The 57198-nt window shown below is 63.4% G+C and carries 49 protein-coding genes and 3 tRNA genes (1 of these 52 only partly in view); 24 read left to right on the top strand and 28 right to left on the bottom strand.

The window, feature by feature from the left end; all coding sequences use genetic code 11:
- Positions 1-75: 75 nt before the first annotated feature.
- The 5 genes from ACUXV1_RS19110 (at position 76) to ACUXV1_RS19130 (ending at position 3761) form a co-directional block, all read left to right on the top strand.
- Positions 76-152, top strand: a tRNA-Asp gene (locus ACUXV1_RS19110).
- Positions 153-194: 42 nt separating this feature from the next.
- Positions 195-271 (top strand) — tRNA-Val (locus ACUXV1_RS19115).
- 6 nt (positions 272-277) lie between these two features.
- Positions 278-354 (top strand) — tRNA-Asp (locus tag ACUXV1_RS19120).
- A 188-nt stretch (positions 355-542) separates the two neighbouring features.
- Positions 543-2105 carry a FecR domain-containing protein gene (locus ACUXV1_RS19125; RefSeq protein ID WP_081555682.1) on the top strand — a complete coding sequence of 521 codons (1563 nt, stop codon included), beginning with the start codon at positions 543-545 and terminating at the stop codon, positions 2103-2105.
- 9 nt (positions 2106-2114) lie between these two features.
- The gene (locus ACUXV1_RS19130) at positions 2115-3761 is read left to right on the top strand and encodes a CHASE2 domain-containing protein (protein ID WP_043637218.1); all 1647 of its coding nucleotides are present in this window, start codon (positions 2115-2117) and stop codon (positions 3759-3761) included.
- A 68-nt stretch (positions 3762-3829) separates the two neighbouring features.
- Here the strand turns inward: ACUXV1_RS19130 and ACUXV1_RS19135 are convergent, their stop codons facing one another.
- From ACUXV1_RS19135 to pmbA, 6 genes are all read right to left on the bottom strand, one after another.
- A complete protein-coding gene (locus ACUXV1_RS19135) occupies positions 3830-6475 on the bottom strand; it encodes a TonB-dependent receptor plug domain-containing protein (RefSeq protein WP_446016265.1) in 2646 nt (881 codons plus the stop codon).
- Between the two features lie 332 nt (positions 6476-6807).
- Positions 6808-7299 carry a disulfide bond formation protein B gene (locus ACUXV1_RS19140; RefSeq protein ID WP_043637222.1) on the bottom strand — a complete coding sequence of 164 codons (492 nt, stop codon included), beginning with the start codon at positions 7297-7299 and terminating at the stop codon, positions 6808-6810.
- A gap of 82 nt (positions 7300-7381) precedes the next feature.
- Positions 7382-8521: a patatin-like phospholipase family protein gene (locus tag ACUXV1_RS19145; RefSeq protein WP_446016263.1), complete on the bottom strand. Its 1140-nt coding sequence runs from the start codon at positions 8519-8521 to the stop codon at positions 7382-7384.
- A 274-nt stretch (positions 8522-8795) separates the two neighbouring features.
- Entirely contained in the window at positions 8796-9713 is a 918-nt protein-coding gene (locus ACUXV1_RS19150; RefSeq protein ID WP_176218517.1) for a DNA-3-methyladenine glycosylase family protein, read from the bottom strand.
- 3 nt (positions 9714-9716) lie between these two features.
- The gene (alkB, locus tag ACUXV1_RS19155) at positions 9717-10361 is read right to left on the bottom strand and encodes a DNA oxidative demethylase AlkB (protein WP_081576149.1); all 645 of its coding nucleotides are present in this window, start codon (positions 10359-10361) and stop codon (positions 9717-9719) included.
- 151 nt (positions 10362-10512) lie between these two features.
- The gene (gene pmbA, locus ACUXV1_RS19160; RefSeq protein WP_043637238.1) at positions 10513-11856 is read right to left on the bottom strand and encodes a metalloprotease PmbA; all 1344 of its coding nucleotides are present in this window, start codon (positions 11854-11856) and stop codon (positions 10513-10515) included.
- 87 nt (positions 11857-11943) lie between these two features.
- Here pmbA and yjgA point away from each other — a divergent pair, with 87 nt between their 5' ends.
- From yjgA to ACUXV1_RS19185, 5 genes are read left to right on the top strand one after another with little or no spacing between them, the layout of a single operon-like run.
- Positions 11944-12495: a ribosome biogenesis factor YjgA gene (gene yjgA / locus ACUXV1_RS19165; protein ID WP_019101673.1), complete on the top strand. Its 552-nt coding sequence runs from the start codon at positions 11944-11946 to the stop codon at positions 12493-12495.
- On the top strand, positions 12495-13073 hold the full coding sequence (gene mog / locus ACUXV1_RS19170; protein ID WP_446016261.1) for a molybdopterin adenylyltransferase: 579 nt from the start codon (positions 12495-12497) through the stop codon (positions 13071-13073). Before yjgA ends, mog begins: the two co-directional genes overlap by 1 nt.
- 3 nt (positions 13074-13076) lie before the next feature.
- On the top strand, positions 13077-14024 hold the full coding sequence (locus ACUXV1_RS19175; RefSeq protein WP_081555677.1) for a YheT family hydrolase: 948 nt from the start codon (positions 13077-13079) through the stop codon (positions 14022-14024).
- 57 nt (positions 14025-14081) lie between these two features.
- The gene (locus ACUXV1_RS19180) at positions 14082-15398 is read left to right on the top strand and encodes an MFS transporter (protein ID WP_446016260.1); all 1317 of its coding nucleotides are present in this window, start codon (positions 14082-14084) and stop codon (positions 15396-15398) included.
- 8 nt (positions 15399-15406) lie between these two features.
- Positions 15407-15976 (top strand): hypothetical protein, encoded by a 570-nt coding sequence (locus ACUXV1_RS19185; protein WP_446016259.1) that lies wholly within the window; start codon positions 15407-15409, stop codon positions 15974-15976.
- A gap of 6 nt (positions 15977-15982) precedes the next feature.
- On the opposite strand, the gene ACUXV1_RS19190 is transcribed toward ACUXV1_RS19185, so the two are convergent.
- Positions 15983-17134 (bottom strand): HD-GYP domain-containing protein, encoded by a 1152-nt coding sequence (locus ACUXV1_RS19190; RefSeq protein WP_081555674.1) that lies wholly within the window; start codon positions 17132-17134, stop codon positions 15983-15985.
- 167 nt (positions 17135-17301) lie between these two features.
- Between ACUXV1_RS19190 and ACUXV1_RS19195 the strand changes: the two genes are divergently transcribed.
- A complete protein-coding gene (locus ACUXV1_RS19195) occupies positions 17302-18147 on the top strand; it encodes a dienelactone hydrolase family protein (protein WP_446016258.1) in 846 nt (281 codons plus the stop codon).
- A gap of 6 nt (positions 18148-18153) precedes the next feature.
- On the opposite strand, the gene ACUXV1_RS19200 is transcribed toward ACUXV1_RS19195, so the two are convergent.
- Positions 18154-19260, bottom strand: a complete 1107-nt coding sequence (locus ACUXV1_RS19200; RefSeq protein ID WP_446016833.1) for an HD domain-containing phosphohydrolase — start codon at positions 19258-19260, stop codon at positions 18154-18156.
- Between the two features lie 142 nt (positions 19261-19402).
- Between ACUXV1_RS19200 and ACUXV1_RS19205 the strand changes: the two genes are divergently transcribed.
- The 4 genes from ACUXV1_RS19205 to ACUXV1_RS19220 all read left to right on the top strand — a co-directional run bounded on the left by ACUXV1_RS19205 (position 19403) and on the right by ACUXV1_RS19220 (position 21901).
- The gene (locus ACUXV1_RS19205) at positions 19403-20002 is read left to right on the top strand and encodes an HD domain-containing protein (protein ID WP_043637262.1); all 600 of its coding nucleotides are present in this window, start codon (positions 19403-19405) and stop codon (positions 20000-20002) included.
- Positions 20003-20242: 240 nt separating this feature from the next.
- Complete coding sequence (locus ACUXV1_RS19210) at positions 20243-20446, top strand: cold-shock protein (protein WP_019101682.1); 204 nt, start codon at positions 20243-20245, stop codon at positions 20444-20446.
- A 79-nt stretch (positions 20447-20525) separates the two neighbouring features.
- Positions 20526-21086, top strand: a complete 561-nt coding sequence (locus ACUXV1_RS19215) for a DUF1415 domain-containing protein (RefSeq protein WP_019101683.1) — start codon at positions 20526-20528, stop codon at positions 21084-21086.
- An 80-nt stretch (positions 21087-21166) separates the two neighbouring features.
- The gene (locus tag ACUXV1_RS19220; RefSeq protein WP_081576153.1) at positions 21167-21901 is read left to right on the top strand and encodes a hypothetical protein; all 735 of its coding nucleotides are present in this window, start codon (positions 21167-21169) and stop codon (positions 21899-21901) included.
- Between the two features lie 52 nt (positions 21902-21953).
- On the opposite strand, the gene ACUXV1_RS19225 is transcribed toward ACUXV1_RS19220, so the two are convergent.
- The 3 genes from ACUXV1_RS19225 to ACUXV1_RS19235 all read right to left on the bottom strand — a co-directional run bounded on the left by ACUXV1_RS19225 (position 21954) and on the right by ACUXV1_RS19235 (position 24628).
- The gene (locus tag ACUXV1_RS19225) at positions 21954-22529 is read right to left on the bottom strand and encodes a lysophospholipid acyltransferase family protein (protein WP_019101685.1); all 576 of its coding nucleotides are present in this window, start codon (positions 22527-22529) and stop codon (positions 21954-21956) included.
- 195 nt (positions 22530-22724) lie between these two features.
- Complete coding sequence (locus ACUXV1_RS19230) at positions 22725-23351, bottom strand: helix-turn-helix transcriptional regulator (RefSeq protein ID WP_446016256.1); 627 nt, start codon at positions 23349-23351, stop codon at positions 22725-22727.
- Between the two features lie 11 nt (positions 23352-23362).
- Positions 23363-24628, bottom strand: a complete 1266-nt coding sequence (locus tag ACUXV1_RS19235) for an MFS transporter (protein WP_446019665.1) — start codon at positions 24626-24628, stop codon at positions 23363-23365.
- A gap of 172 nt (positions 24629-24800) precedes the next feature.
- On the opposite strand from ACUXV1_RS19235, the gene ACUXV1_RS19240 reads away from it, so the two are divergent.
- The 3 genes from ACUXV1_RS19240 to ACUXV1_RS19250 all read left to right on the top strand — a co-directional run bounded on the left by ACUXV1_RS19240 (position 24801) and on the right by ACUXV1_RS19250 (position 27180).
- Complete coding sequence (locus tag ACUXV1_RS19240; RefSeq protein WP_019101688.1) at positions 24801-25028, top strand: glycine zipper 2TM domain-containing protein; 228 nt, start codon at positions 24801-24803, stop codon at positions 25026-25028.
- A 96-nt stretch (positions 25029-25124) separates the two neighbouring features.
- Complete coding sequence (locus tag ACUXV1_RS19245) at positions 25125-26492, top strand: deoxyguanosinetriphosphate triphosphohydrolase (protein ID WP_256870389.1); 1368 nt, start codon at positions 25125-25127, stop codon at positions 26490-26492.
- A 46-nt stretch (positions 26493-26538) separates the two neighbouring features.
- Entirely contained in the window at positions 26539-27180 is a 642-nt protein-coding gene (locus ACUXV1_RS19250; protein WP_043637277.1) for a histidine phosphatase family protein, read from the top strand.
- Between the two features lie 45 nt (positions 27181-27225).
- Here the strand turns inward: ACUXV1_RS19250 and ACUXV1_RS19255 are convergent, their stop codons facing one another.
- From ACUXV1_RS19255 to ACUXV1_RS19265, 3 genes are read right to left on the bottom strand one after another with little or no spacing between them, the layout of a single operon-like run.
- Positions 27226-27846, bottom strand: a complete 621-nt coding sequence (locus tag ACUXV1_RS19255; RefSeq protein WP_446016253.1) for an SCO family protein — start codon at positions 27844-27846, stop codon at positions 27226-27228.
- 1 nt (position 27847) lies between these two features.
- The gene (locus ACUXV1_RS19260; protein ID WP_446016252.1) at positions 27848-28258 is read right to left on the bottom strand and encodes a hypothetical protein; all 411 of its coding nucleotides are present in this window, start codon (positions 28256-28258) and stop codon (positions 27848-27850) included.
- Positions 28259-28265: 7 nt separating this feature from the next.
- The gene (locus tag ACUXV1_RS19265; protein WP_446016251.1) at positions 28266-30281 is read right to left on the bottom strand and encodes an RICIN domain-containing protein; all 2016 of its coding nucleotides are present in this window, start codon (positions 30279-30281) and stop codon (positions 28266-28268) included.
- Positions 30282-30818: 537 nt separating this feature from the next.
- Here ACUXV1_RS19265 and msrB point away from each other — a divergent pair.
- Positions 30819-31211, top strand: coding sequence for a peptide-methionine (R)-S-oxide reductase MsrB (msrB, locus tag ACUXV1_RS19270; RefSeq protein WP_019101694.1), 393 nt, complete (start codon positions 30819-30821; stop codon positions 31209-31211).
- Between the two features lie 98 nt (positions 31212-31309).
- Here the strand turns inward: msrB and ACUXV1_RS19275 are convergent, their stop codons facing one another.
- Positions 31310-31909 carry an NUDIX domain-containing protein gene (locus ACUXV1_RS19275; protein ID WP_081555666.1) on the bottom strand — a complete coding sequence of 200 codons (600 nt, stop codon included), beginning with the start codon at positions 31907-31909 and terminating at the stop codon, positions 31310-31312.
- Between the two features lie 49 nt (positions 31910-31958).
- On the opposite strand from ACUXV1_RS19275, the gene ACUXV1_RS19280 reads away from it, so the two are divergent.
- Positions 31959-32744: a DeoR/GlpR family DNA-binding transcription regulator gene (locus tag ACUXV1_RS19280; RefSeq protein ID WP_446016250.1), complete on the top strand. Its 786-nt coding sequence runs from the start codon at positions 31959-31961 to the stop codon at positions 32742-32744.
- A 588-nt stretch (positions 32745-33332) separates the two neighbouring features.
- Here ACUXV1_RS19280 and ACUXV1_RS19285 read toward each other — a convergent pair.
- The 9 genes from ACUXV1_RS19285 to hflX all read right to left on the bottom strand — a co-directional run bounded on the left by ACUXV1_RS19285 (position 33333) and on the right by hflX (position 41999).
- A complete protein-coding gene (locus ACUXV1_RS19285) occupies positions 33333-34175 on the bottom strand; it encodes a PhzF family phenazine biosynthesis protein (protein WP_446016249.1) in 843 nt (280 codons plus the stop codon).
- A 63-nt stretch (positions 34176-34238) separates the two neighbouring features.
- On the bottom strand, positions 34239-35165 hold the full coding sequence (locus ACUXV1_RS19290) for an NAD-dependent epimerase/dehydratase family protein (RefSeq protein ID WP_446016248.1): 927 nt from the start codon (positions 35163-35165) through the stop codon (positions 34239-34241).
- Between the two features lie 61 nt (positions 35166-35226).
- A complete protein-coding gene (locus tag ACUXV1_RS19295; RefSeq protein WP_446016247.1) occupies positions 35227-35640 on the bottom strand; it encodes a MerR family transcriptional regulator in 414 nt (137 codons plus the stop codon).
- On the bottom strand, positions 35627-36466 hold the full coding sequence (locus tag ACUXV1_RS19300) for a type 1 glutamine amidotransferase domain-containing protein (RefSeq protein ID WP_446016246.1): 840 nt from the start codon (positions 36464-36466) through the stop codon (positions 35627-35629). The genes ACUXV1_RS19295 and ACUXV1_RS19300 overlap by 14 nt, the downstream gene beginning before the upstream one ends.
- A gap of 350 nt (positions 36467-36816) precedes the next feature.
- Complete coding sequence (locus ACUXV1_RS19305; RefSeq protein WP_043637309.1) at positions 36817-38484, bottom strand: ABC-F family ATP-binding cassette domain-containing protein; 1668 nt, start codon at positions 38482-38484, stop codon at positions 36817-36819.
- 180 nt (positions 38485-38664) lie between these two features.
- Complete coding sequence (locus ACUXV1_RS19310; protein ID WP_446016245.1) at positions 38665-39684, bottom strand: hypothetical protein; 1020 nt, start codon at positions 39682-39684, stop codon at positions 38665-38667.
- Entirely contained in the window at positions 39677-40087 is a 411-nt protein-coding gene (locus tag ACUXV1_RS19315; RefSeq protein WP_446016244.1) for a hypothetical protein, read from the bottom strand. Before ACUXV1_RS19315 ends, ACUXV1_RS19310 begins: the two co-directional genes overlap by 8 nt.
- Before the next feature lie 38 nt (positions 40088-40125).
- Positions 40126-40557, bottom strand: a complete 432-nt coding sequence (locus ACUXV1_RS19320; protein WP_446016243.1) for a hypothetical protein — start codon at positions 40555-40557, stop codon at positions 40126-40128.
- A gap of 53 nt (positions 40558-40610) precedes the next feature.
- Positions 40611-41999 (bottom strand): GTPase HflX, encoded by a 1389-nt coding sequence (gene hflX, locus ACUXV1_RS19325; RefSeq protein WP_446016242.1) that lies wholly within the window; start codon positions 41997-41999, stop codon positions 40611-40613.
- Between the two features lie 161 nt (positions 42000-42160).
- Between hflX and ACUXV1_RS19330 the strand changes: the two genes are divergently transcribed.
- Positions 42161-43420: a DEAD/DEAH box helicase gene (locus ACUXV1_RS19330; protein WP_446016241.1), complete on the top strand. Its 1260-nt coding sequence runs from the start codon at positions 42161-42163 to the stop codon at positions 43418-43420.
- Positions 43421-43506: 86 nt separating this feature from the next.
- Here the strand turns inward: ACUXV1_RS19330 and ACUXV1_RS19335 are convergent, their stop codons facing one another.
- Positions 43507-44286: an HAD-IIA family hydrolase gene (locus tag ACUXV1_RS19335; RefSeq protein ID WP_019101698.1), complete on the bottom strand. Its 780-nt coding sequence runs from the start codon at positions 44284-44286 to the stop codon at positions 43507-43509.
- A 400-nt stretch (positions 44287-44686) separates the two neighbouring features.
- On the opposite strand from ACUXV1_RS19335, the gene ACUXV1_RS19340 reads away from it, so the two are divergent.
- The 3 genes from ACUXV1_RS19340 to ACUXV1_RS19350 all read left to right on the top strand — a co-directional run bounded on the left by ACUXV1_RS19340 (position 44687) and on the right by ACUXV1_RS19350 (position 47723).
- Positions 44687-45427, top strand: coding sequence for an acetoacetate decarboxylase (locus ACUXV1_RS19340; RefSeq protein WP_081555660.1), 741 nt, complete (start codon positions 44687-44689; stop codon positions 45425-45427).
- Between the two features lie 329 nt (positions 45428-45756).
- Positions 45757-46539 carry a 3-hydroxybutyrate dehydrogenase gene (locus tag ACUXV1_RS19345; RefSeq protein ID WP_446016240.1) on the top strand — a complete coding sequence of 261 codons (783 nt, stop codon included), beginning with the start codon at positions 45757-45759 and terminating at the stop codon, positions 46537-46539.
- Positions 46536-47723: a patatin-like phospholipase family protein gene (locus ACUXV1_RS19350; protein ID WP_446016239.1), complete on the top strand. Its 1188-nt coding sequence runs from the start codon at positions 46536-46538 to the stop codon at positions 47721-47723. The genes ACUXV1_RS19345 and ACUXV1_RS19350 overlap by 4 nt, the downstream gene beginning before the upstream one ends.
- Before the next feature lie 173 nt (positions 47724-47896).
- On the opposite strand, the gene yfcF is transcribed toward ACUXV1_RS19350, so the two are convergent.
- The 3 genes from yfcF to ACUXV1_RS19365 all read right to left on the bottom strand — a co-directional run.
- Positions 47897-48520: a glutathione transferase gene (yfcF, locus tag ACUXV1_RS19355; RefSeq protein WP_446016237.1), complete on the bottom strand. Its 624-nt coding sequence runs from the start codon at positions 48518-48520 to the stop codon at positions 47897-47899.
- Between the two features lie 145 nt (positions 48521-48665).
- The gene (gene cysM / locus ACUXV1_RS19360) at positions 48666-49550 is read right to left on the bottom strand and encodes a cysteine synthase CysM (RefSeq protein ID WP_114152197.1); all 885 of its coding nucleotides are present in this window, start codon (positions 49548-49550) and stop codon (positions 48666-48668) included.
- Between the two features lie 167 nt (positions 49551-49717).
- Positions 49718-57198, bottom strand: the 3' portion of a protein-coding gene (locus ACUXV1_RS19365) for a LysM peptidoglycan-binding domain-containing protein (RefSeq protein WP_446016236.1). Its footprint extends 4213 nt past the window's final position; the window shows 7481 of its 11694 coding nt (coding positions 4214-11694); the start codon falls outside the window, past its right edge — the gene reads right to left on this strand; the stop codon is at positions 49718-49720.

The following is a 57198-nucleotide window of genomic DNA, read 5'->3' on the forward strand; positions in this document are numbered from 1 at the left end:
GTTGGTAGAGCGTCTGCCTTACAAGCAGAATGTCGGCGGTTCGACTCCGTCAACGCCCACCAAGGTTTTACGGTTGGAGTGGTAGTTCAGTTGGTTAGAATACCGGCCTGTCACGCCGGGGGTCGCGGGTTCGAGTCCCGTCCACTCCGCCAACAAGCATTGCATAGCAGTACCCGGAAACGGAAAACAGTTTTGGGCGGTTAGTCTCAGTTGGTAGAGCACTGCCTTCACACGGCAGGGGTCGCTGGTTCGAGTCCAGTACCGCCCACCAATTGCTGGAGTGGTAGTTCAGTTGGTTAGAATACCGGCCTGTCACGCCGGGGGTCGCGGGTTCGAGTCCCGTCCACTCCGCCAAGCATTGCGAAGAAGCAGCCTTTAGGCTGCTTTTTTGCATTTTGCGTCGCAGATTTCAAGCAATCATTCGCTTATCTCCCAATTTAAGACAAACAGCTACCATTCTATTGCTTATCAGCTTGCAATGCGTCTAGGCTACGGTGATACTTTTGGTTGACTTTCGGTATTCCATATAAAGAGATTCAACTATGCGCAATTTAATCCTGGTGACTGGCTGCTTTGCTAGCACGCTGGCCTTGGCAGGCGACCCCGCCGACAAAGCCATCTGGGAATATACGGTCAAAAACGGCGACAACCTGTGGTCGCTGGCGGCCGAGCATTTGTCGTCTCCTGCTTATGTGCCGAAGCTGCAAACCAGAAATCGCATCGCCAACCCTTATCGGCTGATTCCCGGCAGCATCTTGCGGGTCCCCTACCCCTGGATCAAGCAGACCCAATCCGACGCCACGCTGGAAGAAATGTCCGGGGAGTCGGCCGCGGCCGACGCCAAGGGCAAGCCGTTGGAACTGGCGGTGGGCAAAAAATATCCCAAAGGCACCCGTTTCACGACCGGAAACGACGCCATGATCAAACTGCGCTTCGTCGACGGCTCTTCCCTGATCGTCAACGCCAACACGGACCTAAGCCTGCAAACCCAGGTCTACTATCCCAGCACCGGGGCAATCCAGTCTCAGATCAAGCTGAACAACGGCAGCACCGGCAATTCTGTGATTCCCAACATCCTGATGCCCAGCCGCTACGAGATCCGCACCCCGTCGGCGGTGACCACCGTGCGCGGCACCGAATTCCGCGTCAACGCCGCCGGCGGAGAGGAGACCTTGGCGGAAGTGCTCAAAGGCAGCGTGGAAGTCAAAGGCCGCCGCAGCAAGGTGGACGTGCCCGCCGGTTTCGGCACCCTGTCCAACCGCAAAAGCGGGCCCAGCAAACCTGAGGAGCTGCCTTCGCCGCCCGACCTCTCCACCGTGGCGGACAACAGCCAATTCAACCCTCCGCCTTTGGAGTGGCAGCGCGACGAACGCGCGGCATCCTATCGCGTCACGCTGAGCGGCAAGAAACGCTTGGCTGAGCGCCAGTTGCAAACCCCGCGCTACTATCCGCGCCTGCCGGGCAACGGCGATTACGTGCTGAAAGTCCGCGCCAAGAACCGCTCTGGACTGGAAGGCTACGACAGCACGCGCAGCTTCAAGCTGCGAGCCTACCCGCTGCCGCCGCTGCTGTTCACGCGCGCGGACGGCACCCAGTTGCGGGGCAAATCCCTGCCCCTGCGGGTGGACGCCAGCCCGGAACGGCCGCTGCGGCTGCAGATTTCGCGTCAACCGGATTTCGCCCAGCCTCTGCTGGAACAGACCTTGACCGAGGCCGAGTTTAAAGCCGAGTTGCCTGAATCCGGCATCTGGTACTGGAGACTGGCGCGGCTGGACGCGCAAGGCCAGCCGGGACCTTTCTCCGCCGCGCAAAAAGTGGAATCCAAAGGGTGGCTTAGCCGCCTGGACAACACCACGCCGGTGCTGGCGGCCCGCCCCTATCCCATCGCGCGCGCGCGCTACACGCTAACGCTGACCGCGGCTCAGGCCGCCAACGCAAACACGTCCCCGCTCTCGCTGAGCAGCGATCGCCCGCAATGGGAGCTGAAAGCGCTGGAAGCCTTGCCTGCCGGGCAATACAAAGCGACAGTCAAGGTAGAAGGAGAACACGGCTACTTGGCGACTGAGGAGCAAGAAATGCTCACTCTCCCCGGAAAACTTCCCTAGAATGACAAAATGCTAACTCACTATCGCGACAAGATTTTGCGCTTGTTGCCGTTTTTGCTGGCCCTGCTGGCGGCCCTGCTGACTCTCTCCGGCCTTTTGCTTCGGCTGGACTTCTGGCTGTACGACGGGCTGATCCGGCTCAAGTCCAACCATAACCAGACCAGCGACATCGTTGTCGTCGCGGTGGACGAGCGCAGCCTGTCTGAACTGGGGCGCTGGCCTTGGCCGCGCGAGTATCACGCCCAGCTAGTGGACAAGCTGGCGCAGGCTAAAGCCGTGGGCCTGGACATCGTCTTGGCCGAGCCCTCGCACAATATGCCGGAGTCGGATCAAGCGCTGGCCGACGCCATTCGCCGCAACGGGAAAGTCATCAGTCCGGTGTTTCCCGAAATGCAGGGCAACCGTCTGACCGAAACCCGCCCCTTGCCCGGCATCGCCGCCGCAAGCGCCGGCCTGGGTCATACAGACTACGAACTGGACAGCGATGGCGTGATACGCCGCGTCTACCTGAAAGCGGGACTGGGCTCGCCCCATCACCCCAATTTCGCGCAGGCCGTACTGGACCTGGCTAATGGCCGGCGCCAATCCGACCAGCAAAAGCTGGGGATGCCTCACGGCAATCCTGACAGCTGGCTGCGCGAAGACCCGGTAATGGTGCCCTATCTGACAGGCTCCCCGCCATTCCAGCAGGTATCTTATATCGACGCGCTCAATCAACTGCCTCCGTCCTTCTTTGCCGGCAAAATCGTCTTGGTGGGCGCCACCGCCACCGGCCTGGGCGACATCCACGCCACGCCGCTGTCGGCCAACAACCGCGGCATGCCCGGCGTGGAGATCAACGCCTTCCTGCTCTACGGTTTACAACAAGACAACACTCCTGTGCCGCTGCCTCTGGGATGGAAGGCCCTTATCAACGCGCTGGCCATCCTGCTGCTGGACCTGCTGCTCTGCCGCTACAAGCACCGCCAAGGCATTTTGCCGGCTTATCTGCTGGCCTCCTGTGGCGTGCTGGTGCTCAGCGTCTTGCTGCTGACGCTGGCCTCGGTGTTCTGGAGCGGCGTCACCACCGCCATCCTGCTGTTTCTGGCCGGCAGCGTCCGCTTCGTGTCGCGGCAATCCAAGCTTTTGTTGCAGGCCAACACCGACGGCCTCACCGGACTTTACAACCGCCGGCACTTCGACGAGATCCTGGCGCCGACGCTGGACAAGCACCGCGCAGCCGGGAAAACCCTGGCGCTTTTGATCCTGGACGTGGACAACTTCAAAGGTTACAACGACCACTACGGGCATTACGCCGGCGATCTGATCCTGCAACGGCTGGCGCAGGAGCTGAACGCCTACTTCAGCCCCCGTCGCCACATCGTGGCGCGCTTGGGCGGGGAAGAGTTCGGCGTGCTACTGGAAGAATGCGGCCAGGACCAGGCTGTGGCCGCCGCGGAAGGCTTTCGCGCACGACTGGAAGAGCTGGAGCTACCTCATTTGAAAAGCCCTCTACGCAAAGTCACCTGCAGCATTGGCGTCGCCGCACGGGTGCCGGAAACGGACGACAATGGCCGTACTTTCTATGAAGACGCCGACAGCGCACTCTATATCGCCAAGCGCTCCGGCCGCAACGCGGTCAGCCCCGCTCCCGACACCTTGACGCCGCAGCACTAGCGCGGACGGCGGCGCAGCCCTCCTCGCCGTGCAACGCCGTGAAAGTCCGATGCGGGCTAGGCGCCGCCCTAGAACGCGTAGCGGCCGGACAGGTAAAACATCCTCCCCCATAAATCGGTGGCGGGGCCGGAATAAGCCGACGCCCCGCCGCTGAAACCGGCGCCGGTGGCGTAGCTGGGTATCCGGTTGCCCAGATTGCGGATGCCGCCGCTGATGCTGAGGCTCTTGATCGGCTTGAAACCGAAATTGAGGTCCAGCGCGGTATAGCTCCCCACCCTCTCTTTCACACCTCCGGCATTGCGGTATAGCTGGGAGTACAGATTCTTGAAGGACGCGTAGCTGCGCGCCGTCAGCCCCACAGAATAGCCGCCCCGGCTATAACTCGCTTCGAAAACGTTTTTCCAGCGCGGCTGCGCGCCGTAGTCGGCGTACTCCAGCATCGGATCGGTCTCGGTCTGCGACTCCTGGTAGCTGAAGATGCGGCTTTGCGCATTACGGAACTTGAGCTTGCCGTAAGCGCCCAGCGACCAGTCGTACTGCACATCGATGTCGACACCAGAAGTCCGGGTCTTGCCGATATTCATGTACGGCGCGGAAATGTAGTCGATATCGCCCCTGACACCGGGAAGATCGGCGGGCTTGCGCACCACGAAACCGGGAAAGCGGTCCGAGTTGTCCAGCACGTATTGCGGGTCCAGCGACTGCACGGTATTAGACACTTCGATCCGGTACCAGTCCACGGTAGCCGACAATGCCGGGCTAGGCTGCAACACCAGGCCGAGCGCGTAGTTCCGGGAGTCCTCCGGCTTCAGCGCGGCATTGCCGCCGCTGCGCAGCTGATTGCTTGCCAGGCCGCAGCGCTCCCGGGGGATGCCGCGGTCGGCGCACTGCGCGTAGTCGTACACCGATGTGTAGGCCTGTCGCGACGCGTACAGCTGGGGCAGCGTCGGCGCCTTGAAGCCGCTGGTGACAGAGCCGCGCAGCATCGCCGGCTCCCAAGGACGAAAGGAAAAAGCCAGCTTGGGATTGAAAGTGTCGCCGAAATCGCTGTAGTGGTCGGCGCGCACCGCCAACTGAACCTCCAGACTCTTCAACACGGGTAGATTGACCTCCCCGAAGGCGGATAGTACCGAGCGGCTGGCCCGCAAACTCTGCTGGACAGCGAAGTTCATGATCTTGCCGGTTTGCAGCAGCGTGTCCGGCTGCGAGTCAATCGCCTCGCGTGACCACTGCAAACCGGCGGCGAAACCGGCGGCGCCGGCCGGAAGCTTGAACCATTCGTCGTTGCTGGCCTTGAATTCGAACGCCGACAAGCGCGACGAGGAGGTGTTGGCGATGGTGGTCAGATACGGCCGCAGCGCGGCTGCGTCGTTGTGCTGCGAGAACGGGTTGTAAAGCGGCTGCCCGTCGGCGCCGTCCCGCAGCATGGAGAGGAAGGCATCGCCGAGCACCACATTGTTCTGCCGCGCCTCCGCCTTGTTGAGCCCCAAGTTCAACGAACCTTCCAGGTCCCAGCCCTTCAGCACCGTGCGCGCGCCCGCCACCGCACGGTAAGTGTCGCTGGTGACCTCGTTGAGCCGCCGGCCGTTTTCCGACAGATTGCGAGTGATCTGCAAATTGTCGGTGGGTTTGAAATCCGGGTATACCGTGGCCAGCCCTCCGTCCCGCGGATAAATCGCCCAGCTTGGCGTGACGATGGTTTGGATAAAGGAATAGCCGCCGTCCAGCGGCGTCTGGCTACGGTTCACCCCCAGCTCGGCGAAGAACTCGGCGTCGCCGCTCAGGCGCTTGGTGTAATTGGCCATCAAGCCGTAACGGCTGGTCCGCGGGGACAGCTGCGTGCCCAGCTCATCGACATCGGACACGCACAATTTCGCGCCGCTGGGTCGCGTGGTCAGCCGCCATGGCGGGCAGCCCGGCAAGGGCTTGGCCAGCGCGTTGCTTCTGTCGGCATTGGGCGTCCGATCATTCCAATAGCCCCATTGCGCACCGCTGCGCAAGTCCGGACCGCCTTGAAAGCGGTAGTCGTTGCTGCGGGTGGCATCGTGATTGCGGTTGAATACCGGCTCGCGTTGGAAAACGTCGAAAGACAGCAGCAGGTTCTGGCCGTCCCGCTCCAGATCGCCAAAGCCGCCGCTCAGGCTCAGGCCCTGCTCAATGCCGTCGCCGTCCAGGTTGCCGCCACCACGCAGCGTCGCCTCGGCGCCCCGGAAATTGCGCCGGGTCTTGAAGTTGATCACGCCGGCCACCGCGTCCGAACCGTAAATAGCCGAGGCGCCGTCGCGCAGAATCTCCACGGATTCAATCACCGACAGCGGCAGGGTGTTCAGATCGACGAAAGCGTCTGTGCCGCTAATGAACATCGCGTAATTGGGCAGGCGCCGGCCGTTCAACAACACCAACACGTATTTGGAACTCATTCCGCGCAAACCGGCCGTGGCCGCGCCGGCGGCGAAGCTGCCGGAGTTGGTGCCGGCAAGCAGGCTTCCCACCGACGGCAGCCGGTCCAACAACTGGATCACGGTGGACGCGCCGGTCTTGTCGATATCCTCTTTCTTGATCACCTCCACCGCCAGTGCCTTTTCCTTGCCAATGCGCTTGATATTGGAGCCGGTTACCGTCACCCGCTCAAGCGTGACGACCTCCTCCTCCGCCCAAGCGCCCATGCCCAACCCCAAGCCCGCCACGGCAACTGCCAGATAGCTGCGTTTCATCTCCTTACCCCCTTGTAGTTTGCTCTCTGCCGCCCAAACCGCCGGCAACGCGCTCCGCGGGTGGCGGCGCGCGCAACTACGCTGCCCCACTGGGCGTAACAAAGGGGGTGCGGGCGGCCGCGTGCTGACGCTCATAGCGCCGCAGGCCACCCTTTCCTTAAAAATCAATATGTTAATTAAATTTCAGATGTTGCACCAAAATGACAAAGCGGTCACAAGGATTCGCCGCTGGCGATGTAGACATTATTATTTACATTCAAAGCCATGCAATAAAATCATGGCTCAAAGAAAAAGCCGCTCAAGGCGGCCTTGTCAATGCTCGGGTCTAGACGTCACGCCGATTTGCGCGCCAGCAGCCAGCCGGCAAAGCCGATCACGCCGACAAAGAACACGGCCACCCAGAACGGCATTGCCATCCCCAGGAAGGTCCAATCCACGGCGGCGCACTCGCCGCTGCCCTTCAGCACCTTGGAGATCACCTCCATCAACGGAGAGGATTCCATCAGAAACTCCAGGCCCGGACCGCAGGCCGGCACCTGATCCGCCGGCAGGTGTTGCAGCCACAGTTGGCGCAGCGACACCGACAGGCCGCCCAAAGCCGCCAGAATCGTCAAACCGCCCCAGGCTCTGACGCCGCAACGACCGGGGTTGACCATGGCCGCCAACAAGGCGACCACGCCGGTGGCGATCACGCCGATGCGCTGGAAAATGCACAGCGGGCAAGGCTCCAGACCCAGTTGGTACTGCGCGAATAGTGCAAAGCCCATCGCGCCGGCGCAGGCGGCGGCGATCAGCAGAAAACCTTGTCGGTTGCTCAAGCCCATATCTTCCTCAATGTTTGGCGGTAAAACGTCATGGCGCATGATTGTGCCATACAACATGGAGGATTCAGAACCGCGCCGCGCCTTAAAGTTCCAGGAAGCGGCGGATAGCCTCTTTCTGGTGCAAGGCGTCCTTATAGCCCAAGGCGATCAACTCGCGGGTATAGCCTGGCTCAAACAGTAGATACGTGGCCAAGGCCGTGCCCCGGTGGCGGGTGGCGCCGGTGCCCTTCATCAGGAAGCGCAGCAAGGGCGGAAACAGGCGAGTGTGCTTGTAGGCGATGCCCTCCAGCGATTTGCTGGGGTTGAGCATGAAGATGTCCACCTTGCGCAACTTAGTCTGGCGCGCCAGTTCCTCGTGGCTTTGCAATAGCGACACGGTATGGTTGACCCGGGTCAGCCGCTCCATGTCCACCGACATGCTGTCGATGAACACGCTGTTGAGCAGATGCCCGAATATCTGCGCCGGCGACGGATAAAAACCGCTATGGCGGCGTTCTATGGTGTCCGGCCGCTTACTGGCCAGACCAACCACAAACAGCTTTTCCGCCCCCAGGTGCAATGCCGGCGACAAGGGCGACAACTGACGCACCGCGCCGTCGCAGTAAAACTTCTCCCCTATGCACACCGAGGGAAAAATCAAGGGGATGGCCGAGGTGGCCATCATGTGCTCGATACCGATACGCTCGCGCATGCCCAGCCGCTGATAGCGCTCCCACTCCTCCAGGCTGTCCGCGCCCTGGAAAAAGGTGACCGACATCCCCGTGGTGTAACACGAGGCCGTCAGCGCCAGCGCCTTGAGCGCGCCGTGGCGAACGGAATGGTCTATGCCCTCGAACACCATGACCTTGGTCAGCAGCTCGCGCAGCGGGGCGTTGTCTAGAAAGCTTTTGGGGTTGCGCCACAGCCGGCCGCCGGACATCACGGACAGGCCAAAGTGCAAAAAGGTCTTCAGGAAATAGCCGGAACTGGCGTCGTAGACATCCTGAATGTGCAATTGCTTCCACATCTGCGCCAGCGTGGATACCGCCAAGTGGAAGTTGCCGGCGCCGGAGGCCAGCGCCACCGCGTTGATTGCCCCGGCCGACGTGCCGCAGATGATGGGAAAGGGGTTGACGCGCGCATCCGGCAGCAGCCGGGAGATCCCCAGCAACACCCCCACTTGGTAAGCCGCGCGCGCGCCACCCCCCGACAACACCAGTCCGATATCGGATTGCCTCCCCATCCCGCACCTCGCGTGGCTATGTTGGCGGCGGACCGGTCGCCGGACGCCGCACGGCTTCTTGTACTATTTAGGGTAGTCAAACGCCGCGGCCAGCGCCAACTTCGCGCGGAGGAAAGCCCTTGGACGCGCCCGGAAGCGGCTCAAAGCCTAACGAGCCAGAGCGAGGCCAGACGCAAATCGCCGAAAAAGCGGCATGAACTAGAGGCTCATGGGCGTTTCGAAGGGGCACCCGACGCGCCACATCCCACGAAGCGCAGCGGACTTTTACAAGCCATTAATAGCCGGCCGCCGTCTGCATCGCCCACAGATGCGCCCCCACCAGCGCGCGCCACGGCGCGAAGCCTTGCAGCCACTGCTCGGTTTCGCGCGGCGACACCGCCTCGGCCTTCCCCAGCAGACGCTGCAGGCCTCGCCGCACCGCCACGTCCCCGTGCAGAGAACCGTCCAGCCAGCCATAGCCGCGCAGCAGCGCATAGCTGACCGTCCACGGACCGATGCCGGGCATGGCCAGCAGCCGCGCGGCGATCTCCTCTGGCGCGCCGCCGTCCAGCCACCCCTGCAACGGCAAGCTCCCGTCGGCCGTCTGCCGGCTCAGCTCCAGCAAGGTCCGGGTTTTGGCGCGCGAGAAGCCGGCCAGGCCCAGTTGATCCGGCTCCAGCGCCGCGACCTGACACGGCGACGGATGACATAGCAGACCTCCGCTGTGGCGGTTGCCGACCAACAGCATCAGCCGGCGCCGCAGCGAGATCGCGGCATGCACGCTAATCTGCTGGCCCGTAACCGCCCAGACCAGCGCCTCAAACGGGGTGGCCGTCTGCGGCACGCGCAAACCGGGGCGAGCGGCGAGCAGCGCCGCCAGTTGGGGATGGCCGCGATGCGCGCGTTCGAAATCCGCCACCGGCTGCTCCAGTCCCAACATGCGGCGCGCCATGCCTATCAACACGGTCTCGTCGGCATCCCGCGGCGGCGCATCCGCATCCAGGCCCACCCGAACCGCATCCGCATCGAAATCCATGCTGAGGCAGGCCGGCGCGCCCCGCCACAGCAAACCCTTGCGCAAGCTCTGGGCCGTCACCCGCTCGGAAAGCTCCTGCGCGTCGCGACGGTGGAAAGCCATGAAGTCCTCCCGGCGGAAATCCGCGGGCAAGGATAGGGATAAAGACAGCGAAGTGGAATCGGCCGGTTCAGCCATGGATCAGCGCGCCTTGCGAAAAGTCAGATTGATGCGGCGGCGCCCCAGCAAAGGGTGCTCGCCCTCCGCCACCGGCAACACCCCGTGGAAACGCATGCGGTCCGGCCCGCCCCACACCAGCACGTCGCCGTGGCGCAGCTCGACGCGCCCGGGACGCTCGGCGCGGCTAAGGCCGCCGAACAGGAAGGTAGCCGGCAAGCCCAGGGACACGGACACGATGGGCGCGCCAAAATCGCGCTCGTCCTTGTCCTGATGCAAGGACATCTTGGCGCCCGGCGCATAGCAATTGATCAAACAGGCATCCGGCGCGAAGCCGGGGAAGCCGGCTTCGGCCGCGGCCTCCTCGGCCAGAACGCGCAACAAGGCCGGCATCGCCGGCCAAGGCTGCCCGCTGCCGGGATCGCGCTCGGCGTAGCGGTAGCCGCGCGCATCGGACACCCAGCCGTAAGCGCCGCAGCTGGTTGTGGCGACCGACATCGCTCGTCCGCCCGGCGTCTGCATGCCGCGCGGAGGCGCTTGCCGCAGCACCGCCTCCACTTCCGCCAGCAAGACCGCGTCGATCTCGCAGACGCGGCGATGCAATAAGGCCGCGCCAGGCGATAGGCGCTCCAGCCAGCCGCCCTCTTCGGGCGCGAACAAATCCGCCATCGCCTGCCTTAGAGCCTGTCCAAAGTCTCGCGAGCAAGAGCGAGACAAGGCGAAAACCGCTGAGAAAGCGGAATGGTCAAGGGAGACATGAGCGTTTCGAAGCGGTTATTAACGCCGTATCGCCGATGCGCAGCAGACATTGAGCAGGCTCTCAGGCCTCGCCGGCCACCATCATGCTGCGCAACAGCACCGAGCCCATCTGCCGGCCGCCGCGCTCCAGCACGTCGTTGCCCACCGCGTCTATCTGCATGAACATCTCGCGCAGATTGCCCGCAATGGTGATTTCCTCCACCGGGTGCATGATCACGCCGCGCTCCACCCAGAAGCCGGCCGCGCCGCGCGAGTAATCGCCGGTTACCGTGTTGACGCCTTGGCCCAGTAGTTCGGTCACCAACAGGCCGGTGCCCATAGTCCGCAGCAACTCCTCCAGGCTTTCGCCGGTGGAATGCACAACCAGATTATGTGCGCCGCCGGCGTTGCCGGTGGTCTGCATGCCCAGCTTGCGCGCCGAATAGCTCCCCAGCATATAACCCTGCAGCACGCCCTTGTCCACCAGCCGGCGCGCCACCGTGGCCACGCCCTCGTTGTCGAAGGCGCCGCTGGCCATGCCGCGCAGCAAGAAGGGGTCTTCGTCTATGGTGACATTGGCCGACATCACCGGCTTGCCCAGAGAGTCCAGCAGGAAGGACGATTTGCGGTACAGACTGCCGCCGCTGATGGCGGCCACCAGATGACTGAGCAACGAGGCGGCTATCGGCGCCTCGAATACCACCGGATACTGCCCGGTCTTCACCTTGCGCGCGCCCAGTCGCCGCGCCGCTCGCTGACCGGCCTTGGCGCCGATGGCTTCCGGCGCGTCCAGATCCTCGCGCCGGCGCGCCGACGAATACCAGTAATCGCGCTGCATCGCGCCGCCGTCCTCGGCCACCACCGCAGCGGAAATGCTGTGGCGGCTGCTGGCGTAGCCGGCGATGAATCCGTGGCTGTTGGCGTAAGCGAAGTGGCTGGACTGCGACGAGACGGTGCCGCCCTCGGAGTTGCGGATGCGCGGATCGGCGGCCAGCGCCGCGGCCTCGCAGGACTTGGCCAGTTCGATGGCCTCCTCCACCGGCAGCGACCACGGATGGTACAGGCTGAGGTCCGGAAACTCGGTGGCCATCAACTGGGAGTCCGCCAAGCCGGCGCACGGATCCTCGGCGGTGTAGCGCGCGATGTCCAACGCGGCGCGCACGGTGTCGGCCAAGGCCTCTTCGGAAAAATCGGAAGTGCTGGCGTGGCCTTTCTTCTGGCCCAGGTAGACGGTTACGCCCACGCCCTTGTCCTGGTTGTATTCGATGGTTTCCACCTCGGACAGGCGCACGCTCACGGTCTGGCCCAGTCCTTCGGAAACATCGGCTTCGGCGGCGCTGGCGCCTTCGGCCTTTGCCAGTTCGATGACGCGGGAGGCGATGTCCTCCAGCGCGGCCTGGCTGAAACTGAATGTCTTGTCTTCCATCTAGTGTCTTTCGCAATGGTCGAAACGGCCGGAGGCCTTTTCCGGTATCATACCAGCCTTGAGAAAACCGATTGAGAATTGCCAACGATGACCCATTACCAGAACGACAGCCCGGACGACGGCTACGTCAGCAAATCCCAGCGCAAGCGCGACATGGATGCGCTGCAAGACCTGGGCCGCGAACTGGTGGAGCTGTCCAAGGACACGCTGAAGAAAATGCAGCTGCCGGAAGACCTCCTCACCGCTATTCTGGACTATAAACGCTTTACCGCGCACGGCGCGCTGCGCCGCCAACTGCAATACATCGGCAAGCTGATGCGCGACGTGGACCCGGAGCCGATCCAGCAATACCTGCAAATTCTCAAAGGCGAATCGTCCGAGCACATCGCCTGGCAGCACCTGCTGGAACGCTGGCGCGAGCGCTTGATGGAAGACGACAAGATGCTGGCCAGCTTTGTCACCGACTTCCCCGCCGCGGATCCGCAGCAGCTGCGCACGCTGATCCGCAACGCGCGCAAGGAAAAACAGGACAATAAACCGCCCAAGTCCTTCCGCCTGCTCTATCAGGCCGTCAAGGACGTGATTCCGGAACCGGGCAAGCCGCGCCTGCACCAGCAGGACCAAGAGGACGACGAGTGATGCTGAAAGTAGGCCTGGTCTCGATCTCCGACCGCGCCAGCAACGGCGTGTACGAAGACAAGGGCATTCCGGCGCTGCAGGACTGGCTGACCGCCGCGCTGGCCAGCCCCTTCGTCGTCGTCGCCCGCCTGATCCCGGACGAGCAGCCGCAAATCGAAGCCGCGCTCAAGACGCTGGTGGACGAGGAAGGCTGCCAACTGGTGCTGACCACCGGCGGCACCGGCCCGGCCGCCCGCGACGTCACCCCCGAGGCCACGCTGGCGGTGGCGGACCGCGAGATGCCCGGCTTCGGCGAGCAGATGCGTCAGATCAGCCTGCGCTTCGTGCCCACCGCCATCCTGTCCCGCCAGGTGGGCGTGATCCGCAAGCAAGCGCTGATTCTCAACCTGCCCGGCCAGCCCAAGGCGATCAAGGAAACGCTGGAAGGCCTGCGCAGCGCCGACGGCCAAGTGGACACTCCCGGCATCTTCGCCGCCGTCCCCTACTGCATCGACCTGCTGGACGGTCCCTATATCGAAACCCATGAGGCGGTGGTCAAAGCCTTCCGCCCCAAATCGGCTCAGAAAAAGCCGGCCTGAGCCATGGCTTACCAGTCTCCCGCCTGGCTGCGCGGCGGCCATGCCCAAACCATCTGGCCGGCGCTGGCTATCAAGACCCCGCGCCCCGACTACCGCCGCGAGCTGTGGGACACGCCGGATGGCGCCCGTATCGCGCTGGACTTTGTCGCCGGGCGGCCCGGCGCGCCGCTGGTCGTGTTGTTTCACGGACTGGAAGGCAGCAGCGACAGCCACTACGCGCGCGCGCTCATGCTGGCGGTTCAGCGGCGCGGCTGGCATGGCGTGGTGCCGCACTTTCGCGGCTGCGGCGGCGTGGACAATCCTCTGCCGCGCGCCTATCACGCCGGCGACAGTGCCGAAGTGCGCTGGATTCTGAGCCGGCTGGCTCAACGCTTCCCGATCTTGGCCGCCGCCGCGGTATCGCTTGGCGGCAGCATGCTGCTCAACTACCTGGCGGACGAAGGCGCGCTGGCGCTGCCGCGCGCGGCGGCGGCGGTGTCCGCGCCGCTGGATCTGGTGGCGGCCAGCACCCAGCTGGACAGGGGCTTGGGCAAACTGCTGTACACCCGCATGTTCATGGGCACGCTCAAGCCCAAAGCGCTGGAATCGCTACAGCGCCACCCCGGCCTGTTCGACGGGGGCAAACTCCGCCGCGCACGCACCTTCATTGAATTCGACGACCTGGTCACCGCGCCGATTCACGGCTTCGGCACCGCCCTCAACTACTGGCGCAGCGCCAGCGCCAAGCCTCGGCTGGGTCAGATCGCCCGCCCCACTCTGGTGTTGAACGCGCGCAACGATCCCTTCCTGCCGGAACAGGCGCTGCCGCGTCAGGCCGACGTGGCCGACAGCGTCACGCTGGAATTCCCTCTCCACGGCGGCCACGTGGGCTTCGCCTCCGGCGCTTTCCCTGGCACGCTGGATTGGCTGCCGTCCCGCTTGCTGGAATTCTTCGAACCGCATCTGGATTGACTGCGCGGCGCTTTCTGCGCATCTTGACGGCATCCACCCCTTAAGCGAGGGCGCCGCATGAGCCCAGATTCCGTCAAAACTTCCGTTCTGCGCAAAACCTATTTGCGCATTCTCGCTCCGCTGTTCATCGCCTCCGTGCTGGCCTTTCTGGATCGGGTCAACGTCAGCTACGCGGCCCTGACCATGAACGCCGACCTCGGCTTCGACGCCAAGGTATACGGCCTGGCCGCCGGCATTTTCTTCGCCGGCTACGTGCTGTTCGAAGTGCCCGGAGCGATTCTGGCTGAGCGCTGGAGTCCTAGCCGCTGGATCGCGCGCATCCTGTTCTCCTGGGGAGCGGTCAGCATATTGCTGAGCCTGGTGCAGAACGAATGGCAGTTCTACCTGCTGCGCTTTATGCTGGGCGTGTGCGAAGCCAGCTTCTACCCGGTGATCTACGCCTCGGTGATCCCGCGCTGGTTCGTCGCGGAAACCCGCGCCCGCGCCATTTCCGTCACCTTGAGCTCCCTGCTGGTATCCGCCATCGTCGGCGCGCCGCTTGCCGGCTGGTTGGTGGGCCTTCAGCCCTTCGGCCTGAAAGGTTGGCAAAGCCTGTTCCTGCTGGAGGGCGGCGTCACCATGCTCTACGGCGGCGCTGTCTTGCTGTGGCTGCAGGACGATCCAGCCAAGGCCGCTTGGCTGAATGTGGAGGAAAAGCGCTATTTGATCGACACGCTGCAAGCGGAAAAAGCCGCCACCCGTCAACAACAGCCGGCCACGCTGCGTCAGGCCCTGGCGCAGCCGGCGGTGCTGCGGCTATGTCTGATCTACTTTCTATGGATCACCGGTTTCTGGGGCTTCAGCTTCTGGATGCCCACGGTGATCAAGAACGCCTCCGGCTGGTCGCCGCTGGCCATCGGCCTGGCCTCAGGCGTGCCCATGCTGGCGGCGCTGGCCGCCATGCTGTGGCTGGGTCATTCCTCGTCGCGCCGGGCGGAGAAACGCTGGCACGTGGCGCTGCCGCTCTTGCTCGCCGCAGCCGGTTTCCTGATTGGCGCGCTGAGCGACCATCTCGCCGTGGCGCTGCTCTCCGTCACCGTCGTCGCCATCGGCGTCTACAGTCCGATGGGCGTGTGGTGGTCCATTCCCACTACTTTTCTCACCGGCACGCTGGCCGCGGGCGCCATCGGCCTGATCAATTCGGTGGGCAATATCGGAGGCTTCATCGGCCCCTATGCGCTGGGTTTGATTGAGGCCGCCACCGGCAGCCACACCCTGGCTTACCTCTGGCTCAGCGCTTCATTGCTGCTCAGCGCCCTGCTGGTGCTGGGCTTGAAGCCGCAAGCGCAAACAGCGGACAATGCAAGCCAAGCCGCCGCTTCCGGCGGACGATAGGACGCACCATGTTGACTCGACTCTTCACTCTCGCCTTCTGCTCTCTGCTGCTCACCGGCTGCGCCGGCATGGCCGAGCGTCTGAACGGCTCGCTGGAGCCGCCGGCCGAACGCGGCTACGCCATTCTGTCGCTGACCGGCAAATCCTCCAACCCGGACAGCGCGACGCTGGGCCTGGATGTCGCCAACGCCGCTGGTCGCGTCGTGGCCGTCGACCGCGCCAGCCTGCTGACCGACACCGTATTCGGCGAGCCGGGCAAATCCATGGCGGAGGGCAAATTGATGCTGTTCACGCTGGAGCCGGGCCGGTACCGGGTGGAACAGGTCTGGGCCAACTGGCTGGAGGACGGCGCTTGGGGCATGAGCCGCAAAATGCGCAGCTTCCGCCTGGCCGCTCCGTTTGAAGTGAAGCGCGGCGAGGCGGTCTATTTGGGCAATGTGGACGTGGAAATGAGTTTTTTGCCGGAAGCGCGGCTGCGCGACGAGTCCGAACGCGATCTCGCGCATATCCGTCGCATCTGGAAAATCAAGGATGTATCCGGCATTCAGCTGCGACCGCTGGGCGAGGCTCTACCCTGAACCCGCTCACTTCTGCCACAGCTTGGACAGATAAGCCGGCTTCACCACCGCCGCCGACAACGGCGCCGCTTCCAGCACCCGGTAAGCGTTCTGCCGGGTGTCGCGGAGCAACGCGTCGGCGTAGGGCGCGCCGTCCAGCTTGCGCAAGGCCGCCACTCGCGGCGCGTTGGCCTTGTCGCTGCGGTGGGTCACCACGCCGATCTCGTTGCTGGCCAGCTTGACGAAACTGCCGGGCGGGTACACGCCCAGCTCCTTGACCAACAAGGCGGCGTGCTGCGGATCGAAATCGCCCAGCTCGCCGCGATACAAGCTGCCGATCACCAAAGCCGGCAGAGCCGGCTGCGGCTGATGTATACAGGAACACAACACGTCCACCATGTGCAGCAAGGCCGCATCCGGATGGATATCCTCGCCGCGCAGCCCCTGCGGGTAGCCGTCGCCGCCGCGCTGTTCCTGATGAGTCTGCACCAGTAGATGCCAATGTTCGTCCACCACGCCGGCTTCGCGCAAAATGGCGGAACCAACAATGGGATGAGCATAGAGTTCATCGCGCTGGGCGGCATCCGGGGGCGTTTGCTGCCGCGATAGTTGATTCAACAAGCCGGTAATCGCCAAATTCATGCTCAAAGCCGCGCCCACCACCGCGCGCAAACGCGCCTCCTCCATGCCCAGGCGCCGTCCCAGCACCGCCATGATCGCTGCTACGTGCACGCTATGGGCGCTGCCGATGTCGCGGTAGGGCGTCAGCAGCACGCTGGCGAGCACCCCGTCCGGCTGTTTGCAAGCCAACCGGATCAACGCGTCCGCCATGTCCGCCAGCCTACCGGCCAGGCCCGGCACCGCCAGGCCATGCAAAAGCAGGCCCTCGGCGCGACGAGTCAGGAAACCCAGCTCCATGATGGGATTGGGCTGCACTTGCGCCGCGGCTTCCTTCTCGCGCTGCGCCGCGCGCTCCAGCTGCTCGCGCTCCAAGCGCGCCGCCACCTCCTCGCTGTCGCCGTGCGCCAGCGTCACCAGCCGCTCGCGCTGCTCGGGCGTCAGCACGTAATGGCCTTTTTTCAGCAGCAGCAAGCCGTTCTTGGCATACACGTCAACCGGCAGTTGCTGGCCAATGCGCAAGAAGCTGGTGGGCAGCTTCACTTTGGAGGAGTCCGACATAATCTATATACGTTTCGTTAAGTCATGCTTCAATGGCTGTGAATAATGCCGCATTCCCTCGTCCTAAGGAAGCCCCCGCAAACCGGCGCGCGCACCGGCTTGCCAGACGATGTCAGCGGCATTAATCTGATTAACCCAATCCAATCACCTCGTTGGAGAATGCCCTTATGACAAGCAATCGATATATCGACGCCTCGCGCCGGGACTTTCTGAACAGCGCGGTGGGCGTGGGCTTCGCGCTGGCAGTGCAGCCCATAGCCGCCAGCGCAATTCTCACCGATGGCGACGGCCTCAACGCCGGGGCGGTGGAAATCCCGACGGGGCCGGCCATCATGCCAGGCTACATGGCAAAGCCCTCCACGGCCGGCGGGCCTCTGCCGGTGGTGCTGGTGGTGCAGGAAATCTTCGGCGTGCACGAACACATCCGCGACTTGTGCCGACGACTGGCCAAATCCGGCTACCTGGCCGTGGCCCCTGAGCTCTATTTCCGCCAGGGCGACCCCAGCAAGGTGGCCAGCATCAGCGAGTTGGTCAGCGGCCTGGTCAGCAAGGTGCCGGACAACCAGGTGATGGCGGATCTGGACGCCACCCTGACCTGGGCAAGCGGCCACGGCGGCGACGTCAAACGCGCGGCCATCACCGGCTTTTGCTGGGGCGGACGCCAGGTATGGCTGTACGCTGCGCATAATCCCGCGCTCAAAGCTGGCGCCGCCTGGTACGGACGGCTGCAAGGAGAGGCCGGAACGAATATACCGCGCCAGCCGCTGGACATCGTTGCGCAGTTGCATGCGCCGGTGCTCGGGCTTTACGGCGGGCTGGACAAGGGTATTCCTCTGGAGTCGGTGGACAAGATGAAGGCCGCGCTGCGCGCCGCCGGCAAACCCTCTGAAATCGTGGTTTACCCTGAAGCCGACCACGGTTTCAACGCCGACTACCGTCCAACTTACAACGCGGCCGCCGCCAACGACGGCTGGCGCCGCATGCTGCAATGGTTCAAACAACACGGCGTCTGACACCGGCTAATCTCCCGGCGGCCGTCTGGCGCAAGCCGCCAGCCGCACGCGGATCACCTGATTGAAACGCGCCAGCCAAAAGGGATCGAACTGACGCTCCGAGGCGTTGATCTCCGCGATGGCGCGCATCATCGAATGCCGCAAACCGCGATGCGAGTGCTTCAAAGTCACCGCCTCGAAGGCATCAACCAGAGCCAGAATAAGCGCGCCGCTGCAAATCTCATCACCGTGCAGGCCATGCGGATAGCCCCTGCCGTCCGGCATCTCGTGATGCTGGGCCACCATGCGCGCCGCGTCGGCCCAGGCCGGCATCCGTTCCAACAGGCCCGCCGCCCAACCCGGGTGTTCCGCCATCTGATGGCGCTCGGACTCGCTCATCCGCCCCACTTTCAACCAGAACGACTCAGGCAGCAGCATCATGCCGATATCGTGCATATACACCGCCGCCTCCAGCTGCCTGTCGTCCACCAGCCCCGGCGCCTGGCGACTAGTCTCCAGCGCCAGTTCCAGATTGCGCTCGGTACGGCCTTGGAACTGCGGCAAGCGATGTTCAAACTGCAGGGCCAATATCCGGAAAAACGCCAAATCGCCCTGGCTGAGCTGCGCGGCGGCATCCGTCGGCACATCCGATTCAATCACATGCAAGGGAATTCCGGTGATCTGTTCCACCAGTTGCTGACAACGCTGCAACAGCTCGCCAACCGGGCATTCCGCCACCTGATTCAGCGCCCGCATCAGCAGGGGCAACTGCAAATCATCCAGCAATTCGTGGTTTTCCAGGGCCTCAAGCGCCAGGCCCAAACGGTCCATCACCAACAGCATCACATCGCCGATCGAATCCTCATAGCTCACCTCGCCGCTGCGCAGCCTCTCCAGCAGGCTTTCCAGCGAATGGACGAAAGGCACCACAAAGCGCACCTGGCACATGCTGGCGTCGCCCTTGATGCTATGCAGCAAGCGAAACAGCTGATCGATCTGCGCGGCGTCGGTATCGCCAAAACCCAGTTGGCAAACCAGATGCTCAACCTGCGGCGCGTAATCGCTCATCACCTCCATGAAATCGTGGAACGCCTCCGGCTCCACGATCTCCAGCTTCAGCTCCTGCTTGCCCATGCCCTCTCCCATTTTCAATGACCCTTCATTCAGTATATGCAGCATGTGGCAAAGCGTGCGACAGCGCCCTTTCCAAACCATCACGCGCCGCGCATAATTTGCGCCCTCGGCGCATCGCCCGCCTACCCGCCTTAATATTCCCATGCAAAACCAACTGCAAACGCTGCAACAGCACATCGCTTTCATTATTGAAGTGGACAAACTCAAAACGGTGCTGCGCAAAACCAAGGCCGCATATGTGGACCGCTACGAGAATTCGGCGGAACACAGCTGGCAGATCGCCCTCTTCGCTCTCAATCTGCGCGACTTCGCCGCAGAGCCGGTGGACATCGACAAAGTCGTGCGCATGTTGTTGATTCACGACTTGGGCGAGATCGACACCGGAGACACCCTCGTCTACGCCGCGGACGGCGCCGCGGAACGCGAAGCGGAAGAACTGGCCGCGATGCGCCGCATCCTGGGCCTATTGCCCCAGCCCATCGCAACGGACTTACTGGCCTTGTGGCAAGAGTTCGAGGCTCGCAAAACCCCTGAAGCGCGCTTCGCCCGCGCGATAGACCGTTTGATGCCCATCTTGCTCAATCTGCAATCCGGTGGCCAGAGTTGGCGTGAAAACGGGGTCAGCAAGCAACAAGTGCTAAGCATGGCGGTGGGCAAAGTGGAGGACGGCTGTCCGCTGGCGGCGGACTGGTTGCGCGCGGAATTGGACCGCGCGGAGCAAGCCGGTTGCTTCGGAGCCTGACTCCAAACCATTAAAAACCGGCAGAAATACCAGGGTATCCTGAAAAAACAGGATAAAAACCCTTTCGGCCATGCAGAAAACGCTTGCCATGTCCCGGAACTATAGGCACTATTCCTGCCGCAGGATGCTCAAGTTGTGGATGTGTTGTTGTCGTAGTGGCATTAAGTCCGTACCTCAGTCGCCATTTCCCTTGAACTTCGTGCCTTTTATTTCAACTGCTCGTTTTGAGGAATTAACAAAATGGCAACCGGTACCGTTAAGTGGTTCAACGACTCCAAAGGTTTTGGCTTTATCACCCCGGATGAAGGCGGCGACGACGTGTTCGCTCACTTCTCCCAGATCAATGCCAAAGGCTTCCGCACCCTGGCTGAAAACCAGCGCGTTAGCTTTGACGTCGTAGACGGCCCGAAAGGCAAACAAGCCTCCAACATCCAGCCCATCTAATCCACGCGATTAGTCAGCTTGATGAAAACCCGGCCTCGTGCCGGGTTTTTTGCATTCACGCTTCAACGCAAGGAATCCCATGCCCGCCTCCGACGATCACGAACACATCATCGCCGCCACCCGTGACTGGCTGGAAAAAGCGGTGATCGGACTCAATCTGTGCCCGTTCGCCAAGAGCGTCTACGTGAAAAACCAGGTGCGCTACGTGGTCAGCGACGCCGCCCAGCCGGATCAGTTGGCGCAAGAGCTCGCCTCCGAACTGCGTCTGCTGGCCGACAGCAGCCCGGACGAAATCGACACCACCTTGCTGATCCACCCGCGCGCGCTGCAGCGCTTCCTGGATTTCAACGACTTTCTCGACATCGCCGACGCCATCGTGGAAGACATGGGGCTGGACGGCGAACTGCAAGTGGCCAGTTTCCACCCCAAGTTCCAGTTTGAAGGCACCGGCGTCAACGATATAGAGAACTTCACCAACCGCGCGCCCTATCCGACCTTGCACCTGCTGCGCGAAGCCAGCATCGGCCGGGCGGTGGAAGCCTTCCCGCAAGCGGAAGCCATCTATGAGAAAAATATCGAAACGCTGAAACAGCTGGGCCTGGACGGCTGGAAGGCGCTGTTCGCCGGCAAAACACCGTAAGCGGATACGCGCCGCGCATTGCCAAGCACGGCGCGGGCATGGTACACCAACGGGCATTCCACTTCTGGAGCTCCTTTTCCATGTCGCTCAGGCCCTTGCTGCCGCTCGCCGCTTTACTTCTGAGCGCCTGCGCTTACACTCCAGTGCAAAAACCCGTCGCCGGCGACGACTTCCGCGGCAACGAGCTGGGACAGAGCAGCGCCAACCGCACGGCCAATCTGGCCATGCGCGACAATCTGGCCAGCTTGCAAACCCTGCTGGAAAAACTGTACAAACGCAATCCCAAGGAATGGCGCAAGACCGGCGCGGCGGACTACCCGGCCGCAATGCGACAAGTCATGGGCGCAATCCGCAATAACGCCCCGCTGCCGGCCTTGGCCGGGCAGCGCTCCATCGCGGCGATGAGCGCGGCTTTCGACCCGGGTTTTGGCGGCGACCGCGCAGGCGCGCTGATCTACGGCATGGGCTCGATGCTGGTGGACGCCTACGGCGGCCGCACCGAGCTGTTTCTGGTGCACGGACTGGACGCGCAGCAACTGGCCAACGCCTCGCACAATCTGGAAGTAGCGGCCTGGATGCTGAACAACCGCCAGATCAGCGGCGCGCCGGCCTTGCTGTCCAACGAGATCGGCAACGTGCGCAATCTGTCCTTCGAGCGGGAATTCGGCAAGATGATGGCCAGGCTGGACCTGCTGGCGGAATTGTCGGACGAGAAACTGCGCCGCAGCGCCATCGACTTCGGTCAATCCCTGATCGCCGGCCCTTTCCTGCAGTTCCTGCCGGTGAGTGCCGCCGCCCAGGCCGCGGCCCCCTGAGAACTTGTTAAATGTCTGCTGCGCGTCAGCGAGAGGCGTGGAGAGGGCTGACTTAGCCTTGATTCGGACGCTTACCCACCTTGTCGCGGTAAAAGGCGCGAATGCGAGGCATATCGGCGTCGATATCGCCGCTGGGCGTGAAGATGGGACCGAAACCGGCTTCCTTGCGACTGTAGTCCAGATACGCCAAAGCCACCGGCACCTCCGCGCCACAGGCAATGTGATAAAAGCCCGTCTTCCATTCGGACACCGCCTTGCGCGTGCCCTCCGGCGGAATCGCCACCACTAGCCGGTCCGAACGCCGGTACACCTCCACCATTTGTTGCACCAGCGAATTATTCTGATGCCGTTTGACCGGAATACCGCCCAACCAACGCATCACCGGCCCGATCGGCCCGGCAAACAGTGTGTGCTTGCCCATCCAGTAAATCTTGGCCCGCGCGGCGAAACACACCGCCAGCGTCAACGGAAAATCCCAGTTGCTGGTATGCGGCGCGCCGATCAGCACGTATTTATCCAGCTTGGGAAACTCCCCTCGCAGCTTCCAGCCGCTCAGTTTGAGCATGACGATGGACAAGCAGCGGAACAAAGGCCGGATCACGGGCGTGTCGAAAATGGTGAAATGCATGACTGTCCTGAGCAAGGGCCTTGCCGCAGAACGGAGAACAACAACCAAGGAGGCGCTGCCCAGCGTCGGAGCAAGCGCCAACCACGTGGAAAAACGCCGGAATGTACCTGATAAAACCATCCCGGTAAATCCGGATTGCGAAATACAATCAGCTCACGCAAGTCCATGAATTCAAAAAGCAAGCGCCGCGTCGTCTCACTCCGTCAAGGGCACGATACGATATACGCAGCGCCGCCCGCCCTCGGCCAGCGCGTGCTCCAGCCGCCGCACCTCCGCCCTCGGCCCCAACACCCGCGCAAACAACGCCAGCTCGGATCGGCACAAGCCTTGGCATTGACGCGCCGCCGCGCAGATCGGGCAATGATTTTCCAGCAACAGCCAACCGTCTCCGTCTTGACGCGCCTCCGCCATATAACCTTCCTGGCTGCGTATTCGCGCCAGCGCGGCCACCCGGTCCGCCAGCGCGTCGGCGCCGGACATAGCCTGCCGGTACTCCTCCTCCGACTGTGCTTCTCGCCGTTGAATCAAACTCTCCAGGCCAGCCTCGCCAAACAGCTCTCGCACTTGCGCCAACAACTGCAGCGTCAAATCCGCGTGCCGATCCGGAAAACGGCCATGGCCGCGTTCGGTCAAACTCCAGAGCTGAGCCGGCCGGCCAACGCCCTGGGCCAAGGTTTCCATCCTCGCCAGCCCTTTTTCCTCCAGAACCAGCAAATGCTTGCGCGCGCCCATGCTGGTCAGGCCCAACTCCGCCGCCAGCGCCTGCGCCGTCAAGGGCCCCCGCGTTTTCAGCAGATACAGCAACCGATCCGCGCTATTCATCGCCGCCGCCATCAGACGTCCTCCGCTTCGCGGATCACCCCTTGCAGCCAGACGGCGGCCAGGCCGCACGTCAAAGCGCCCAGGACCAGCACCAGCCGGGTGTCCAGAATGGTCAACACGCTGCCCAGCAAAGCCACCAACACATTGGCCACGCAGAAGATCGTGGTCAACAAACCCATCACGCTGCCCTGCCCCAGGCTGGCGAAACGCTCCGAACACCAACTGGGCAGAATGGCGTTGTAAATCGCCAGCGGCACGCCCAACAACACGATCAAGCCTATGCCCGGCCAGGGCAAATCCGCCAGCAGGCTCAGCCCCAGCAGGCCCAGAGCCACCCAGGCCGCATTGATCCGCGCCAGTTCCAGCGGCACCCGCTTATGCCCAAGCTTGCCCAGCAAAACGCTGGCCGATGTCATCAACACGCACATCAACGCCGTCACCACCGCGATGCCGCGGCTGTCCAGCCGCGCGTACTCCACCAGCCACAAAGGGTAGAACTCGTAAAAAGCGTTGACCCCGATAGCAAACGCCAGTTGCATCCAGAACAACCGGGCCAACAAGGGGTCCGCCGACAACAGCCGGAAGGAGTGCTGGCCGCGCATCACCTGCAGCAAGGTCTGATCCTGATGCATGCGCTCGCCGGTTTCCGGCAGGAAGACCAGCAGCACCGCCAAGCACAGCAAGATGGCGCCGGCGGCCAGCAGGAAAGGCACCGCCTCTCCCAATGGCAAGGTCAACCCGCCGATCAGCGGCCCCACCAGCCAGCCGGTATACAGCACCGCATTGAGAATGGCGAAGGAGCGCGTGCGATCCAGCTGCGGATGCAGATCCGCGACGATGGCGCGCGCCACCGCCACATTGCCCTCGGTCAGGCCGGTGACAAAACGCGCCAGCACGAACAGCAGATACCAGCGGCTCCATAAAGCGTACGCCGTCAACAGATAGCCGGCGAAGGTGAGCAACAAGGTGCCTGTCAACACCCGCCGCCGCCCCAGCCGGTCCGACAACGCTCCAATCAAGGTGCTGCCCAGCAAAATACCCAGCGGGTTGGCGGCCAAGGCCAGGCCCAGCAGCAGCTTGGGCGGCAGCCCCAGGAAGTGGTTGAACGCATCCGGCGCGGAGTTCACGAAGATGGGCGCCAGGATGGGATAAGGCATGGCTACCCCGGCCGTGCTCATCAGCGCCACCAGACAGACGGTTAGCAGAATTAATTTTGGATGGGAAACATTCATGACGCATACCAACGGAACGATGACCCATACTAATCCTGCCCCCATAATAAGTAAACAAATTAGTTTACTTAATGACGCTCCGCGTACTGGATATCATCAATCCAGCATATAGAATGCTGTACGTATGGTTACGAAAAGGCGCGTAAAAATAGGAACCAGATAGCATTCAAAGCGTCTCAGACTACACAAGACCTACTTCATGTTTTTGGAGACTTCGATGACCTCGATTACCAGCAAACCCGCCGTTAAAGTCATTGCCGCCAGCCTGCTCGCCGTGAGCCTGCTGTCCGGTTGCGCCAACATGTCCAAGCGCCAGCAAAACACCGCCATCGGCGCGGCCGCCGGCGCCGTGCTCGGCTCCGTGCTCACCGGCGGCGACGCCATCGGCACCGTCGGCGGCGCGGCTGTGGGCGGCGTGGTCGGCAATCAGACCGGCAAGCGCTAAACCCGCGACCCCATTCCAAGAGCCAGCCCCGCGCTGGCTCTTTTGTTTTGCCCGCCGCGCCCATATCATCAAGACAACAGCACCACGGGCTATGCCATGACCTCCTCCGCACGCATGAATTGGGAACGACTCCTCTCCACCAAACGCTTCAAGGTCATTCAGGGCCACGTCAAGGAAACCCGCACCCCGGCCACCGAAGAAGGCAGCCCGGGCTTGCGCACGGACTTCCACATCGACCACGACCGCGTGGTGTTTTCCAGCGCCTTCCGCCGGCTGGGACGCAAGACCCAAGTGCACCCGCTGGCGCGCCACGACCATACCCACAACCGGCTCACCCACAGCGTGGAGGTGGCCAGCGTCGGCCGCAGCCTGGGCAACCGCGTCGGCATGATGATGCAGCACGCTCATCTGCTGCCGGACAACTACACTCCACACGACATCGGCGCCGTGGTGCAAGTGGCCTGCCTGGCCCACGACATCGGCAATCCGCCCTTCGGCCACACCGGCGAATACGCGCTGCGCGACTGGTTTCGCGCCGAACGCAACGCGCACTGGCTGCACGGCCTGGCGCCCGAGGAAATCCGCGATGTGCAGACCTACGAAGGCAACGCCCATGGCCTGCGCATGCTGGCCACGCTGGAAATGTACACCGGCGAAGGCGGCATGCGCCTCACCGCCGCCGCCTTGGGCGCCTTGATCAAATACCCGTGGACCTCGGATGCCGAAGCCGCCCAGGCCCGCGACAAATTCAACATCTACCGCACCGAGCTGCCCTATTTCCAGCGCGTGGCCGCGGAGTTGGGCCTGCTGCCCAAGGGCATCCAGCAATGGAGCCGCCACCCGCTGTCCTACCTGATGGAAGCCGCCGACGACATCTGCTACGCGATTCTGGACCTGGAAGACGCGGTGGAGATCGGCATCCTTGACTTCAAGGAGTTCGAAACCCTGTTTTCCGGCTTTACCGAATACGAACGCATCTGGGACATGCAAGACGTGCGGCAGAAATGCGGCACCTTGCGCGGCATCGCCATCGGCCGCTGCGTCAGCGAAGTGGCGGAGAAATTCATGCTGCACCACGACGGCCTGCTACGCGGCGAATTCCCGGCCAAGGACCTGATCAATCTGTGCGGCGCCCAGGTACAGGACGCTTTGATCCACGCCAAGGAACTGGCCAGCACCCGCGTCTACCGCCACCGAACCAAACTGGTGACCGAACTGGCCTCCTACCCGTGCATGGCGGGCATTCTGGACGCGCTGATCCCCGCCGCTCACGCCTACGTCAACAAGGGCGCCGAGTGCCTGAGCCCGCGAGAACACCTAGCCATGGGCCTGCTGGAACAGCATATCCGCAGTGACGACAGCCTGTATCAGGCCTATATGAAAGTATTGGATTTCGTCGGCGGCATGACCGACAACTACGCCGCCAACCTGGCGCGCGACATCTCCGGCGTGGGCATTTTGTAAGACCGCCCCGCCGCATTTTCGGCAGTTAAAAATCAGAAAGACAGGAATGCAGCACACCACCCGTTTTTGCGTCGTCCGCCATGGCGAAACCGACTGGAACCGCGAATATCGATTGCAAGGCCATACCGACATCCCCCTCAACCCCACTGGCCAGGAGCAGGCGGCAAGCCTCAGCCGCGCGCTATGGCCGGGGCGCTACGCCTTTGACGCGCTCTACGTCAGCGACCTGACCCGCACCCGCCAAACCGCCGCGCCGTTGCAAGCGCGGTTAAGCCTGACCCCCACCTACAGCGCCGAATTGCGCGAGCGCCACATGGGCGTGTTCCAAGGCCTGACCTACGCCGAGGCGGAGCAAACCATACGCGACGACTATCTGCAACTGAAATCCCGCGATCCGGACTACGACCTCAAGGGCGGGGAAAGCCTCAATGTCTTCATGCGACGCATCCGCGATGGCTTCACCAGCATCGCCCGCAGCCATCTGGGCCAAACCCTGCTGGTGGTCACTCATGGCGGCGTGCTGGAAATGATGTACCGACTGGCCACCGGCAAACCGATGTCCGAAGCCCGCGATTTCCCCATCCCCAACGCGGCGCTGAACTGGCTGAGCTATTGCGACGGCCGCTGGCAGGTCGAACAATGGGCCGACGAATCCCACTTGCCCGCCGCGCTGGACGAAATCCAATAGCAAAACCGGCCGCGGCCGGCACAAGCCGCCGCGGCCAGCGACAAGCTAAGCCAAGGCCGACAGGGTGCGCGCGATGGTTTCCGCAGACGGCAGCTCCGTCGATCGCCACGCCAGCCGGTGCTTGGCATCCACCAGCAAGACTTCCGTATGGTGCGCGCCCAAATCCGTCCGGCGCTGATTGAACGTAGCCAGCACCAAGTCCAGGGAGGCCAGATCGGGGCTGGCTGCCCGCCAGCCTGGCTTGGGACGAAACGGCGCCAGCCATCGCCGCAGCTGCTCGGGCGTATCGTTCAATGGGTCAAGACTTAGCGACAATAGCTGCGTCCTCGCGCGCTTTGACTCCGGGATCAAATCCTGCACCTGCCTGAATGTCGCGCCCTGAATCGGGCAAACATTGGAACAGCGGGTAAAAATCAGCTGGATAGCCGTCAAGCGACGCTGCAATAAAGCGTAAAACGAACGTCGCTGACCATCGCTGTCCCTCAGCAGGAAATCCGGCAGCGGCAACGGCGGGGAAATCTCCCCATGCGCCAAGGCCAGGTCCCTCGGCGACACGGCGTCGGCAAACGCGGCCGGCCCCGCCAGCCATAAGGGCGCCAGCCCCGCCAAACCCATCGCAAACCGCCTCCGCCCTTGATCCAGCGGCTCGACATCTTTCCGCTGCATGCTAATGCTCCTGCAAAAAAAGCCATAAAGCCCGGCACTCCGCCGCGCTCAAGCTGTAGCGCGGCATATCCGTGCTGATCAAGATCGCGGTCGGGTCTTTTCCGGTTCGCAACATCTCGCAAAAACTCTGCTCGGTATAAGCCCGCTCCGGTCCTCCGCGCCTGGCGCTGGGCTCCGTCAAAAATTTCGCGCCCAAATCAGGAGCGAAGCGGCCTTCCGCCCGCGCCTGATCCTGTAGGCGGTGACAGTTGGCGCAACGCACGTACTCGGCGCCCAAGGGACGGTTATGGACATAGAGCTGGCCGATCAAAGCGACCTGACCGTAGAACAGCCGGCCGCCGGCCGGCGCCTCCTCGCCGCCGGCCGCGCACGGGATCCCCAACAGGGCAAGCGCGCAGGCGAGCCCTCCCAAGCGCTGTTTAATTGATGGTGATGATCCGGGCCACACTGGGCACCCCCTGCGGGCTCATGGCAAACAACATGTAGTTGCCCGGCAAAACCACGCCGCTATCCGCCGGAATTTGCAGGGAATAACTTGTTTCCCCCCCAGTCGGCGCAAGCTTCGACACCGACAGCGCAATTCGGCGCTGATCATTGTTGACAGAGTGAGTTACCGCGGACAAGCGCACCAAGGAAAAATGGCTCGCCGCCTGCTGCGTTTTGACTTCGATCACGCTCCCCGGCCTCGCCTGAGCTGGCGCGGCGCTGATCACCGGCCCGGCAGCCAGGCTGCCGTCTGCGTTCAGCAGATACGGAGGCGTCAATATTTCCGCGTTCAAGTGGTTTTGCGGGCAATTCGCACCGCACAAGCCGCCGCCTCCGACAAACACGCGCCCATCCTGCAGCAAGATCGCCGTGCTATGGTAGGTGCGCGGCACCTGCATCGGTTTCAAGGGCGAAAATGTCTGCTTCGCCGCGCTCCATAACTCAGGCGTCAACACCGCGTAGGAGTCCGTGAACGGCTGCGGTATCGTCTGCCCGCCCACCACCACCACATCGCCATCCGGCAAAACCACCGAATTGGCGAATGCGCGGCGATAGCTCATCCCCGGCAGCGGCTTGACCTTCACCGGAGCCTTGGGGCCGCCGCGGATATCGATCAGATAAGCCGAGTTGCTCGCGTAAGTCGTGCCTGTGTTCTGCTGATAAGCCGGCGCGCCGCCCAGCTTCAGGATCTGGCCGGCGTCCACCATCACCGCATTGCCGTTGATGCTGTAGGGGTCGTTGCCGCGCGTTCCCGCCGAGACGATGCTGCCGGAACCGCTGGTGCCAATCCAGTTCATCTGCGCGCTGGGTCCGGCATGAAATACCATCCCGCCACTGCTGGCGAACAGCCACAAATGATTATCGCCGCGGTACACGCTGCCATTGGTGTCCTGCGGATCGGGGCCGATCACATTATTTTCAGGCACGCCGGCAAGAACTTTCCAATGGCCGCCTTCCCACACCTCTCCGGTACGATTGGGCCGGCTCTTGCTGTTGTAGCCGCCGCTCCAGGAACCGCCCAAAGTCAGTACCCGTCCATCCGACAGCACGGTATTGGCCTCATAGCCCCGCGGGATATTCATATTGCCGCTGGCGCTCCAACGCTTGGCAGCCCAATCGTATATCTGTGTTTTAGGGCTGCTGGAGCCGCCGTTGATCAACAGATTGCCGTTGGACAGCATCGACGTGCCCGGGCAGAACAAATTCGAGCCGGTGGTGACCACCGTCAGCGGGAGCGGCGCGTTTTTCGCCGCGTCGAACAGCGCGGTATAGGTCTTGCTGTTGCCATTGCCGCTGTCTCCGCTGAAAGCGTCGGGGAAATCCGCGGACCACATCATCAGCTTGTTGTCCGGCAGATTGGCGACGCCCACGGGAGTTACCGGCAAGGGAATCACTCCGCTCCAGGCGGAGGGAAGAGCCGTGCTTTTGGAACCAGGGTAATCGAACATGAACTGGTCGTTCACCTGCGCCTTGCCCTGGCAGGGCCATTGCACCACTTTGGTTCCCTGAGTCGCGACGCCGGAAAAGATGTTCACGCACTGGCCGCTGGATGCGGACACGATATGGTAAGCGCCGACATCCACCGGCTGGATTTTCCACTGGTCATTGGTCGCCGCAGCGCCTTGGCATGGCCACTGAATCAGCTGGACACCCTGATTGCGACTGGAAGCCGGCACATTCAGGCACATCTGCGATTTCTGCGAGACGATGTGATAGAAACCGTTGGCCAAGGGCACGAACGTCCATTGCTCATTGCTCCCCGCCGAGCAGGGCCACTGAATGATGCCGGCCCCGGACTGGGTCGAACCGCCCCCGACATTCAAGCACTGGCCGCTATTGACCGCCACGATGCCGGTGGCGGCGGCGGCGCCCGCCTCAGAGCAAACCAGCCCTAGCAGTCCGAGCACGCCGCTCGCCAACGTCAGCAAATTGATTCGAAGCCTCAACATATGTCCCCTTTGGAGTCAGTCACGCGATCAAAACTCTCCCGATTCACCCGACGGCCCTCCCGCCTTTCCCACGGCATGAACGGCAGCAACAGGCACTGCCGCCACTCTGATGCCCGCTTCGAACAAACACAACAAAAATTTACAACTGATGATTTATTTTGTATCAAATGCAGCACACAGTGCTGTGGAAAAAACCTGGGGTCGGGATAATGTTGAAAATAGAAAGGCTATTTGGAAGTATTTATTTATTTTTAATAAATATATTAATTAATCAAGGCAACGTTCTCCACATCGTTACAAACTCCCGCTCCGAATCCGTCATCCACGGGCTGCCGGCACGACTAATGAATCTGAGGCCAGGTTGGGTGACAAGAAGGCCAACACAGCATCAGGGGTTTTGTTAGCAGGTCAAATATTGAGATAAGAGCCCGCACCCTTCCCTCGTCAACCCTGTCCCCGGTAAAACCTTAACGCCAGATATACCGGCAACCAGGACTCGCCCTAAAATAGGGCTAACCCACTGCACAGGAGCGCACCATGACCATGCAAAAAACCGATCAAGAATGGCAACGGCAGCTGACGCCGGAACAATACCGCGTCACCCGCCAGGCCGGCACCGAGCGGCCGTTCAGCGGCGAACACTATACCCGCACAGAGAACGGCGACTACCACTGCGTCTGCTGCGGCACCTTGCTATTCCATAGCGACGCCAAGTACGACCCCGGCTGCGGCTGGCCCAGTTTTTGGGCCGAAGCCGCCGGCGCGCGCATCGCCCGCATCGTCGACCACTCCCACGGCATGACCCGCATCGAAGTGCGCTGTTCGGAATGCGACGCTCACCTGGGCCACGTCTTCCCGGACGGCCCCGAACCCAGCGGCGAGCGCTACTGCATCAACTCGGTGGCGCTGGCGTTCACGCCCAAGGCGTGAGCCCTGTTGGGGGGCCGTATCAAGAGCGGCTGGCTAGCGAGCCGGACCACCGTTGGTTCCACTGCGATATGGACCCGCAATCAAAATCCGTTGCGGGTTCATGCTTGGCGTCCTTCCGTGATTTCGCTTAATGCTAGGTGCTGCAAGAGCATGATTGTCTTGCCGTCGACGATTTCGCCGCTTTTGACCAATTGTAAAGCGGTCCGCAGCGGCATTTCGAGCACCTCAAGATCCTCACCCTCGTCTTCGAGGCCACCGCCATCATTTACGCGCATGGATGCGTCGTAGTCCCCCAGATAGAAATAGAGCTTCTCAGTCACTGACCCCGGGCTCATGTAAGCCTCAAATACCTTGCGGATATTGCTCACGCGGTACCCAGTCTCCTCTTCCGCCTCTAGGCGTATGCGCTCTTCCGGTGTGGCGTTGTCGAGCAAGCCCGCGGCCGCCTCGATCAACATGCCGTCGTGTCCATTGACGAACACGGGCATCCGAAACTGGCGCGTGAGCACGACATTTCCCGTGTGCCGGCAATGCAACAGGATGGTTGCGCCGTTGCCGCGATCGTATGTTTCCCTGCTTTGACGCTGCCACGTGCCGTCTCGGCGCAGAAAATCGAACGTCACCTTCTTCAGCGTGTACCAATTGTCGGAGAGTACGGTGGACTCGACGATGCGAACCCGGTCTTTCGTTGCAGCCATGGCGCCTCCAGTCGACAGCTAAATATAGATAATGGTATCGTGCACATTCGTGCAATATCAAGATATTTCGTGCAAATATATGCTAACGTCACACAGAAAGAAAGCCATCCTGGACGCGCTCGCTCGCGATGGCCAAGTGCTCGCCGGCGAGTTGAGCGTGGAGTTCGGCGTATCGGAAGACACGATTCGCCGGGACTTGCGTGAACTCGCTTCGGAGGGGTTATTGCAACGCGTTCACGGCGGCGCGTTGCCCGTTTCTCCTGCGCTCGCGCCGTTCGAGCTGCGCCGGGACATTGAATCGGCCGCCAAGCAGAGGATTGCACGACAAGCGGCCACGATGATCGCCCCCGGGCAGACAGCAATCATTGATGGCGGCACCACGTCGGCATTGTTGGTCAAGGCACTGCCCGCTGATCTGCGGGCGACGATCGTCACGCATAGCCCAAGCGTCGCCACGGCGCTCGCCGAGCACCCTTCGGTCGAAGTCATTCTGATAGGAGGACGGCTGTACAAGCATTCGATCGTCGCCGTCGGCGCCGGCGCGATAGAGGGTATCTCGCGCATCCATGCGGATTGGTACTTCATGGACGTGACCGGTGTTCACCCCACGGCGGGCCTGAGTACCGGAGATTTTGAGGAAGCCGCGATCAAGCGCGCGCTCGCTTCGCGCGCGGCGGAGACGGTTGTTCTGGCGTCGTCGTCGAAACTCAATGCGGCGTCGCCGTTCATCATCGGTGAGATCACGCTCGCACAAACCATCGTCGTCGAGAAGGCCGCCGACCGGGAATTGATGAAACAGATCGAAGCAGCGGGAGTGTCGGTTGTGCGTGCATAGTGCTGCCAATCAAAGCGTGCAGCCAAGATTGCGGCAACCCGGACGGCATCTGTACGTCGGCACATCCCTGCTCCCAAACGCCCAAATGCCGATTGAGCCGCATGCCGGCACAAGGCCGTCCATCGAGTGATGGCCAACGATCTGGCAGGTAACAGCGACTGTCTCAAACTGGCCGACTGCCGCCATCGGACTTACCCAACCCAAGCCTATCCGGCCACGTGCGGAAGGCCGATGCGTAAGCAACATGCAACTCGTGTGCAGTGAGGATGCCATCTAGCAACCGGGTTGCCAGGCATCGGTTTCTTTGATGTCTTCCGCATCCATCGGCATGCAGAATACAAGGACATGGCACGTGCATTTCAAAGCTGTTTTCCACGCCGCGTTGCTGAAGCGCCGTAGGCTTTGCATCACTTAGAACCTGATCACGATCTCGCGAGCTAGAGCGAGACGAGGCAAAAACGGTTGAAAAAGCGGAGTGTACACACGGTACATGAGCATTTTGGATGCCCTTTCAACGCCGTATCGCCGACGCGTAGCAGATCGTGAACAGGTTCTTAGATGAACGCAACAAATGCCGGCAGGCTTGAACTACAGCGCCAGCCGGCCTTCAATGCAGGTCACGGCATGCCCCCCTATCCACACCTCATCGCCCACCTGCTCCACTTCAATGCACCCGGCGCGCCCCATGCTCAGACCCTGGCTGACGCGGTAGCACGCCGGAGCCAGTCCAGCCCCCAGCAACCACTGGGCAATACCGGCGTTCAGGCTGCCAGTGGCCGGGTCTTCAGGCATGCCGTCGCCGGAGATGAAAGCTCTTACTTCGAACTGCGCGTCGGTATCATCGTGCCGCGGGTCGCAGGGTGCGATCACTCCCACCGCCAGCCCGCTCAGCGCCGGATAGTCCGGTTGCAGGTCCAGCACCCGCTGGCGCTTGGCCAGCATCACCGCCAGCCAGCCCGCGCCGTTGTCCACCCACTGGGCCGCGACGATCTCCCCGGGCGCCAGGCGCAAGCCCAGGCGCACCCGCTCCAGCAGTTCGTCTTCCACCAGCCCGGAACGCAGCAAGGGCGGCGCCAGAAACGCCAACTGCCGCCCCTGGCGGCGGATCCGCACCAGCCCCACCGCGCATTCCTGAATGATCTCCTCCCCCTGGGGCGCACCTCCGGACTCCAGCCAGGCGTGGCAGCTGCCCAGAGTCGGATGACCGGCAAACGGCAGTTCGTTCAGGGTGGTGAAGATCCGCAGACGATAGTCCGCCCGCGGGTCGCGGGGCTGGAGGATGAAAGTTGTCTCACTGAGGTTGGTCCAGTTGGCGAAGGTCGCCATCTGCCGGTCATCGAGCCCGTCGGCGTCGAACACCACGGCCACTGGGTTGCCCTTGAGGGGCGTGGAACTGAAGACATCAACCTGCTTGAAGCCCAGGGAGCTCATGAAATGTCCTATTGGTATTTTGCTGGGCCGGCTAGTCTACCTCCAAACCCGCCTCGTGACCCATCAAGCCAACTCGGCTCGAATCAAACGGACGCCGTCTTGGTAGCGGGTCACCGCGAAATCGGGGAAGCGGCGTTTGAATTTGCTGGAATCGAACAGATTGTCGCTTTCATAGCGGGGCAGCAGTTCCCGGATTTCCCGCGCCGGCTTGGAAAACAGACCCAAGGCGGTCAACATCCATTTGCCGACCAGGGCGTACGAGGCCTCTCTGCCGAACGCCTCGCACGCCATGGCGGCGAATTGCTTGTAGGTCGGCCGGTCTTCGCAGCAGGGCAAGTGCCAAGTCTGGCCAAACGCGTCCGGCGTGTTGCCCAGCGCCGCCAGCGCCCGGCTCGCGTCCGGCGTCCAGATCAGGGTTCTTCTTGTGTCATCGCGCACCGGCACGCGCGGCTTGCGGCCCTGTTTGAGCGGGGCGAAGACCAGCGCATTGGTGATGCTTTGCGTATTACCCGGCCCGTAGAACTCGGGGGCCCGTCCGATCAGCACGGGTATCTCGCCGCGGGCCATCTCCTGCAAGACCATGGCGGCCATGGTCGCCCTGACCCGGCCTTTGCGGCCCACCGGCGCGAAAGGCGTCTCCTCCGTCAGTATCCTGTCATCCTGCGGATACATATAAGTGTTGTCGAAATAGGCGAACTTGGCGCCCTCCGCCCGACACGCGTCCAGCGCGTTTTTCAACATCAATGGGAACTGCGTCTCCCACAGCCTGCTGTCCGGCGGCAGCCCAGCGGTGAAGTAGACCAGTTCGCTGCCCCTGACCGCCTCGCGCGTCTGCCCGGCATCCAGCAAGTTTGCGGGCAGCAGCGCATCGCTGGCGTTGACTTTACGCGGCTTGCGGCTGACCAGCCGCAAATCGTTGTGATAGTTATCGTGAAGCTCGCGGGCGAGTTCCACCGCGATCTGGCCATTGGCTCCAAGTATGGTTTGCATAGTGCTTCGTGGAATCTTGAGTGGGAAATGAGATGCGTGGATTCAGCGGCCAGGCCGCACGCTATTTGTCGACGGCAAGGCCCAGGCCGGCCATCACCCGGGCGGCATTGACCTTGCAGTCCATGCCTTCCGGCTTGGACTCGATCAGCTGAACCAGGGATTGGATCTGCGCCTTGCTTTGCGCCAGGCGCGCCTCAATCGCTTCGATATCCGCCACCTTGCGCTTGAGCGTGCCGATCAGCTCATCATGCCGCCAGGACGAAACATCCGCCGGCAGCAGACGCTTGATTTCCTCCAGCGAGAAACCGGCCTGCTGGGCATCATTGATGATGGTCAGCAGCGTCAGCGCCTCCGGCGGGTAATCCCGGTAGCCGTTTGCCTGCCGGCTGGCGATCTTCAGCAAGCCCTTGGCTTCGTAGAAGCGGATCGCCGACGCCGCCATGCCGGCGCGCTTGGCCAGCTCACCGATTTTCATGCGCGTCCTGACCCAGGCTTGGCAGGCCCTCAGCTTGCCGCGGGTGAGCGGCCGGCAAGGCCGCCAGCAAGGCCCGCGCCACTTCCTTGCTGGAGCCGGGGTTCTGGCCGGTGACAATGCGGCCATCGGTCAACACAAAGCTGCCGAAGGGCACCCATGACTTTTCGTAGCGCGCGCCTCGGGCCTCCAGCTCGCTCTGCAGCCAATAGGGCACTTGGTCCTTGACCCCGGACAGCGTTTCTTCGAGATTGGAAAACCCGGTCACGCGGCGGCCTTCAATCAATGGCCGGCCGTCGTCCGCCTCAAGCTCCAGCAGCCCGGCCGCGCCATGGCAGACCGAGGCCACAATGCCGCCATGACGGTAGATGCTTTCCGCCGCTCGCTTGAGAGCCGGATTGTCGCGGAAGTCCCACATCGTGCCGTGGCCCCCGGTGTAGAAGATGGCCAGACAGGCATCCGGATCAATTTCCGCCGCCGCCCTTGTCGATTGCAGCCGCGCCATGAAGGCCGGATCGCGCAGACGGACTTTCGCCGCGGCGTCGGCATGGGGCCACCCCAGGCTGCGAGGGTCCAGCGGCACGGCGCCGCCCTTGGGGCTGACAAAATCCACCGCGTAGCCGGCGGCCGTCAACACATCGTAGACATGCGTCAACTCGGCGAGCCACAACCCGGTGCCATCGTTTCTGTCCGGATAACGGTCGTGGCTGGTCATGGCCAGCAGCACCCTGCCGAGGCGGGCGGCTGACGCCGGCACCGATTCGGCCGCAGCGGTTTTCATCATCAATAGCGACATGGCGAATAAGACAAGCCTCTTGAAAGTCAGCATGGGGACACCCTGTGAAGAATAGAACATTCCGCCACGCCTTCCGCTTCGGCTGGTGATGCCAAGGACCATGCTAAGCTTGAAGTTCGCTTTAATGTCAACCACGGGTTTTCCGACCGCAACGCCGGCGCGGCAGCCAAACAAAAAGGCAGCGCCGCCGTTCCGGCGACACTGCCTTTGTTGATTGCCGCTAACAGCCTGTCCAAAGTCTCGCGAGCATGGGCGAGACAAGGCTAAAACTAGCGAAGAAGCGGAATGGTCGAGGGGTACATGAGCATTTTGAGCCCGTACTCACCGTGCAACGCTTCACGAAGCCCAGCAGACTTTGAAAAAGCTCCAAGGCCCCTTTCAGCTTAACGCTTGCCCGCCGCTTCTTCGCGCCGGCGCTTGGCTTCTTCCAGCAAATACACTTGGTAGTCGTCCAGATCGCCGTCAAAATCGCTGACGCCGCCGCGCGACACCATCCAGAACTCGTCGCAGACCGCGCGCAGCAGGGCTCGGTCATGGCTGACCAGCATCACCGAACCCTCGAACTCGTTCAACGCCACGCTCAAGGCCTCGCGCGTGGCCAGGTCCAGATGGTTGGTCGGCTCGTCCAGCAGCAATAGATTGGGACGCAGCCAAACAATCATGCACAACACCAGCCGCGCCTTCTCTCCGCCGCTCATGCTGCCCACCGCCTGCTTGACCATGTCGCCGCTGAAATTGAAGGTGCCCAGGAAGTTGCGCAGGCCCTGTTCTCGGCAATCATTGGCCGGCGGACGCAGCTGCGCCGGCGTTTCGCGCGCCAATCGCAGCATGTGCTGCAGCGGGTCGTCTTCCGGCCGCAGCACGTCCAACTCCTGCTGCGAGAAATAGCCGATGTTCAAACCCTTGCCGCGGATGATCTCGCCGCCGGTGGCCGCCAGCGCCTCGGCCACTGTTTTCACCAGCGTGGACTTACCCTGGCCGTTGGCGCCCAGGATGCCGATGCGCTGGCCGGCCAGCACCGAGCGGTTGACGTCCTTGACGATCACGATGGGCGGCGCGCCGTCCCCCGCGCCCTCAGCCGCCGGATAGCCGAACGAAGCCTGCGACATGGTCAGCATCGGGTTGGGCAGGCTGCTGGGTTCTTTGAACTCGAACTGGAAGTCGGCTTCGGTCAGCACCGGCGCGATCTTCTCCATCCGCTCCAACGCCTTGACGCGGCTTTGCGCCTGCTTGGCCTTGCTGGCCTTGGCCTTGAAGCGGTCGATGAATTTCTGCAGATGCGCCATCTTCTCCTGCTGCTTGGCCAGCACGGCCTGTTGCAGAATCAGCTGCTCGGCGCGCATATCCTCGAACTTGCTGTAATTGCCGCCGTAACGCACCAGCTTGCCGTGATCGATGTGCAGGGTGACATTGGTCACCGCGTCCAGAAATTCACGATCATGGCTGATCACCACCATGGTGCCGGCGTATTGCTTGAGCCAGGCCTCCAGCCAGACCAGCGCGTCCAAATCCAGGTGGTTGGTGGGTTCGTCCAGCAGCAACAGGTCGGACGGGCACATCAGCGCGCGCGCCAGTTGCAGGCGCATGCGCCAGCCGCCGGAAAAACTGTTCACCGGCCGCTGCAGCTCGGCCACGCTAAAGCCCAGGCCCAGAATCAGCGCCTGCGCCCGCGCGGGAGCGTCGTGCTCGCCGGCGTCGTTCAGCGCGGTGTAGGCATGCGCCATGCGCATGTAGTCTTCGCCCGCCTCGGCTTCGGCCACTTCGCGCCGCGCCGCCAGCAGCGCGGTATCGCCCTCCACCACGAACTCGGTGGCGGTCTGCGAGGTTTCCGGCATGTCCTGCGCCACCTGCGCCATCCGCCACTGGCTGGGGATGGAGAAATCGCCGCTGTCTTCGTGCAGGCTGCCGTTCAATACCGCAAACAGAGAAGACTTGCCGGCGCCGTTGCGCCCTACCAGGCCCACCTTTTCACCGGGATTGATATTGACTGTCGCGCCGTCCAGCAAAACTTTAGTGCCGCGACGCAAAGCCACGTTTTTCAGAATGATCATTGGGAATTGCGGTATTACGAAATTATAGAAAACAGGAAAATCACGGTCCGCGACTATTCGCGGCCTGGCGGAATATCATGCGTGCGCCGCGCCCGCGGCTCAGAACATGCCGGGGATTATACGCAGATGCGGGCTTCACTGGCGGAACGCTTGTCGCGTGGCAAGGACCCGCTTGGCCGCTCACGCCTCAAGCGGGTTCAAGGGCAGCAAGCCGCGGCGCTCGTCGAAGCGATAGCGCCTGAAGCGGTCCTGGAAGTCGTTGCCGCCGGCCACCCGGGCAAACGACTGACCATCGATAGCCACAGACTTGACATAGTATCTCTCGTGCGGCGGCTTGCTGTCGTCCATCGCTGCGCTCCAGGCCATGTCGCCCAACACGATCAGCGCATCCACCGAGGAATCGACGAATTTATAAAGCCTGGGAGCTTGACCCTCGCAATACGCCAGCGCCTGCGGCGCGTTACCGGCGAAGATATTGCAGTGCCACAGGATATTGCCGTCGGTGTAGTAGCTGTCGCTCAGCGCCCGCATGGAGCGGGGCTGGGCTCCTTCCAGCACATAGCTGAGCGCCGGGCTGAATTCCATTCTTTGACCACCAGCTGCCTCCGCATCGTCCACCATGATGGTTTTCCCGGCCACATCGGCGTAGACCTGAACGCCATCGGTATACAAGCAGCCTATCCTGGCCGGGTGCTCCGGGCTGGCGTTGGCGACGGCGTCGATGGCGGCCAGCGCGCGCAGTATCTCGCGGTCCAGCCAGCGGCCCTGGCTGTCCGGCGCGCCCAGCAGCGGCATGGCCAGCAACCACTCGCGGAACCAGGCCGGATCGCCGGCATCGCCCGGCCCCGCTTCGGACCAGTCGACAATGGCATCCGCAACCGCACCAGGCTTGCCCGCCTTGTCGCGGCAAGAGACAAGCTCCTGCCACAATCGCTTCAGGAAGCGCGCGTCATCGCGGCTCTGCCGGCTGGAGCCATCCCGCAGGCAGGAGGCGAACTGCAGGGTCTTTTCTGCGCGCTGGTAGCGGCACAACAGCGCATTCCCAGTGACGGGATCGCAGCACTGCACCAGGTAATCGGCCAAGGCGTCGAGCACGCTGCAGCCCGCCTGACCATCGATAGCCACCGGCCGGGCCAGCCACTTATTGAATCCCTGGTTGGACAAGGGGATCTCAGCATAAAACACCAGGGCCTCAGACATCGGCGACCTCCTCATCCGCGCCGTCCATATAGACCGAGCACTCCTGGAACAACAGATGGGACAAGGCAAGCTCCAGCGAGAAAGCGCCGCTGGCCTGCTTCAGACGCAATGTTTCTCCTTCCACCTCCAGTTGCAGCGCGCAATAACGCGCCTCGCGCCAGTTGGATATCCGGATGTCGGCGCCGGCGTGGGCGAACAGCTTGATCACGATGGTATTGTAGTCCCGCCCCCACTGGCCCCATTTCCGGACCTCCATCGCCGGCCGCTGCCGGGTATGCAGCTTGAAACTCAACCGCCCGCCCACGTCCAGGCTGATTTGCCCCAAGAACAAGGGCTGTTCCAGGCCGGAGGGAAACAAGTCCAACAAGAATGTGTTGCGGGTGATCCGATTCAATAAATCCATTGCAGCCTCAAGAGGATTGCGGCCGGAAGCCGGCGCGTTCAGCCAAACTCGAAATCGCCGATGATGTCGGCCAGCCGCGTCTGGAGCAGTTGCGCGTCGTAGCCGGTGCACAGCACCGCCAGCTGGTGATCGTGGCTGTTCACCAGATAATGGCGATAACGGTCGGCACCATGGTCGTCATGCGTCCACGCCCGCACCGCTTGCAAGTGCGCGTGCAGCCAATCCGACTCCAGCACTTGGTAGAGGGACGAGCCGAATTCCAGCTCGTCCGGGATCAGCCGCGCGCTGTGGCGCTCAACCTTGACAGCGAGCACCCCGTAGAAACGCACGCAGCCCAACACGCCCGGCGCGATGTCGGCATCGTCATCCCAACAATCGAACACCGCCATGGCCTGATCCCGCTGATGCAGGGTCACGACATGGCATTGCGGGTTTTGCCGGAACGGCAGTTCGACTTCGACAATCCCCACATCCGCCTCTCGCTCGCGTGAAATGAAAAAGCCCAGGCCCGGTGCGCCCTGGTTCAGACTTCCCAGTATTCCTTTTCCCGCCCCTGCGAGCCTGGGTTCAACTGCTCGCGCAGGCTGCGCAGCTTCTCCGGCTCGCCGCGCACGCGGAACCAGCTGCCCTCTTCGTCCGCGCGCTCTTCCAGCACTTGGCAGTGGCTGTAGATGTCGCCGCGCAACTGCTGCGCCGACCACGGCAACAGCAGCTCGCCCTCCTCCAGATCGCGCTGGAAGAAGGCGACGATGAGGGCGCGCAATTGAGCCACTTCCTCGGGCCGGCGCGCGCTCATCACCACGCAGTCCGGGTAGCGCTGCCGCAGCTCGGCCGTCCAGGCGGCCTGCGCCGCCTCGTCGCCGACATGGTCGATCTTGTTGAACACCCGGATGCGCGGCACCTCGTCGGCGCCGATTTCTCCCAGCACCTCGTCGGTGACCTCCAGCTGACGCTGGAAACCTGGATCGCTGGCGTCGATCACATGCAACAGCAAAGCGGCGTCCAGCGCCTCTTCCAAGGTGGATTTGAACGAAGCCACCAATCCGTGAGGCAGGTTCTTGATGAAACCCACGGTATCGCTGACCAGCACCCGCGGCACGCTTTCCGGGTAGATGGCGCGCACCGTGGTGTCGAGGGTGGCGAACAATTTATTGGCCACCAGCACCTCGCTGCCGGTCAAGGCTCGCATCAGCGTGGACTTGCCGGCGTTGGTATAACCCACCAAGGATACCCCGCCCAGGCCCTGGCCCTGACGCTCCAGCCGGCGCGCGCGCTGGGTCTTGCGTTCCAGTTCCATCGCGACGATTTCGCGTTGCAGTTCGGCGATGCGGTCGCGCACCTTGCGCCGGTCCAGCTCGGTATGCGATTCGCCGGCACCGCGCCCGCCCATGCCGCTGCGCTGCCGGCCTTGCGGACCGGCCAGCTTGGCCGCCTCGCGCAAGCGCGGCGCCATATAGCCGAGACGGGCGATTTCCACTTGGGCGCGCGCCGCGCGCGAGCGGGCGTTGCGGTGGAATATCTCCAGGATGACCATGGTGCGGTCCATCACTTCGCAACCGACCGCCAACTCCAGATTGCGCGCCTGCGACGGCGAGATCTCGTGGTCCACCAGCAAGGCGTCGATCTCCACCGTGCCAGCATCCAGCACCGGCGGCGCGTCTTCCAGCTCGTCGTTGCGAAGGCCGCGGTTGACGAACTGGCTGATTTCCTCCAGCTTGCCCACCCCCATATAAGCGGTGCGGTCGAAGCTGTTACGCTTTTGCACAAAGGTCCGCACCACTTGGAAGCCCAGGGTCTTGGCCAGTTCGCTCAGTTCGGTGAGCGAGGCCTCGAACTCGACATCGCTGACATCGGGCAACTGGACCGAGGCCACCAGGGCGTAGCGGGGTTTCTCTTTGACTTCTGTTTGCATGTGCGTATGACTTTAACTTGATAGCGAGCCCAGATAGTACTCGCAAACGGAACTTCCCGCTGCGCCACGCGCGTTGCGGCGACGCCACGCCCCGTTTGACCCGGCCGCGGTCAGCGCCGATACTCCTGCCGCTTCAAGCACCATCGCCGTCAACGCCACCCATGCCATTCACCTCACTGGGCCTGTCGCCCGCCCTGGCCCAGGCCGCAAGCGATCAAGGCTATCCGGCCCCCACCGCCGTTCAGCTCGCCGCCGTCCCCGCCATTCTGCAAGGCCACGACGTGCTGGCCACCGCGCAAACCGGCTCCGGCAAAACCGCGGCTTACTGCCTGCCGCTGTTGCAGCAATGGCTGGCGGGCCGCCAGGCCTCGCCGCGCCAGGCGCAAACGCTGATCCTGCTCCCCACGCGAGAGCTGGCGGCGCAAGTGGGCGACGTCCTGCGCCAACTGTCGCAGGGCCTGCCGCGCCGGCCCAAGATCGCCGTGGTCTTCGGCGGCGTTTCCATCAACCCGCAAATGATGGCCCTGCGCGGCGGCGCCGACATCGTGGCGGCCACGCCCGGCCGGCTGCTGGACTTGCTGGCGCATAAGGCGCTGCGGCTTTCCTCCGTCGACACCCTGGTGCTGGACGAGGCCGATCGCCTGCTCGATCTCGGCTTTGCCGACGAGCTGGCCGGCGTGCTGGAGCAACTGCCGCCCTACCGGCAGAACCTGCTGTTTTCCGCCACCTTCCCGCCCGCCGTGCGCGCGCTGGCGGAACGACTGCTAAACCAGCCGCAGCGCATCGACATCGCGCCCGACGACACCGCCGCGCCGGACATCCGCCAGCGCGCCATCGAAGTGGACGCCGGCCGGCGCACCATGCTGCTGCGCCATCTGCTGCAAACCCATGGCTGGGAACGGGCGCTGGTCTTCGTGGCCAGCCGGCACAGCGCCGACCGGGTGGCCGGCAAACTGGAGGCCGCCGGCATCCGCGCCGCCGCGCTGCATGGGGACTGCAGCCAGGGACAACGCGGCCAAGTGCTGGCCGATCTCAAGTCCGGCCGTCTGCAAGTGCTGGTGGCCACCGACGTGGCCGCGCGCGGCATCGACATCGCCCGCCTGCCGGTGGTGATCAACTACGACCTGCCGCGCTCGCCGGTGGACTACACCCACCGCATCGGCCGCACCGGCCGCGCCGGCGCCAGCGGCGAAGCCGTCAGCTTCATCAGCGCCGACTGCGCCGCGCATTTCCAATTGATAGAAAAACGCCAGCGCTTGCGGCTGCCGCGCGAGCGGATCGCCGGCTTCGAGCCCGTTGCCGTCAACCCCGCCACGGTCTCGAATACGACGACCGACAACGGCGGCGTCAAGGGCAAACGCAAGAGCAAGAAAGACAAGCTGCGGGAAGCCGCCGCCCAAGCGCAGACAGAACCACGCTAAGCGCGCGCGGCGCCGAACCCAACGGAGAACTCAAACAACAGGGCCGTTCCAGCTGGAACGGCCCTGTTTTCGCCTGCGGCCTAACTTTACAAAGCTTGCGGATCAATCTCCGCCACGCTCTCGAACACATAGTCCGGCTGATAGGGGAACTGCTCCATGGACTCGCGAGACGACACCCCGGACAACACCAGCGCGGTGCCCATGCCGGCTTCAATGCCGCCGACGATATCGGTGTCCATGCGGTCGCCTATCATCACCGCCTCTTCGGGATGCACGCCCAGCTTGCGGGTGGCCAGCATCATCATCAGCGAATTGGGCTTGCCCACGATGTAAGGCTTCTTGCCGGTGGCGGCCTCGATGGCGGCCAGCAGCGTGCCGGCGGCCGGCTCGTAGCCGCCGCCCTCTATCGGGTCGATCATGTCCGGGTTGGTGCCGATGAATTTGGCGCCCTGGTCGATGAAGCGCACCGCCTTCTTGATCTGCTCGAAGCTGAAGGTCTGGGACTTCGCCACCACCACGTAATCCGGGCGGGATTCGGAAATGGAAAAACCAACGTTGTACAACTCGTTGATCAGACCCGCGCCTCCCACCACGTAGGCAGTGGGCATCGCTTTGCGCGTCTGGCTGCGCAGGAACATCGCCGTGGCCATCGCGCTGGTGATGAAGTTGTCCTCCGTCACCCCGTTGATGCCCAGGCTCTCCAGCTTCAGCCTCAGGTCCAGCGGTGTCTGTTCCGCGTTATTGGTCAGGAACAGAAAAGGCGTGCCGGCCTGCGTCAGGCGGTTGACGAAATCGCGCGCGCCCGGAATCAGTTGCTTGCCCCGATAGATCACTCCATCCATGTCGGAAATGATGCTTTTGCTCATACGGTATATCCAAAACACAGGTGCCGATTCCGCCGGCACGGAGGCGGGCCGCGGCTTCATTCGCCGCAACCGCGACAGCATAGCACGGCGGCTCTATCGAGCTTGTTGAAAGTCTAGCGAGCAAGGTCGGGCGTTGCGGCAGAAAAGGCCTCGCCCGCGAGGTCACAACCTCGCGGCGCGCGGCGGGCTTTGAACAGGTTCTTAGGTCGGCCTCCCGCGCCAATCCATCCTAACGGACAGGTGACATGGAACCAAGCTACCGCTATCGGGCTCTTTAGCTGTACCATCGACGCCAGATGCACGCCTGCCCGCCGCGCCGATTTTTCCCGGCGGGCTCCTATCGCAGCAGCGGCCGCTCCCCACGGGTGCGACCTTTTGCCACCCAGGGAGCGCAGCACGTATGAACATCGACGCCATCCGCGAGCAGGCCTTCGCCATGCCGCTAACCAACCCCGCCTTCCCCCGCGGCCCCTACCGCTTCACCAACCGCGAATTCTTCATCATCACCTACCGCACCGATCCGGCCAAACTGCGCGAGGTGGTGCCGGAGCCGCTGCAGCCGGCCTCGGACCTGGTGAATTTCGAATTCATCCGCATGCCGGACTCCACCGGCTTCGGCGACTACACCGAAAGCGGCCAGGTGATCCCCGTGCTGCTGGGCGGCGTGGCCGGCAACTACACCCATGCGATGTATCTGAACGACCACCCGCCCATCGCCGGCGGCCGCGAGCTGTGGGGCTTTCCCAAGAAGCTGGCCTGCCCGCGGCTGCAAGTGCGCACCGACACCCTGGTGGGCGAACTGGACTACGGCCCGGTTCGGGTGGCCACCGCCACCATGGGCTATAAGCACCAGACGCTGGACGCCAGCGCGCTGCAGCGCTCCATGGTCAACACCCCCAACTTCCTGCTGAAGATCATTCCGCACGTGGACGGCAGCGCCCGCATTTGCGAACTGGTGCGCTTCTACTTGAAAGACGTAACCGTTCACGGCGCCTGGAGCGGGCCTGCGGCGCTGGCGCTGTTCCCGCACGCGCTGGCGCCGGTGGCGGAACTGCCGGTGCTGGAGATCGTGGAAGCGCGCCATATCATCGCCGACCTGACCCTGGGCCTGGGTGAAGTGGAATTCGATTACCTCAACTAAGAACCTGTCCAATGTCTGCTGCGCATCGGCGATACGGCGTTAAAAACAAGCTCAAAATGCTCATGTACCACGTGTACATTCCGCTTTTTCGCTCGTTTTCGCCTTGTCTCGCTCTTGCTCGCGAGACTTTGAACAGGCTCTAAGAACCTATTTACGATCTGCTGCGCGGCGGCGATACGGCGTTGAAAATCCCTTAGAAAGGGTCATGTACCGCTTGACCATTTCGCTTTTTAGCCGTTTTCGCCTTGTCTCGCGAGATCGTAAACACGTTTAAGAGCCGCTTCGCGGCCCGTCCCCACGCGACAACTCACCACAACAAGGAGAGCAGCATGCAATTGAACGGCAAAGTGGCCTTGATCACCGGCGCGGCCAGCGGCATAGGCAAAGCCATTGCGGAAACCTACGCTCGGGCCGGCGCGGCGGTGGCTATCGCCGACATCAATCTGGCCGCCGCGCAGGCAACGGCGGAGGAGATCAAAGCCGCCGGCGGCAAGGCGGTGGGCGTGTCGATGGATGTGACCAACGAGGAATCCGTCAACGCCGGCACCCAAGCGGCGGTGGACGCGCTGGGCGGGCTGGACATCCTGATTTCCAACGCCGGCATCCAGATCGTCAACCCGCTGGTGGACTACAAGTTTTCCGACTGGAAGAAAATGCAGGCCATCCACGTGGACGGCGCTTTTCTCACCACCAAGGCCGCGCTGCCGCATATGTACAAAGACAAGCGCGGCGGCACGGTGATCTATATGGGGTCGGTCCACTCTCACGAGGCGTCCAAACTCAAATCCGCCTACGTCACCGCCAAGCATGCCTTGCTGGGCTTGTGCCGGGTGCTGGCCAAGGAAGGCGCGGAATACAATGTGCGCGCCCACGTGATCTGCCCCGGCTTCGTGCGCACGCCGTTGGTGGAGAAACAGATTCCGGAGCAGGCCAAAGAACTGGGCATCAGCGAGGAGGAAGTGGTCAAGCGCGTAATGCTGGGCAATACCGTGGACGGCGTATTCACCACGGTGGACGACGTGGCCCAAACCGCGCTGTTTCTGGCCGCCTTCCCCAGCGCGGCGCTGACCGGTCAATCCGTCATCGTCAGCCACGGCTGGTATATGCAATGACGCCGCCGCACAATCCGGCCTGCCCTCAGGCCGGCGGCCTGTACCAAAGCCGCAGCCTGCCGCCCGGGCATCGCTACCAGGTGCTGGCGCTGGTGCTTCAGGGCGGCGGCGCGCTGGGCTCCTACCAGCCCGGCGTCTATCAAGGCCTGGCCGAAGCCGACCTGCATCCTAACTGGGTGGCCGGCATCTCCATAGGCGCGCTCAACGCCGCCATCATCGCCGGCAATCCGCCGGAACGGCGGGTGGAGCAACTGCGCGCCTTCTGGGACACCATCTGCCGGCCGCCGTTTCTGCCGCCCAGCCCGTTCAGCCAACTGGACACCCACCACTGGCCGGCGAGCCTCAACGGGCTGATGGCAAGCTGGGAAGCCTGGCGCGCGCTGACCGAGGGTCAGAACGGTTTCTTCCTGCCGCGCTCTCCCTGGCCGGCCGGCGCGCCCTCTCCCGCCAACTGCAGTTTCTACGACACCGCGCCGCTGAAAAGCACGCTGGAGCGCTTCGCTGATTTCGACCGCATCAACGACAGCGATCAGATGCGGGTATCGGTGGGCGCGGTCAATCTACGCAGCGGCAACTTCGTCTATTTCGACAACACCCGTCAACGTCTGCACCCCGAGCATTTCATGGCCTCCGGCGCGCTGCCTCCCGGTTTCCCGGCGGTGGAGATAGACGGCGAGTACTACTGGGACGGCGGCCTGGTGTCCAATACGCCACTGAAGCAGATACTGAGCACCGAACCCCGCAAGAACTCCTTGGTGTTCCAGGTGGACCTGTGGAGCGCCAAGGGAAAGCCGCCCACGGACATGAAGGCGATCGCCATGCGGCAGAAGGACATCCAGTACTCCAGCCGCACCCGCCAAATCACCGATACGATGAAGCGGGAGCAGAACTACCGCGGCTTGCTGCGGCAGTTGATGGAGCTGGTGCCGGAAGCGCAGCGCGAGCACCCGGCTTACCGTCGCGCCCATGAGCTGGCCTGCGGCCGGCTGCTGAAGGTGATCCACCTGATCTACCAGGACAAGGAGTACGAGGACCACCACAAGGATTATCAGTTCGGCGCCCAGACCATGCGCGCGCACTGGGCCAGCGGCTACCAGGACATCTGCCGCACGCTGAGCCACCCGGATTGGCTGGAGATGCCGTCGCCGGACCGGCCCTTCGTCACCCACGACGTGCATCGCTGAGAACGTGTTTACGATCTCGCGAACAAGGGCGAGGCAAGGCGAAAGCGGCTGAGAAAGCGGAATGTACGCGTGGTACATGAGCATTTCGAAGCGGGTTTCAACGCCTTACCGCCGACGCGCAGCAGATCGTCAACAGGTGCTGAGACGGCGGGAGCCGGCGCGCGCCCGGCCTTTCAAACCAATGCCGCCCGCCGTCCCAACTCCAGCCAGTCCAGCACCGCAGGCCGTTGCCACTGACGTTCGACATAGGCGGCCAAGCGCGGCGGCAAGATGTCGTCGTATTGCAGCCGCTTCAACATCAACGCCAGATCGGTGTCGGCCAGACACCAGGCGCCGAACAAATCGCCGTCGCCGGCCGGCAGCAATTGCTCCGCCGCCGCGATCAGCTTGTTGGCCGCCTGGCGCGCTTCCGGCGCCAGGGTGCCGGCCGCCGGCCGCAGAAACACGACCTCGGTGTTGCGGTCCTCCCGCAAGGCCATCAGGTCGCTGCGCAGCCAGGCTTGCAATTGGCGCGCGCGGGCGCGTTGACGCAGTTCCCGCGGATAAAGCCGGGGACGCTCGGGGTAAGTGTCTTCAAGATACTCCGCGATGGCAGAGGATTCGCTGAGTTGAAACTCGCCGTCCTCCAGCATGGGCACGCGGGCGGTCAGCGATTGACGTTGATAGGCCGGGGCCAGATTGGCTTGCGCGGCAAGGCTCAAGGTCGCTAGTTCGAAGGTCAGCCTTTTTTCTTTCAAGGCGACGAAGGCGGACAAGGCGTAGGGGCTGAGGAAACGGGAATCGACATGCAGCAGCATAAGGGCCTCCGGGACGGGAACATAGGATCTCAGATGCTAAAGACATGCGGCGCCCGGCGCCAGCGCCAAAACGCGAACACTGCGTTTTCCGGCGCGCCGTCCGTCCTGGCCGCCTACCGACGCCCAGCGGACTTTGAACGGACTCTCAGCCGAACAGGCCGGTGGACAGGTAGCGATCGCCGCGGTCGCAGATGATGGAGACAATGACCGCGTTTTCCAGCTGGCTCGACAAGCGCAAGGCCACCGCCAGCGCGCCGCCGGACGAAGGCCCGGCCAGAATACCCTCCTCGCGCGCCAGCAGCCGCGCCATATCCTCCGCCTCCTGCTGGCTGACATGCTGCAAATCGTCCAGCTGCGAGAAATCGCAGATCTTGGGCACGTAGGGGTCTTCCCATTTACGGATGCCGGCAATCTGACTGCCTGGCTCCGGATGCACGCCCACAATCTGGATGGCCGGGTTTTGCCGCTTCAGATAGCGGCCGGTGCCCATGATGGTGCCGGTGGTGCCCATGCTGGACACGAAGTGAGTGATGCCGCCCCGGGTGTCCTGCCAGATTTCCGGCCCGGTGCTTTCATAATGGGCCAGCGGATTGTCCGGGTTGGAGAACTGGTCCAGGATGCGGCCCTGGCCGGCGGCTTCCATCTTGCGCGCCAGGTCGATGGAACCCGGCATCGACGCCTCCTTGGGCGTCAGGACCACTTCCGCGCCGTAGGCGCGCATCGCCTGCACCCGCTCGGCGCTGGAATTCTCCGGCATGATGAGGATCATCTTGTACCCCATCATCGCCGCCGCCATCGCCAGCGCAATGCCGGTATTGCCGCTGGTGGGTTCGATCAGAGTATCGCCCGGCTTGATCTCGCCGCGTTCTTCGGCGCGACGAATCATGGACAGGGCCGGCCGGTCCTTGACCGAGCCCGCCGGGTTGTTGCCTTCCAGCTTGACCAGCACGGTGTTGCTGGTGACGCCGGGCAGGCGCTTGAGTCTGACCAGCGGGGTGTGGCCGACGAAATCTTCCAGATGCTTGTACACGACGCGTTCTCCAACGGGGAACGGTCATTATACCGATTGGCTATCAGCAAAGACGGAATCCTTATGTCTAAGCAAATAACCGTTACGCTCCCTCGCAGCGGCGAGGGAGCGGGTCTTGCGCCAGAGGGAGGCCGCCCTCCGGCGCGCGGCGGAGCCTGGGCGGTTGATCAAACCATGGGCGGCTCGATTCTGGTGAGTTCCAGGAACACATTGCGCAAGCGCAACAAGGGCTGAGCTTGTTCAGTCAAATTGGAGCTGACGGTCAGGTCGAACCACAAGCTGCCTCCTTTTTGCTCCGGTTCATGCGCGGCGAACCAGTCCACGCAGCCCCGGGCTTGCTGGACAACGACGTCGGCCAGCGGCAGACCGCCGCCGCCCTCTTGCAAGGCCACCTCGGTAGGCGGCATCAGGTAGACCGGCAAGCGCACCTTGCTCAACGCATCGTTCAGCCGGTACTCGTAATACACCGTCAGGCTGAGGATGGCGCTGTCGCTGCCTGCATGGCCGAACAAAGCCTGATAGAACAAGCTAAGCTGGCACTCCAGCGACCGGCTCACCGGCTGGTCCGCGCCCTGGGCGTAGATGACAGCCATGTTCACCGGCTGATCCGAATCCACGGTGGGACGCAGCGGCGCGGACAGGGACACCGTCGGCGTCTGATAGACGAACGGCTCCGCCGTCGGCTTGCCCGGCACCAACTCCTCGTTGCGCCGCAGGAAGACCTGAGCGTTGGCGTCCTGCCGCTCCAGGATATCCAGGTCCGGCAATACCACCATGCGCGCGGCGATGCCCTTGCCTTCGGACGCGGCCAGATAGGCGCCGGTGCTCCGATCAAGATAAGTGAAGGAACGGCTCAGGCCTTCTCCCTCCTCCGGCTCGCACTCGTATCGCTCCGGCTCCACCTGCACGAAAGGTTGGCCGGCGCGCTCGGGCAGCGGCTGCGCCAGCGTCAGCGTCACTCGCAACGCGCTCACCTTGCCTCCATCCGGGTTGACGCGCTCCACCGCGTCCTCCTCAATGACGAAGCGTATCGGTTCCGCCTGCGCCAGCAGCCGGCTGTTCGCTTGCAACAAGCCCCCGCCGCCGGCGCTGTCCGCCAGCCACTGCACCATCTCGCCGGCGGACAGCAGCGCCGCCTCGGCGTTCTGGATCTGAGCCGGGTCCTTGCTGTTGATGTCCAGCGGCAGCAAGAAGCGGTTCAGATCCTCCACCACCTTGGGAAAGACCTGGGTCATTTCCGCCAGGTTGTCGAACAGGTCCCGGCTGAGCGCCATCGCCCTCAAACCGGATTGTCCGCCCAGATTGAAATCAATCAGGCCGTTGATCGCGTCTTGCTCGAAATGGCGTTGCAGCGCATAGCGCAGCCGATAATTCCAACGACTCAGCGCGGCCAGCGGATTGTAGTCGCCGGGCCGGCTGCAAGCCGGGTCCCCGGCGGCCGTAAGCCGCGCCGCCATGACTTCATCCGCAGGCAGACGGCACGGGCAAGCGATGTCGGCGTTGGCCGCCGCCTCCTGCAGGGTCAGGGTCGGCGTTTCCGGGAAGGCGCGTAGCACGATGGGGGTGCTGAAAGCGCCCAACGTCTGGCGCAGCGGCCAGCTCTCGCCGGCGGTGTCCGCCACGAAACTGAGCCAGGACGACGGCTGGTAGCCGCGGATGCCGGCCAGCGCGCCGATCTGGTGTTCAATGTTCTGTCCTTCGAACACCAGGTCCAGGTCCACTTTCTTGGCCTCCAGGCCCGCGCTGGAGAGCAGGAAGCTCAGCAGGCGAGTATTGCCGCCGCCGTCGCCGGCCAGCTTCAATCCCAGCTTGGGCGCGGTCAGAGACAGGTTGCCGCGGCCCATGATGCCGCTGCCGCCCGGCTGGCTCACAATATTGCCGTATAGCCGCGGCGTCAGTTCCGCGCCCGAGGGCTGGATCGCGGCATTGACCTCGGCCTGGAACTGCAGACCGGCGCGCACCGCGTAGAACTCGCTCAGCGTGCCCAGCATCCTCTGGAAGAAGGCTTCGCGGATCGCGTCCAGTTCCCTCTGGTCCGCGCTCTCGTCGCGGAACACCGGAATCATCGCGCTCTTCAAGGCTTGGGCCAGCGCTTCTTTCGCGTCCAGCAGTCCCTGCATCGCGTTGTTGCCGGTCAGGCTGCGCAAGATCTGCGCCGGCGCGACATAGGCCGGCGACAGCAATTGGTCAATGCGAGCCAACGAGGATTGCAGCCATTGATCCAGATCCACGTCGGTGAAAGCGCGCGGCTCGGCCGGGTCCTGCAGGCTGATCACCTTGCCCGTGCGGTAGGGAATGATGGCCGCGTCCAGCTTGGACGCCAATTGATTGGATACCGGCCTGGGCGCGAACTGCTTGGGTTGGCCCGGATTGAGCAGACGGTAGGAGATGCCCTGCGCGGCGTCCCGTCCCAACTGCACCGCCCACAAGGTCATGCCGGAGCCGCCGGTGAAGGCGTTGCGATCGCTGCCGGTGGCCACTTGGTAACGCGGCCCCTGCGGAGTGGACAGCGCTTGCTCGAAGCGGGCAGCAAACTGCTTGAGATCGCGCTGGGCGCTCGCCGCGGCCTGGTCGCCTTGCAGCGGGCCGGTGGACGGCGACAACAGCGTGCCCGCCTCGGCCACGCCGGACACCGCCGCCAGCGCGCCGCTGACCAACTGCGGTTTGCGGCTCAAGGTCAGGCTGGCGTCCAAGCGGAAGATCTGGTCGTCGTTGACCTGGCCAGCCTGCAGCGGGGCGCTCAACTCCAACAGCGGCTGGAAGCCGGCGGCTCGCTCTTGATGGCTGCCGCTGCTGTTGGGCAGCAAGCTGTTGAGCCAGGCGTAGATGTCCACCGCCCAATTGACCAGCGCAGCCTGCTGCGAGGGCTCCAACAGCGCGGCCTCCGGGCAGACGCTGCTGCTCAGCTCGATGCCGAGGCCGTTGGGGTCTTGCAACTGATACAAGACCTTGGCGTAGATGGCGATGGCCTGTTCGATGCGCTGCCGACCGCCGGCGTCCAGCGCCTTGGCCGCGTCCAAATAAGGCTGCTGGTCAAAGGCCAGCGACACCTTGAGCCCCGCCTTGCCGTCTTGCAAGGTGGCGAACAGGTAGTCGTTGGCCACAGACGGCCATTGACCGATGCCCAACACGCTGTCGGTATAGCCGGTCAGCTGCGGCGGGAAGTTGTATACGCGCGCCTCGGCCGGCGGCGCGTCCAGGTCGCTGAGGATGCGGTTGCCGAACAAATCCAGCCAGGCCAGTTCAATTTGCAACAAACCGCCCACGCCCAGGTATGGGCTGCCGCTCACCGCAGGCGAGGCCTGGCGCTGCACCGGCGGATGCCGGTACAAACCGGGATACGGCACGGTGCGTACATAACGCCACGGTTCGTCCTCGTTCGCGGCGCGCGGCGCGCGCACTTTGTCGGCAGGGCCGTTGCCGTCGATATTGCCCGGACCGGTGGCCACGCCGAAATTGCTCTCTTTGAAATCGTCGGTCAGGCTGTTGCGGTAGCCGAGCAAATTGAACAGATTGGCCAGATAGATCCAGCCCCAATCGGCGCCGTCGGCCCTGTCCGGCACGGGCGGGGCGGCCTTGCGCTCCAGTTCGATGCCGGCCACGCCGGCCTGAGTCGTGGCCGACACATCGAACGGCCCCAACTCGACCTCCAGCGCGGTTTGGGCCGGGAACAGGCCGGGCGTGCGCGCATTGGCTGCGGCCAGGCCGGCCAAGGGCGCCTGGAAATAGGCCGAGACATCGTCCAGCGTGGAGAACACAGCGCCGTTGGCGTAGCGCCGGCCCACGGCCACATCGACCTCGGGCAGACGCAAAGCGGTATAGCTGACCAACGGGCCGCTCCAGCTGGCGCGATACGGGTTGGCCTGCTTGATCGCGTCTTCGGTGGTGAAGAAATGCTCGGCGATGCGCGCCAGGTCCCCGCCAGGGGCCGCGCCAGTCGGCGCGACTTGATAAACGCCGCCATGCACTCGCAACACGGCGCCGTCGCGCAACGGCCGCCCGGCGTTAAGCCGGGCCAGACTATCGACCCGGCTGTAATAGCCGGCGGCGACGCCGTCCAGCGTGGCCGCGTCAGCCAACGGCGCGGTCTGTTCCCGCCGCAGCACCGCGGTCGCCACCAGCGCCGCGGCGCTGGCGTCGAAGGACTCATTGGTGGCCAGCACGTTCATCCAGTTGCCCACCGCCTGCCCTTCGCCCTCGTCCGCGGCGAACAGCGCCAGCACCGCCAGTTCGGCTTCGCCGCTGTCGTTGAACACATGGTCCGGCAAACCGGACAGCGTGCCGCCGGCTTGCAAGCCCTGGCTGTAGCTGAGGAAAAAGCCCCCCTGGCGGGTGATGCTGGCTTCCCACAACAGCCGCAGAAAATCGTCCGGCGCGCCGATCAGATTGGGAAAGGCGTTCTCGGTGAGCGCCAGCGCGCGCAAGCCGTTCTGCGCCGGAGGACGGGTCTCGGTGGACAGATTGACCTTGGCGATGCCGGCCAGGCTGGCGGCCGGGTTTTCCATCTGCCAACCGGCCACCTCGCTGCCGGTGGCAGCCGGCCGGTACAGCACCAGCAGTTGGCTCAAGCCCGCGCCCGGCCCCTGCAATTGGCTGAGCACGCGCTCCAGCAACACGATTTCCTTGTCCGGCGCGCCGATGATTTCATACAGCCGATGGCTGCTGGGATTGTTCGCCAGCGGCTGAGTGCGACGCACGCCGAAGGGGATCAGCATGCCAAAGCCGTAATTGAGCAAGGGCTGCTCGCTGACGCTGCCGGTGGCGGCGTCGGTGCGAGCCAGCTGCGGCGCGAAACGCGGCAACACGCCTTGCTCCAGCGGGGTGTTGATCAGCGAGTCCGGCAGGCTCCACAAACGCGGTTCGGCCACCTCCGGCGCGCGGGCCTGGCGCGGCAGCGCCACCGGCGCCGCGCACTGCCAGGGCTGGGAGCTGGACAGCGGGAAGCGCGAGGCCTGGGCCTCGGCGTCCAGCAAGGGCCGGATCGCCCGCGTATCCGTGCGCAAAGGCTGCCCGGTGGCTGTGGCGCGCACTTTCACATAGCGCAGGTAATCGTCCTGGCTCACTTCGAAACTGGCGCTGGCGCTGCCCGGCGCGCCCAGGCTGAGCCAGGTTTCGGCAGCGCCGCGGCTCAGCGTGAAGCTGAACTTCGCCCCCTGCGCCGGGTCTTGCAGCGCAGGCAGCGGGAAGGCCTGCCCAGTCAACGCGAACAGACCCAGCTGCGCCGGGTAGTCGTAGCCGCCCTGGCCGTTGGGCTTGACGAACAAGCCGGGCGATTTCGCCGTCAGGCCGGCGGTGGGCAGCCGCAAACCGTTGAGGTAGTAACGCGAAGCCATCGCGCCCAGGTTCTGGAACGCCAGCGTGCGCAGCGCTTCGTCGATCAACTCGCCCACCTGGAACTGCGCCAGTTCCGGGATGTTCAGATTGGGATCGCTGTCATGATCGAACAAACCGGCGGCCGCGCCGTTGGCGCCGGCCAGCAGATCAAGGCTCACGCCCAAGCGCGCGGAAATGCCGGCCAGAGTGTCTCCAGCGGCCACCGGCTGCGAGAAGGCCGGCAACGCCAGTATCGCCAGCGACGACAACAGGTCCGCGCGCCGCAGCACGTCGCTGCCTTGCAATAGCGCGTCCAGCGATACGCCCAGCCCGGCGGCAATGCCGGTCAGCGAATCGCCGTCCTGGGTCAGGTAGACCTTGTCGCCCAACACGATGCGTTGATTGGCGGCCAGGATGCGCGCCTCGTCGGCGTTGGCCCGCGCCAGTTGCTCGCCGTTGAAGCCGCCGCCAAACAAGGACTGCGCGGCTACTTGTTCGAAACTGAGGCCTCCCGGGGTTTGCCAGCGCATGCCCTCCACCGTCAACGGCCGGGCTCCCGCCGCCAGCGGATGCTCCTGGTTGGCGACGAACAGTTGTCCGGCGCTGAAAGCGTCGTCGCCGGACAGTTGGCCGGTGGCGTTGACCCAGTCGACGATCTCCGCCACCGTCTGCGCCGGCTGAATCACCAGCTTGAAGTTGCCCAGGCCATCGCGCAGCGCCTGCAAGGCCTGGCGCGCCAGCAGGCAGAAGTAGTCGCCAAAGATGTAGCTGGCGATGGAGGCGCCGGTGCCGGACTGCATCCGGACGGCACCGGCCGTCGGCGCGCCGCCGCCCTCCACTTGTACCTGCAGTTGCTGGAAATACTGGCGCAGCAACAGCAGATAGTCGGTCTGGCTGCTGTTGTATTGGCCGAACACATAATCGTAGCCGGGCGCGCCGGCATAACTCGGCACGTTCAGGCGCACGCCGGGAGGCGCCGGGAAGAACACGCCGTGGGCGTTGGCCGCCGCCGTGGCGGCGAAGCAGATCGTCGCCTGCCGCGCCAGGAAGGCCTCCACCTGATCGGCCGGAATCGGCAGCGGTTGATCCGGATTGGAAAAGTACTGCAGCGCCTGGTTCAGGAAATCGGCGCTGACCACTTGCTGGTTGAGCTGGTCCGGGCTCATCGCGCCGCTCATGCCGGCGGCCAATACCCATTGCAGCACCCGCACGGCCAGGTCTTCAAAACCGTCCTCGCCGCCATTGGCGGCCAACCGGGCGTTCAGCGCCGGGCGCCGGCGCGCACGCGCCAGCGCGGCATGCGCCAGCCGGCCTTGCTCGGAGCCGCCGTTGCGGGCGGCCGCCAAGGCGCCGCCGGCCTTGACCGGCTCCGGCGTGGCGAGGAAGAAAGCCGCCACATAGCATGGCAATTGCTCGGCCGCGGTCTTGGCCTGATCGCCTGCCACGGTCAGCACCGGCACGGTCCAACCCGTCAGTTGCAAGAGCTGCCCCGCTTGCAGATTGCCCCAGGCCGGCTGATAGCCGGCGGCGTTGGCGGCCAGCCGCGGGCCGGCTCCGCCGCTCTGCCCCAGCGCGCGGCGCAGCCGGCGCGCTTCCAGTTCAGCCGCCGCATGACGCGCGGGCAAGCCGCCGGCCAAGGCCAGCGTCCGCATGCCGTTGCCAGGCAAGGTGCGGCCCCAGGGCGGATTGTTGCCGGCCGGGTTTTTCAGCACAAAAGTGGCTTGCACCGAGGCCGAGAACGACAGGCCTATGGTGATGGTGAACAGACCCAGATTGATCTTGACGTCTACGCTGACCTCCACCGAGGCATTGGCGCTGATGGGGATGTCCTGATAGGCGATGTAGCTGAGCCGCACGTAGATCTTGATGGCGATATTGACGTCGGCGCGGATGATGGCGAAGTCTATGCTGCCGTACAGGCGGCCCTGCACCCCGGCGGTGCCGATCAGCGAGAAATAATAGCCGTCCTGCAATTGGTCGCGGCCCTGGCTGGGCGTGGCCTCGCGGTAAGGCAGCCAGCGCGCCAGCACGCCTTCGATCACGCCGAACACCGTCAGGCTGAACCCGGCGCGCAAAATCCCCAGCTCTATGGATTTGCCCAGACCAAGTTGAGCGCCGAAGCCGAACACCAGCACCGGATTGAACCACCCCCGTTCCGATACCGGCACCAGATTGGTGGTGGCGCTGCTGAGCTTGCCGAAATAAAAACCGGCCGAACCCAGCACCGGGATGCCCGGCGCCACGATCAGCTCTATGGTGAAGGAACGGGCGAAGTCCTGCCGCCACGGGAAACCGATGTCCACCTGGAAATCGCCGTTGGTGTACAGATTGATGC

The sequence above is a fragment of the Chromobacterium sp. W521 genome (genome assembly GCF_052805975.1).

Excerpts from the sequence above, each read along its gene's own strand:
- ACUXV1_RS19125 (WP_081555682.1), top strand. The coding sequence starts at position 543 with ATGCGCAATTTAATCCTGGTGACTGGCTGCTTTGCTAGCACGCTGGCC.
- ACUXV1_RS19130 (WP_043637218.1), top strand. The coding sequence starts at position 2,115 with ATGCTAACTCACTATCGCGACAAGATTTTGCGCTTGTTGCCGTTTTTG.
- ACUXV1_RS19135 (WP_446016265.1), bottom strand. The coding sequence starts at position 6,475 with ATGAAACGCAGCTATCTGGCAGTTGCCGTGGCGGGCTTGGGGTTGGGC.
- ACUXV1_RS19140 (WP_043637222.1), bottom strand. The coding sequence starts at position 7,299 with ATGGGCTTGAGCAACCGACAAGGTTTTCTGCTGATCGCCGCCGCCTGC.
- ACUXV1_RS19145 (WP_446016263.1), bottom strand. The coding sequence starts at position 8,521 with ATGGGGAGGCAATCCGATATCGGACTGGTGTTGTCGGGGGGTGGCGCG.
- ACUXV1_RS19150 (WP_176218517.1), bottom strand. The coding sequence starts at position 9,713 with ATGGCTGAACCGGCCGATTCCACTTCGCTGTCTTTATCCCTATCCTTG.
- alkB (WP_081576149.1), bottom strand. The coding sequence starts at position 10,361 with ATGGCGGATTTGTTCGCGCCCGAAGAGGGCGGCTGGCTGGAGCGCCTA.
- pmbA (WP_043637238.1), bottom strand. The coding sequence starts at position 11,856 with ATGGAAGACAAGACATTCAGTTTCAGCCAGGCCGCGCTGGAGGACATC.
- yjgA (WP_019101673.1), top strand. The coding sequence starts at position 11,944 with ATGACCCATTACCAGAACGACAGCCCGGACGACGGCTACGTCAGCAAA.
- mog (WP_446016261.1), top strand. The coding sequence starts at position 12,495 with ATGCTGAAAGTAGGCCTGGTCTCGATCTCCGACCGCGCCAGCAACGGC.
- ACUXV1_RS19175 (WP_081555677.1), top strand. The coding sequence starts at position 13,077 with ATGGCTTACCAGTCTCCCGCCTGGCTGCGCGGCGGCCATGCCCAAACC.
- ACUXV1_RS19180 (WP_446016260.1), top strand. The coding sequence starts at position 14,082 with ATGAGCCCAGATTCCGTCAAAACTTCCGTTCTGCGCAAAACCTATTTG.
- ACUXV1_RS19185 (WP_446016259.1), top strand. The coding sequence starts at position 15,407 with ATGTTGACTCGACTCTTCACTCTCGCCTTCTGCTCTCTGCTGCTCACC.
- ACUXV1_RS19190 (WP_081555674.1), bottom strand. The coding sequence starts at position 17,134 with ATGTCGGACTCCTCCAAAGTGAAGCTGCCCACCAGCTTCTTGCGCATT.
- ACUXV1_RS19195 (WP_446016258.1), top strand. The coding sequence starts at position 17,302 with ATGACAAGCAATCGATATATCGACGCCTCGCGCCGGGACTTTCTGAAC.
- ACUXV1_RS19200 (WP_446016833.1), bottom strand. The coding sequence starts at position 19,260 with ATGGGCAAGCAGGAGCTGAAGCTGGAGATCGTGGAGCCGGAGGCGTTC.
- ACUXV1_RS19205 (WP_043637262.1), top strand. The coding sequence starts at position 19,403 with ATGCAAAACCAACTGCAAACGCTGCAACAGCACATCGCTTTCATTATT.
- ACUXV1_RS19210 (WP_019101682.1), top strand. The coding sequence starts at position 20,243 with ATGGCAACCGGTACCGTTAAGTGGTTCAACGACTCCAAAGGTTTTGGC.
- ACUXV1_RS19215 (WP_019101683.1), top strand. The coding sequence starts at position 20,526 with ATGCCCGCCTCCGACGATCACGAACACATCATCGCCGCCACCCGTGAC.
- ACUXV1_RS19220 (WP_081576153.1), top strand. The coding sequence starts at position 21,167 with ATGTCGCTCAGGCCCTTGCTGCCGCTCGCCGCTTTACTTCTGAGCGCC.
- ACUXV1_RS19225 (WP_019101685.1), bottom strand. The coding sequence starts at position 22,529 with ATGCATTTCACCATTTTCGACACGCCCGTGATCCGGCCTTTGTTCCGC.
- ACUXV1_RS19230 (WP_446016256.1), bottom strand. The coding sequence starts at position 23,351 with ATGAATAGCGCGGATCGGTTGCTGTATCTGCTGAAAACGCGGGGGCCC.
- ACUXV1_RS19235 (WP_446019665.1), bottom strand. The coding sequence starts at position 24,628 with ATGGGGGCAGGATTAGTATGGGTCATCGTTCCGTTGGTATGCGTCATG.
- ACUXV1_RS19240 (WP_019101688.1), top strand. The coding sequence starts at position 24,801 with ATGACCTCGATTACCAGCAAACCCGCCGTTAAAGTCATTGCCGCCAGC.
- ACUXV1_RS19245 (WP_256870389.1), top strand. The coding sequence starts at position 25,125 with ATGACCTCCTCCGCACGCATGAATTGGGAACGACTCCTCTCCACCAAA.
- ACUXV1_RS19250 (WP_043637277.1), top strand. The coding sequence starts at position 26,539 with ATGCAGCACACCACCCGTTTTTGCGTCGTCCGCCATGGCGAAACCGAC.
- ACUXV1_RS19255 (WP_446016253.1), bottom strand. The coding sequence starts at position 27,846 with ATGCAGCGGAAAGATGTCGAGCCGCTGGATCAAGGGCGGAGGCGGTTT.
- ACUXV1_RS19265 (WP_446016251.1), bottom strand. The coding sequence starts at position 30,281 with ATGTTGAGGCTTCGAATCAATTTGCTGACGTTGGCGAGCGGCGTGCTC.
- msrB (WP_019101694.1), top strand. The coding sequence starts at position 30,819 with ATGACCATGCAAAAAACCGATCAAGAATGGCAACGGCAGCTGACGCCG.
- ACUXV1_RS19275 (WP_081555666.1), bottom strand. The coding sequence starts at position 31,909 with ATGGCTGCAACGAAAGACCGGGTTCGCATCGTCGAGTCCACCGTACTC.
- ACUXV1_RS19285 (WP_446016249.1), bottom strand. The coding sequence starts at position 34,175 with ATGAGCTCCCTGGGCTTCAAGCAGGTTGATGTCTTCAGTTCCACGCCC.
- ACUXV1_RS19290 (WP_446016248.1), bottom strand. The coding sequence starts at position 35,165 with ATGCAAACCATACTTGGAGCCAATGGCCAGATCGCGGTGGAACTCGCC.
- ACUXV1_RS19295 (WP_446016247.1), bottom strand. The coding sequence starts at position 35,640 with ATGAAAATCGGTGAGCTGGCCAAGCGCGCCGGCATGGCGGCGTCGGCG.
- ACUXV1_RS19300 (WP_446016246.1), bottom strand. The coding sequence starts at position 36,466 with ATGCTGACTTTCAAGAGGCTTGTCTTATTCGCCATGTCGCTATTGATG.
- ACUXV1_RS19305 (WP_043637309.1), bottom strand. The coding sequence starts at position 38,484 with ATGATCATTCTGAAAAACGTGGCTTTGCGTCGCGGCACTAAAGTTTTG.
- ACUXV1_RS19310 (WP_446016245.1), bottom strand. The coding sequence starts at position 39,684 with ATGTCTGAGGCCCTGGTGTTTTATGCTGAGATCCCCTTGTCCAACCAG.
- ACUXV1_RS19315 (WP_446016244.1), bottom strand. The coding sequence starts at position 40,087 with ATGGATTTATTGAATCGGATCACCCGCAACACATTCTTGTTGGACTTG.
- hflX (WP_446016242.1), bottom strand. The coding sequence starts at position 41,999 with ATGCAAACAGAAGTCAAAGAGAAACCCCGCTACGCCCTGGTGGCCTCG.
- ACUXV1_RS19330 (WP_446016241.1), top strand. The coding sequence starts at position 42,161 with ATGCCATTCACCTCACTGGGCCTGTCGCCCGCCCTGGCCCAGGCCGCA.
- ACUXV1_RS19335 (WP_019101698.1), bottom strand. The coding sequence starts at position 44,286 with ATGAGCAAAAGCATCATTTCCGACATGGATGGAGTGATCTATCGGGGC.
- ACUXV1_RS19340 (WP_081555660.1), top strand. The coding sequence starts at position 44,687 with ATGAACATCGACGCCATCCGCGAGCAGGCCTTCGCCATGCCGCTAACC.
- ACUXV1_RS19345 (WP_446016240.1), top strand. The coding sequence starts at position 45,757 with ATGCAATTGAACGGCAAAGTGGCCTTGATCACCGGCGCGGCCAGCGGC.
- ACUXV1_RS19350 (WP_446016239.1), top strand. The coding sequence starts at position 46,536 with ATGACGCCGCCGCACAATCCGGCCTGCCCTCAGGCCGGCGGCCTGTAC.
- yfcF (WP_446016237.1), bottom strand. The coding sequence starts at position 48,520 with ATGCTGCTGCATGTCGATTCCCGTTTCCTCAGCCCCTACGCCTTGTCC.